This is a genomic window from Herbaspirillum sp. SJZ107, from assembly GCF_006715485.1.
GTDB lineage: Bacteria > Pseudomonadota > Gammaproteobacteria > Burkholderiales > Burkholderiaceae_D > Telluria.
Window position 1 is genome coordinate 1365832 of the sequence record NZ_VFNH01000001.1, and the last position, 56360, is coordinate 1422191.

Here is a 56360-nt window from a genome sequence, read left to right on the forward strand (position 1 = left end):
CGATGCACAGGCCGCCCGCATCCATGGCCATGCCGTCGCTGCCGATTTCACCGGCACGGCCGCCCAGCACGGCAGCGAAGACGGCCTGCAGGCGCGTGGTATCGGGGGCGACCGCGGCGCTCTGCGGCGGGCTGCTGCCGGCGCCGCGGGCGGCGGCATCGACCAGCGCCTGCCAGCGGCCCTGTTGCCAGCGCCGCGTGGCGGGACGCGGGTTCGGGTCCCAGCGCCACTCGGTGGCCGCCCACTGGCCGCCGCGCTCGCGCCGCACCAGCAGCAGGCGGCGCTGTTCGCCGATGGCGAGCAGGGTAGCGTGGCTATTCCAGTTGGCGTGCCAGACGCTGCGCACGGCTTGCGGCGGCAGCGCCGACTGGGCCCAGGCCCACCAGCGCGCCGGATGGCTGATGCAGGACGCGGCCGCGTCGCCGGACCAGGTCCAGCTGCGCCGGCTCAAGCGGTTTTGCCAGGCGCAGGCGGCGTCGCCGGCGGCGATACCCTGCACGTTCGGCAGCGCCGACGGCGTGGCGCAGGTCCAGGGGCGCTGCTGGGCCAGCAGGTGGAAATCCGCCAGCACGTCGGAGGCTGCGGTGGCCTTGGGCGCTTTTGGCGCCGCCTGGACCGGGCCGGCGCACAGGACGCCCAGCACGCCGGCGGCCAGGGTCACGGTGCGGGCGGCGTCCAGCGTGCGGCCGGAAGCGTGGTTCAGCTTGATCAATATTCCCCCATCTCACTAAGTTGCTCAGATCTGATGAGCAATCAGCGGGATGGTAGGGACGAACACTTAGCGCATACTTAGCAAGCCGGGCGGCCTCAGATCGCGATCGGTGCCGCGATGTGCGGATGCGGGTCGTAGCCGGCGATCTCGAAATCGTCGAAGCGGTAGTCGAAGATCGAATCCGGCTTGCGCTTGATGATCAGCTGCGGCAGTGGACGCGGTTCGCGCTCGAGCTGCAGGCGGGCCTGCTCCAGGTGGTTCGAATACAGGTGCAGGTCGCCGAAGGAATGCACGATCTCGCCCGGTTCCAGGTCGCACTGCTGGGCCACCATGTGGGTCAGGAAGGCCAGGCTGGCGGTGTTGTAGGGCACGCCGATGAAGCAGTCGCCCGAGCGCTGCGTCAGCATGCAGCTCAGTTTGCCGTTGGCGACGTAGAACTGGTACATGACGTGGCAGGGCGGCAGCGCCATGCGCCCGGCGGCGGCATTGTCGTGCGGCTTCATGCGCTCGTCGGGCAGCACGCCGACGTTCCAGGCGTTGATGATGTGGCGGCGGCTGTTCGGGTTCTTGCGCAAGCCTTCGATCAGGGCGCCGACCTGGTCGAACGTCTGGCCGTCGCGGCCTTCCCAGCGGCGCCACTGGGCGCCGTAGACCGGGCCGAGTTCGCCTTCCGGCGTCGCCCATTCGTCCCAGATGGTCACGCCGTTGTCGTGCAGGTAGCGGATATTGGTCTCGCCCTGCAGGAACCACAGCAGCTCGTGCAGGATGGAGCGGATGTGCAGCTTCTTGGTGGTCAGCAGCGGGAAGCCGGCGGACAGGTCGTGGCGCACCATGCGCCCGAACACCGAGATCGTGCCGGTGCCGGTGCGGTCGCCTTTTTGTACGCCGTTGTCGAGAATGTCCCGGAGTAGGCCGAGGTATTGTTGGTCCATGCACGCTCCTTCAAATGATGCGCGCATATGATACCTGACGGCGGACCTGGCCGCCGTCTTTACGCCGCTGCCGCTTCAGGACCGCGACACCGCAGCCGCCAGCAGCGCCACCGCCTCGCGCACCCGGGCGTCGCCGGCGGCCAGCAGGTTGTCGCCCACGTACAGCTCGAAGTAGCTGGACCCGGGCAGCACGCCGTGGTTGATGCGGTTGAAGATCCAGATGCCGTGCTCCGCGGCCAGCTCCTGGCGGATGGCCAGCGCGCGCTCCGGGTCCACCGGCAGGTGGATGTGCAGCATGTTGGCCTGGGGCCGCGCCGGGTTCACCTGCAGCACCGGGTAAGCGCACAGCACCTCGTACAGGAACTCGGTGCGGCGGAAGTAATCGGGCATGGCGGCGAGGCGCTCGTCGAACTGCATCGCCGCCGCCACGATGTACGGGGAGCGGTGGATGACGTTACCGCCCTGGCGCCGGAACCATTCGGCGGCACGCGCCACGAAGTCGCGGCTGCCGGCCAGCATGGCGCCACCGAGGCCGCCAATGCCCTTGTACAGCGAGACGTAGACCGAGTCGAAGCCGGCCGCGATGTCGTTCACCGGGCGTCCGTAGCCGGCGGCCGCTTCCCACAGGCGGGCACCGTCCATGTGCAGGTGGATGTCCCTGGCCTTGCAGTGTGCCTTGATCGCCTGCAGTTCGTCCCAGCTTGAGAGCTGGCCGCCGATCTCGCGCATCGGGATCTCGAGGCCGACGGCGGCCAGGCGGTCCGGCACGTTCACGATGTCGGCTGCCTGCCAGGGCCGGTTGCGGTCGCCGATCTGCAGCGCATCGAAGTGGCCCAGCAACTGGTGGTTGCCACGCTCGTGCACGAAGATGTGCGAGGTCGGATGCAAGGCCACCGGCGCCCGGCGGCGGTCCATCGAGGCCAGGCGCAGCGCCGTCACCTGGGTCATGGTGCCGCTGATGCAGAACACGGCGGCCTCGAAGCCGAGCAGTCCGGCGACCTTGCGCTCGAAGTCCTGGATCAGGGCGCCCTCGCCATAGACGTCATGGCGCACGCCATTGGCCTCGCACCAGGCGCCCATGGCGGCATACAGTTCGGCGGGCGTGCGGGCGCGGTGGCCGGGGAGGATGGTGCTGCAGCGGGCGAGCAGGTCGGTGTCTGGCAAAGGGGGCTCCGGTGGGTGGGCGCGAGGGTGGGCCACACTGTACACCGAAGGGAGGGAGCGGGGGAAGACCGGGCAAGTTCGTGGATGCCCCAAGCCCAAATAGCGTCGCCCCCGCGCAGGCGGGGCCCAAGTTTTGCCAGCATCTCGACAGTGCGTGCAACTTGGGCCCCGCCTGCGCGGGGGCGACGTGCGGATGTTATTACTTAGTAGTGCGTGAGCTGCGGGCGCGCACTCGCGTTTTCCAGGGCAACCGCTTGGTCCAGCTTGAACAGGCGCACCGCCCGCGCCAGCTGGTCGGCCTGCTCCTGCATCGCCTGCGCCGCCGCACTGGCCTGCTCGACCAGCGCCGCATTCTGCTGCGTCACTTCGTCCATCTCGCCGATCGAGCGGTTGACGGCTTCGATGCCGCTGCTTTGCGCACTGCTGGCGGTGCTGATGCGGGTCATGATGGCGGTTACCTGCTCGGTACTGGCCAGCACGTCGTTCATGGTGCTGCCGGCTTCCTGCACCAGGCGGCTGCCGGCGTCGACTTCGTGGGCCGAGGCTTCGATCAGGGACTTGATCTCCTTGGCCGCGGCGGCGCTGCGCTGGGCCAGGCTGCGCACTTCGGTGGCGACCACGGCGAAGCCGCGTCCCTGCTCGCCGGCGCGCGCTGCTTCCACGGCGGCGTTCAGCGCCAGGATATTGGTCTGGAAGGCGATGCCGTCGATGACGCCGATGATGTCGCTGATCTTGCCCGAGGATTGCTTGATGGTGTCCATGGTGTCGATCACCTGGCGCACCATGCGGCCGCCTTCCTGGGCCACCATCGATGTGTTCAGTGCCAGCTGGTTGGCCTGGCTGGCGTCGCCGGCATTGCGGCGCACGGTCTCGGTCAGGTCCTTCATCGAGTTGGCGGTGGAGGCCAGGCTCACGGCCTGTTCTTCGGTGCGCTGGCACAGGTCCAGGTTGCCGCTCGAGATCTCGGTCGAGGCGTTGGCGATCTGCTCGGCGCCCTGGCGCACCTGGCCCACCACCGTCGACAGGCCGCTGCTGATGTCGTTCATGGCGTCGAGCATCAGGCCGATCTCGTCGCGGCTGCGTACGTCGACGTGGGTGCTCAGGTCGCCGGCGGCGATGCGCACGGCGGCATCGCGGGCTTCCTTCAGCGGCCGCGTCACCGTGCGCTTGATCAGGGCCGCGAGCAGGAAGGCGAACACCGCCAGCGCCGCCAGCCCGATACCTATGTTGCGGTTGCGCAGCTGGATCGATTCGCGGGTGATCTCGTCTTCGTAGGTGCCGCCGGCGATCAGCCAGTTCCAGTCCTTGAAGACCGTGTAGGCGGTGACCTTCAGGCGCGGCGCGGTCTCGCCTTTTTCCGCGTTCTGCCACGGGTACTCGATCGTGCCTTCCTTCTGTTCCAGCATCTCCTTGATGAAGGCGCGGCCGCTGGGATCGCGGCTGTCGCTGATATTCTGGCCTTCACGGGTCGGGTGCACGATGGCGTCGCCGGCCGTCTTGCCCGGCGCGGCGTTCAGCACATAGTAGTAGCCGGTCTCGCCGACCTTCATGGCGCGGATCTTGTTCTTCAGCGCGGTGATGTCGCGGTCGACGTCGACGCCGACGTACAGGATGCCGATCACCTTGCCGGTGGCGTCGCGGATCGGTTCGTAGTCGGTCATGAACTGCTTGCCGAACAGCTTGGCCATGCCGACATACGGTTTGCCCTGTTTCAGGGCGGCGTAGGCGGCGCCGCTGCGGTCGAGCGCGGTGCCGACGGCGCGCTCGCCGTTTTCCTTTTTCACCGAGGTACTGATGCGCACGAAATCGTCGCCCGAGGCGACGAAGATGGTGGCGTTGCCGCCGGTCTGGCGCGTGAAGCGGTCGGGTGCCGTGAAGTCGAGGTTGAGCGGCTTGCCGCCCAGGAGCAGGGTCGGCACGTCCAGCTCGCCGACCTTGACGGTGGCTTGCGGGTCGAGGCTGAATTCGCCGTCCAGAACGGTGGCGAAGATGCGGCCGTAGCTGGCCGCCTGGCTGGACATCGCCTGGTTGAACAGCTCGACGGTGTTGACGACGCCGTGCAGTTCGGAGTTCATGTTCTCGACGGCGCGCTTGCGCAGCATCGACGAAGTGGTAAAGCTGACGGTGACGACCAGGCCGAGCAGGATCAGGCTGACGAGGGCGAAGGTGAACGCGGTGAGCTTGGTACCGACGCTCCAGTCCTTGAAACCGAACGATTTGCTTTGCATGGGAGAGCGGGAGTGCGTGGATAATTTCGCTATGTTACGCTAAGTATCCTCGAGGAAACTAACACTTTAACCGGATTTACCGGTTTAGCGGCATCCACGCAACAGCGTGTCGCATATTTTGCGACTTGCCATGTGGCATCTGCGACAACGCCGCGCGCTCAGTGCTCGACCTGCACCTGATGGAACTGCAGCGCGGCCAGGTTGGCATAGATTCCACCGAGCGCGACCAGCGAGGCATGGGTCCCGGTTTCTACGATGCGCCCATCTTCCATGACGATGATGCGGTCGGCGCGCTGCACGGTGGCCAGGCGGTGCGCGATGATCAGGGTGGTGCGTCCCACCATCGCCGCTTCCAGGGCGCGCTGCACCAGGCGCTCCGACTCGGCATCGAGGGCGCTGGTGGCTTCGTCGAGCAGCAGCAGCGGCGGGTTCTTCAGCAGCGCGCGGGCGATGGCGATGCGCTGGCGCTGGCCGCCCGAGAGGCGCACGCCGCGCTCGCCCAGGAAGGACGCATAGCCTTCCGGCAGGCGCTCGATGAATTCGTGGGCGGCGGCCAGCCTGGCCGCCGCGATCACTTCGGCATCGCTGGCGCCGGCACGGCCGTAGCGGATGTTTTCCATGGCGCTGCTGGAAAAGATCACCGTATCCTGGGGCACGATGCCGATCGCGCCGCGGAGCAGGTGCAGGTCGAGGTCGCGGATGTCGACGCCGTCGAGCAGCACGGCGCCCGACTGCGGATCGTAGAAGCGCAGCAGCAGCTGGAACAGGGTGGTCTTGCCGGCGCCGGACGGGCCGACGATGGCCACCGTCTCACCGGGACGGATATCCAGGTTCAGGTGCGACAGCGCGGCCGACTCGGGACGCGACGGGTAATTGAAGCCGACGTCCGCCAGGCGCAGGGCGGCGCCGCCGGCATGGCGCAGCGGGAGCGGTTTGGGCTGCGCCGGATTGCGGATCGGCGAGCGCACCGCCAGCAGTTCCATCAGGCGCTCGGTGGCGCCGGCCGCGCGCTGGGCTTCGCCCATCACTTCCGACAGGGCGCCGATCGCACCCGAGACGATCGAGGCGTACAGGATGAACTGGCCGAGGTCGCCCCCGGTCATGGTCCCGGCCAGCACCGCGTGCGCACCCAGCCACAGCACGAACACGATGGCGCCGAACACCAGGACGATGGCCACCATGGTCAGCAGCGAACGCGCGCGGATGCGGCGCATCGCGGTGCCGAACGCGCCTTCGACCGAGGCGCCGAAGCGGCGCGCCTCGATCTGTTCGTGGGTAAAGGCCTGCACCGTCGGCATCGCGTTGAGGATCTCGCCGGCCATCGCCGAGGCGTCGGCGATGCGGTCCTGCGAGTCGCGCGACAGCTTGCGCACGCGCCGTCCGAACAGCACGATCGGCACCACCACCAGCACCAGCAAGCCGAGGATGATCGAGGTCAGCTTCACGCTGGTCACGAACAGCATCGCCAGGCCGCCGACGAACAGCAGCGTGTTGCGCAGCGCCAGCGAGATGCTGGTGCCGACCACGGCCTGGATCAGCGTGGTGTCGGTGGTCAGGCGCGACAGCACTTCGCCGGTGCGGGTGGTTTCGTAGAACTCGGGACTCTGCTCGACCACGTGGCGGTAGACCGCTTCGCGGATGTCGGCGGTGACGCGCTCGCCGAGCCAGGACACGGTGTAGAAGCGCGCCGCGGTGGCCACGGCCAGCACGGCAGCCACGCCGAACAGCGCCAGGAAGGTGGCGTTGACGTTCTGGATCGAGCCGCCGGCGGCACCGGCACCCGCGGCGCCGAAGCCGTGGTCGATCATCTGCTTAAAGGCGTACGGAATCGCCAGCGTGGCGCCGGCAGCGACCAGCAGCGCGATCCCGGCCAGCACGAACTGGCGGCGGTAGGGCCGCAGGAAGGGCAGCAGGCCGCTCAGGGTGGCGAGCGCGCTCCTGCCTTTCAAGGGCGCTGCGCCGCTAGCGGCATCGCTGGTTTGTCGGTCGGTGGCACGCTTGTTCATGTCGTTCATTTCTTGTTCTTGCAAATACAGGGGAAACACAGGGAAATACAGGGTGGCTACAGCGCCATGGCGTCGACGTAGCCGGTCAGCTCCAGGTAGCCGCGCCCGGCCGGGCGGCCGTCGCGCTCGACGCGCACCGCACCTTCCCAGTAGACGGCACCGGTCGAGCGGCGCGAATCGAGTTCCTGGTCCGGCTGCAGCGGCAGCAGGCGCCATGTGGTGGCCCCGGTCGTGACCAGGGTGCCGACCGGGTAGCTGGCGCCGGTGCGCGGCGACTTCCAGTGCTGCTGCGGCGTGAAGCTGACCTGGCCCGGGCCGTACTGGGTGACCCGGCCGGCGCCGTCGCGCACGGCGGCGTGGGCCCAGAGTGTAGCACCGCCGGCGCTGCGGATGCGGAAGGCCATCAGGGCGCCGCCGTCGTCGAGGTTGACGCCGGTCCAGTCCCAGCCGGTGGCGCCGGGGTCCAGTACCTGGCTCGACCACTCGTGATCGAGCCACGCCGTGCCTGTCACGGCAGTGGTTTTTCCGGCTCGCGCCACCTGGCCTTCGACCTTCAGCTGCGGCTCGCTGTAATAATAACTGGCGTGCGATGGGTCCTTGCCCTTGCGCGAAAAACCGTTTTCGCCCTGCAGCAGCAGCGGCTGGGTCGGCGCCAGGCGCAGCGTCAAGGTCAGTTCGCCGGAACGCACCACGACGTCGTAGCGCCCGTCCGGGAGGCGCCGCATGTGCCAGTCGTCGAGCCTGACGTCGGTGGTGCCGGTCTTCGCATACGCCAGGCCGAAGCCTTCGCGCGCGCTGCGCTGGTCGTGCACCAGGTGGCCGAGCGCGGGGTCGGACAGCGCCGCGTGGCCGATGATCAGCTGCTTGGGCGCGAAGGCGCTCGGGTTGGCCGGATCGGTGCTCGTGCGGCTGCGGAAGAAGGTGACCTGGAAGCCGAGCGGCTTGCGCTCCGGGGTCTCCAGCCAGCCGGTGACGTACCACCATTCGGTGCGATGGCCGGGGTGGGCGCCGAAGTCACGCGGGAACTGCAGTGCGTGGCCGGGCGTGACCGGGTCGTAGGCCGGCGGCGCGGCTTGCGCAATCCCTGCGGCCAGGAGCAGCCATAGCAACCAGAGCAGGCGCATCACCAATCCTCCCTTACCGCGCGCACCGGCCCGCCGGAGAGCGCATGGCGTCCCGATACCAGCGCCGTCGCCATCGACGCCGCCAGCAGCGCTGCCGCCACCGACCCCAGCAGCATCCACGGCAGGTGCAGCTGCATGGTCCAGTGGAAGGACTGCGGATTGACCACGTACACCAGGATCAGGCTGATCAGGAGCCCGAGCGCGAAACCGGTGGCGACGCCGAGCGCGGTCAGGGCGCCGCCTTCGATGGCGAGGATGCCGAGGATCTGGCGCCGCGTCACGCCGACGTGGCGCAGCATGCCGAATTCCTTGGCGCGTGCCAGCGTCTGCGCCGAAAAGGTGGCGGCTACGCCGGACATGCCGATGGCGATCGCGATCGCTTCCAGCAGATAGGTGACGGCGAAGCTGCGGTCGAAGATGCGCAGGCTGGCGCTGCGGATGTCACCCGGGCGCGCCAGCGTCAGGGCGGCGCCGAAGGGCAGGGTGCGCAGCGCGTTCTCGATGCGCTCGACCGGCACGCCCTCGGCCGCCCACAGTGCGGCATCGGTGACGCTGGTATCGCCGGTGAGGGCGCGGTAGTCGGACAGGCGCACGATGGCGGAGCCGGACTGGTTGGCGTAGTCGCGCCAGATGCCGGCAATGAAGAAGGCTTGTGCGCGCCCGCCCAGCGGCAGCTGCAGCGCCTGGCCGGGCCGCAGCCGGTACAAGTCGCTCATCGCTTCCGATATCCACACTGGCCGCGCGCCGGCCGGCAGCGGCGCGCCCCGTCCGACCAGCACCAGCAGGCGGCCCGGGTCGGCGGCGTCGATGTCGCGTGCGATCAGCGTGATGTCGGGCCGCGCCGGGTCCAGCGACAGCGGCCGCGTGCGCAGGAAAGCCGCGCGCGCCACGCCGGGCGTTTGTGCCAGCGCCGCCTGCTCGCCCGGACCGAAGGCGCCTGTACTGCCGCCGGTGGCGGTACGCACGTACAAATCGGCCGGCAGGATGTGCTGGATCCAATCGTCGACCGACACCCGGAAGCTGGCCACCATGATCCCCATCGCCACCATCAGGCTGAAGCTGGCCAGCACCCCGCCCAGGGCGATCGAGGCCTGGCCGGGGGCGTTGGCCAGGCGCGCCAGGGTCAGGGACAGGACCGGCGAGCTTGCGCCGGACTGGCCGCGCCGCATGGCGGCGCGGTTCAGCATGCGGAACACGGTGGCCGCCAGGCGCGGCATCAGGCCGATGCCGCCGATCAGCAGCAGCGCCACCGAAAAATAGCCGAACAGCGGCAGTTCCAGCACCGGCGGCGCGAAGGCGAAGGCGCCCGCCAGCACCAGGCAGACGAGCGACGGCCAGATGCGCGCCAGGCGCTCCAGCGCGGTCTCGTCGTTGCCGGACTTGAGCGCGATCGCCGGCCGCGCACGCGCCGCTTCCCAGGCCGGCGCCGCGCAGCCGAGCAGGGACACGCCCAGGCCGAGCGCGAAGAACACCAGCGCCGCCACCGGGGTAAAGCGCACCTGCGGCTTCACGCCCGGGAAGTAGCCGGCGCCGAGGTCGCCGCCAAAGAAATGCAGCGCGGCGGCGGCCAGCGCGTAGCCGCCCAGGATGCCGAGCGCGGCGCCGATCACGCCCAGGCTGGCGCCTTCCAGCAGCACCTGGCGCAGCAGCGCGCGCCGCTCCAGCCCCAGCACGCGCAGCAGCGCGAACTGACTGCGCCGCCGCAGCACCGACAGCGCCTGGGTCGAGAACACCAGAAAGGCGCCGGTGAACAGCGCCACCAGCGCCAGTACGGTCAGGTTCACGCGGTAGGCGCGGCTGAGGTTATTGTTGCGGCTCTCCTGGTCGGCGTCGTTGGGGCGGGCGACCCGGAAGCGGCCCGGAAAGTCGCGCTCCAGCTCGGCTGCCAACGCGCGCTCGAAGGCGGCACGGTCGACGCCGTCGCGCAGCTTGAGGTCGACCCGGGTCAGGCGCCCGAGCTGGCCGAAGCGCCACTGGGCGGCGCCGATGTCCATCACGGCAATGCGCTGGCCGCTGCGCGCGCGCAGCACCGGCCCGGCCACGCGCAGCGTGAAGTCGCGGGTACCGGCGCGCAGCGGCAGCAGATCGCCCTGGCGCTTGCCGAGCCATTCCTGGGCCGCCGGCGACAGGAACAGGGCGTCGTCGGCCAGGAGGTCGGCAGGACGGTCCTTCGCCGGCACCCCGGTGAGGTCGGGCGAAATGAAGCCGGCGCGCAGCGGATCGAGGCCGACGATCTTCAGCGCGCCCTTCACGCCGGGCAGGGCGGCGTCGATTTCGAGGACCGGCGAGGCCAGCGCCACGCCCTCGTGCCGGGCCAGGCGCGGATACACCGCTTCGTCGATGCTGGGTTCGCGCCCGAACACCTGGACGTCGGCCTGGCCGGCGATGCTCTGGATCGCGGCCGAGAATTCGTTGAAGGCGGCGGCATTGATCAAGTGGATGGCGAAGCCCATCGCGACGCCGACGGCGATCGCGACGATGGCCAGCAGTGCGCGCACCGGATGGGCGCGCCATTCGCCGAACAGCAGCCAGCGCTGCAGGGAGCTGGAGACGGGACGGTTCAGGCCGGGCATTCCACCGCCAATGCTTCTGCCTGGCGCCTGGCCTTGCGGCGGGCGGCATCGTGGGCCTTGCCGCCGGCGCGCGCGGCATCTTCGTCGGCCCACTTGCGGCGCAGGCGCAGCTTGTCGCAGGTCTTGCGGTGCGCCAGCGCGGCGCGGGCGCGCTGCTGGCGGCCCCGTTCGGCGCGCGCCTCTTCGCGGTTTTGCTCGCGGGCTTTTTCCCGGGCTATCTTGTCTTCACGCGCCAGGCGCAGTTTTTCGAATTCGACCAGCGTGCGCGCATCGCGCGTGGCAACCGCGCTCGCTTCCGGCGGCGTCACCCCGGCTGCGGGCGGCGGCAGGCGCGTCGACTGTCCTTCGGCGCAGGGCCGGTCGGCGTAGCTGATCTTGCCGCCGGCATTGCATTTATAGACGCCTTGCGCCACAGCCATCCTCCACGGCACGGGTAACGCCACTAATAAAGTAACTGAGAAACTAACTGAGAGAAACAAGCGGATCATGGTAAGTCCCGTCAAAGAATTTTGCCGGGGTTCATGATGCCAAGCGGGTCGAGCGCGGCCTTGAGCGCACGCATCAGGTTCAGCTCGACGGCGGACTTGTAGCGTGGTAGCTCGTCGCGCTTGAGGGCGCCGACGCCGTGCTCGGCCGAGATCGAGCCGCCGAACGCGGCCACGCTGTCGTGCACGATGCGGTTGACCGGCAGCTGTTCGGCCAGGAAATCCTCGTGCGCGATGCCTTCGGGCGGGGCGATGTTGTAGTGCAGGTTGCCGTCGCCGAGGTGGCCGAAGCACACCACCTGCACGCCCGGAAACTCGGCCTGCAGGCGGGCGTCGGTGGCCTCGATGAAATCGGCGATGCGCGAGATCGGCAGCGAGATGTCGTGCTTGATGTTCTTGCCGGCCGCGGCCTGGGCCAGCGGGATGTGCTCGCGGATCGCCCACAGCGCGCGCGACTGGGCGATCGAGGTGGCGACCACCGCGTCCTGGACGATGCCGGTTTCGAGCGCCTGCTCGATCGCGCCTTCCAGCAGCGCCACGCCGTGCTGCTCGGATTCGTGGCTCGACAGTTCCAGCAGCGCGTACTGCGGATAATGGCCGGGGAAGGGGCGCGACAGGCTGGGGAAATGGCTGGCCACCAGGCGCAGGCAGACGTCGCTCATCAGCTCGAAGCCGGTGAGGGTCGGCCCGCATTCGGCCTCGAGCAGTTTCAGCAGCTTCAGCGCGTCGCCGGGGCTGCACAGGCCGACCAGCGCGGTGATCGCCGCCTTCGGCTGCGGGAACAGTTTCAGTACGGCGCCGGTGATGATGCCGAGGGTACCCTCGGCGCCGATGTACAGGTCGCGCAGGTCGTAGCCGGTATTGTCCTTGCGCAGGCCGCGCAAGCCATCCCAGACCTCGCCCGCGGCGGTGACGACTTCCAGGCCCAGGCACAGTTCGCGCGTGTTGCCGTAGCGCAGTACCCCGGTGCCGCCGGCATTCGTCGCCAGGTTGCCGCCGATGGTGCAGCTGCCCTCGGCCGCCAGCGACAGCGGGAACAGCATGCCCTGCGCCTCGGCCGCGGCCTGGACGTCGGCCAGGATGCAGCCGGCATCGACGGTCAGGGTACGGTTGAAGGTGTCGACCGCGCGCACCCGGTTCAGGCGCCGCAGCGACAGCACCACGGCATCGCCGGATGCGTCCGGCACGCTGCCCAGCACCAGCCCGGTGCGCCCGCCCTGGGGCACCACCGGCACCCGGTGCGCAGCGCACAGGCGCACCAGCGCCGCTACCTCAGCGGTCGAGCCGGGGGCGACGACGGCGCGCGCGCGGCCGGTGAAACGGCCGCGCCAGTCGGTCAGGTAGGGCGCCGTGTCGTGCGCTTCGGTGAGCACGTGGGCGGCGCCGGCGATGGCGCGGCAGCCGTCGAGAAAGCCGGCGTCAGTCATGCGGCACTTTGACCTTGTCCAGCAATTCCTTGGCCAGCTTCTGGGCCTGCTTCTTGTAGGGCCGCAGGTAGAGCAGGGCGAACACGAAATACGCGCACACCAGCAGCGCCTCGCCCAGGGCCATGACGCGCGAGAGTTCGGTCTTGTCGCTCCACGCCCGCACCACGCCTTCGACGAAATAGATCAGGATCACCATCGACGACCATTGCAGCGTGTACAGGTCGCGCTTGATGACGCCGCGCAGCGGCAACAGCAGCGGCAGCGCCTTGAGCGCCAGCAGCGAGCCGCCCGGGTGCAGCGGCGCGATCGCGATTTCCCAGCTCAGCAGCCAGACGCAGAGGATGACCAGGCTGGTCACCGCGCCCGTATGAAACACCCTTTGCGTTTGCATGACTATGCCATCCCCTGCAATGTGCGGCTCGCTTCGGCCAGGCGCCGGCCGAGCGCGATCGCGAGCCGCTTCTCGTCTTCGGTGATCGGGCGCTTGTTGTCCACGCCGGCCCAGTGGGTCGCGCCGTAGGGACTGCCCCCGCTCTCGGTCGTCATCAGTTCCGGCTGGGTGTAGGGCAGGCCCATCACCATCATGCCGTGGTGCAGCAGCGGAATCATCATCGACAGCAGCGTCGCTTCCTGGCCGCCGTGCAGGCTGCCGGTGGAGGTGAACACCGCCGCCGGCTTGCCGGACAGTGTGCCCGACAGCCATTGCGCCGAGGTCCCGTCCAGGAAATACTTGAGTGCGGCCGCCATGTTGCCGAAGCGCGTGGGCGAGCCCAGCGCCAGGCCGGCGCATTCGGCCAGGTCGGCGAGTTCGACGTAGGGGGCGCCAGCGCTCGGAATGTCCGGCTCGGTCGCTTCCGCCACCGTCGACACCGCCGGCACCGTGCGCAGCCGCGCTTCCATGCCGGGCACGCTTTCGATGCCCTGGGCGATGAGCTCGGCCAGGCGCCGGGTCTTGCCGTGCCGCGAATAATACAAAACGAGGATAATCGGATTGGTTGTGTTCATCGTTGGTATTATAGGGCGCTTTACAAAACGATATGCCTCGCGCGGGCACCACCCGGATACAATTTTTGGCGCGCCGGCGCGCCGCGTTTTTTCAAGATGCTATCGAAAACCGTCAACCACCTGTCGCGCAGTACCAGCGAGATGTTCAACGTCGGCGTCGAGCGCGTGCGCGGCCTGACCTGGGCCGAGGCGCTCGACCTGGTCCGCTTCGCGCGGCGCCGCCTGCTCGAGGAGCGCCTGCCGCAGGTGGCCGGCAGCCTGACCTTCACCACCACGCTGGCGATCGTGCCGCTGCTCACCATCGTGCTGGCGATCTTCACGACCTTCCCGGTGTTCGGCAAGCTGCGCAGCACGCTCGAAGGCTACTTCGTGCAGATGCTGATGCCGCGCGCGATCTCCAACACGATCATCTCGAACTTGACCCAGTTCGCCAGCAAGGCCACCGGGCTGTCGGCGGTGGGCGCGGTGGCCCTGATCCTGACCTCGGCGGCGATGATCGGCACGATCGAGCGCGCGCTCAACCAGATCTGGCGCGTGCGCCAGCCGCGCCCGCTGCTGCAGCGGGTGCTGGTGTACTGGGCGCTGGTCACGCTGGGGCCGCTCGCCTTCGGCATTTCGCTGACCATCACCTCGCAGCTGTTTACTGCGACCGGCAGCATCAGCACGGCGCTGCCGTTCGTCGGCGCGCTGTTCTACACGCTGGTCTCGGTGGGGCTGACCACGGCCGCCTACGCCATGCTGTACATGACGGTGCCGAACCGCCACGTCGACTGGCGCGATGCGGTCTGGGGCGGGCTGGTGGCGGCGATCGCCTTCGAGATCGCCAAGCGCGTGTTCGCCATCTTCATCCGCCAGTTCCCGACCTACGCCATCATCTACGGCGCGCTGGCGGCGCTGCCGCTGTTCCTGGTCTGGCTGTACCTTTCCTGGCTGATCACGCTGGTGGGCGCGCTGCTGACGGCGGCGCTGCCGGTGGTGAAGTACGAGCGCTGGTGGTACGAACCGGCGCCGGGCGGCGCCTTCGTCGATGCGGTGGCGGTATTGAAGGTGCTGCACGGCGGCGCCAGGCTGACCGGCAGCGCGCTGGTGTCCAGCAGCCAGATCCGCGCCCATACCCGCATCGGCTACGACGAAATGACCGACCTGCTGGAGCGGATGGTGGCGGCCGGCTGGGTCGGCCGGGTGCAGGCCGAACAGACGGTGCAGGCGCGCTGGGGCCTGGCCGCGCGCCAGGGCAGCGACAACTGGGTGCTGCTGGTCGACCCGGCCCTGATCCGGCTGGCCGACGTCTACCGGCTGTTCGTGTTCGGCGGACTGGGGGCGGACAACGTGCCAGGCGCGGCACTGGCGGTCGGCGCCGAACTGCCGACCCCGACGCCCTTGTCGATGGATACGGTGGCGCTGGCGCGCCAGGTCGAGGCGGCGGTGGAGGCGGGGCTGGAGCAGACGCTGGCGGCGCACTTTGCGCAGGTGGAGGCGCAGGTGGCGTCTACCAGCTGAGCTTACCGGTCACCATCTGCCAATACATCAGCCAATCCCCCCGGAACGACCACCACGGATTGCCGAAACTCGCCGGCCGGTTCTTTTCATAGAAGAAGTGCCCGATCCAGGCCCCGCCGTAGCCGCACACCAGCGCCGCCGGCAGCCACCATGCATTGCGGCCGAGCGCAGCCGCGGCGAGGCAGGCGATCGCCGCGGTGGTGCCGACGAAGTGGGCGCGCCGGCAGATGCGATGGCCGTGCTGGGCCAGGTAGTAGGGGTAGAACTCGGCGAAGCTGTGATAGGGCGCGGCTGCCATCTTAGTTTCCCTTGAGCGTGTCATCCTTGTGCGCAAATGGCGGCAAAGGCCGCCAGGGCGTCCAGCACCGCCCCGGGCTGCTCGGCCATCATGGCGTGGCCGGCGTCCACCTCGACGACCGTGCCATGGCGGGCGGCCGCGGTCAGCGCCGCGGCGGCGCGCGGCGGCGTCATCCTGTCGAGGCGGCCGAGGATGAACAGCACCGGGCAGTCCAAAGCGGCGATCGCCTCGGCGCCGCCGGCATAGGCCTTGCAGGCCGCCAGGTCGGTATGCAGCAGGCCGGGCGGACCCTCGGCCGCGATGCGCGCCATCAGCTGGCGCGAGCGTTCCTGCAGCGATGGCTCCTCCTCCCGGTCGTCCGACGCCGGCAGCGGCATGTGCGACCACTGCGCCACCATGCCGATGGCGGCATCCTGGTCTTCCAGCGCGCTGGCCAGCAGTGCATCCGACACCTTCATCGGCCAGGCGGTGCCGAGCAGGGCCAGGCCCGCGAAGCGCGCGGGTTCCCGGCGCGCCGCTTCCAGCGCGATGAGGGAGCCCATGCTGTGCCCGACCAGCAGCGCGCGTCCGATCCCGCCGGCGTCCAGGCGCGCCAGCAGCCAGTCGGCCATCGCTTCCACGCTCGCAAGCGCCGGGCCGGGGCTGGCGGCGCCATGGCCGGGCAGGTCGGGGGCGAGCACGGCGTAGCCGCGCGCGGCGAGGGCGTCGCTCTGCTTCGACCACACCGAGTGGTCGTTCAGGGCGCCGTGGAGGAAGACGATGGTGGGCTGGGCAGGCTGCATGGCGGGACGCATCCGGAGAGTGTCGACGCAGTGCATCCTAGCACCGCAATTGTGCACTTCGGGTATTTTATTTACATAAATTCATGAATTTGCGACGCCGTGCTCCACGGCTGGGCGCAAAACTGGATTTTTTGGGGAGCATAGGCTAGAGTCCCTCTTATCTGTCATACAAGCAGTCCGATGCTCAACCTGGGGTGGCCAACATGAAAGTTTCCGAAATCCTGCAAGTCAAGGGCGATATCCTGTACACCGTGTCTCCGGACACGGCCCTGGGCGAGGCGTCCAGCACAATGGCCGAAAACGACATCGGTTCGCTGGTCGTGATGGAGTACGGCGATCTGGTCGGCATGCTGACCTTCCGCGAAGTGATCAAGGCGGTGCACGCCAACGGCGGCTCGATCGCCGGCGCCGGCACCGTGCGCAAGCACATGGACGACAGCCCGATCACGGTCACGCCGGACACCGACGTCAACGAGGTGCGCCGCATCATGCTCGAAAAGCATGCGCGCTACCTGCCGGTGATGAGTGCCCGCACGCTGCTGGGCGTGATTTCGTTCTACGACGTGGCCCGGGCGGTGCTGGAGGCGCAGAGTTTCGAGAACCGCATGCTCAAGGCGTACATCCGCGACTGGCCGGCGGAGCAGAACGCGGAAGACTGACATCGTCAGGTTGCCCCCGCGCAGGCGCAGGGCGACGGGTCAGCCTGCCGACGCCAGCCACTCGATCAGCTGCTCCGGAGTCAGCGGCCGCGCAAACAGGTAGCCCTGCGCCAGCGGGCAGCCGAGCGACTGCAGGATCTGCGCCTGGCGTTCGTCCTCGACCCCCTCGGCAATGATCGACAGTCCCAGGTTGCGCCCCAGTTCGATCACCATCTCGGCGATGCTGCTGCCGCGCGCCGCGTCCGTGATTTCCGAGACGAAGGTGCGGTCGATCTTCAGGCGGTCGACCTGCAGCCGCTGCAGGTAGGACAGCGACGAAAAGCCGGTGCCGAAGTCGTCGATCGCGATCGAGACGCCGGTGCGCTTGATCTGGGCCAGGCGCTCGATCAGCACATCGGGTTCTTCCATCGCCATCGATTCCGTGATCTCCAGTTCGATCCGCTCCGGCGGCGCGCCGGTATCCTGCAGGGCGCGCGACAGCATCTCCAGGAAATGCGGATGCCGGAACTGCACCTGCGAGACGTTGACCGACATCGTGAAGTCCAGGTGGCCGGCGGCGCGCACCCGCATCAGTTCGAAGCAGGCTTCGCGCAGCACCCATTCGCCGATCTCGATGATCAGGCCGGAGTACTCGGCGATCGGGATGAAGCGGTCGGGCGGTACGCTGCTGCCGTCCTCCAGGCGCCAGCGCAGCAGGGCTTCGGCGCCGAAGGCGCGGCGCCCGTCCAGCTCGACCTGCGGCTGGTAGGCCAGGAACAGCTGGCCGCGCGCGAAGCCGCCGCGCAGCGCGTGCATCAGGCGCACCCGCTCGCGGATCTCGACCCCCATCCCGCGCGAGAAATAGAAGTGGCCGCCGCGGCGCTGGGTCTTGGCGCGCTTCAGGGCGATGTCGGCATCCTTCAGCGCGTCGGCGCCGCTGCCGTCGTGCTCGCGCAGGCGCACCAGCCCGAGCGTGCCGGACACCTGCACGTCCTGGCCGTCGATCGAGAACGGTTCGTCGAACAGCGCGTGCAGCGCCACCGGGTCGACCTCGTCGTCGCGTCCCAGCACGCAGAACACGTCGCTGCCGATGCGCGCCAGCGTCAGGCCGCGATTCGGCCCCGCGCTCGGGCACTGGTCGAGGCGGCCCTCGAGATGCGCGCCGAGGCGCTGCGCCACCGCCACCAGCAGGGCGTCGCCGAACTGGTGGCCGAGGGCGTCGTTGGTCTCGGCGAAGTGGTCGATATCGACCATGCACAGCGTGGTGTCGGCTGCTGCCTCGAGGCGCTCGTCGACCAGTTCCACCAGGCGCGTGCGGTTGGGCAGGCCGGTGAGGGCGTCGTGGAAGGCGGCGCGCTGCAGCGCCGTCATCAGCGCCACGTTGTCGAGCGCCACCGCGATGCTGCTGGCGAAGAGGTCGAGCAGGCTGCGGCGCAGTTCGTCGACCGGGTGCGCCAGCGTCAGCCAGGCCGCGAAGCCATAGCCGGCATTGCCGCGGAAGTACAGCGCCACGCAATCCGGCAGGTAGATGTTGCGCCGTTCGGCCAGTGCATGCGCGATGGTGGCGCCGGCGTCGGCCGGGATGGCGGCGCGGGCGCCGCCCGCAGCCGCGGCACAGACGCCGCTGGCCGCCAGCACGGTCCAGTCGCGCACGCGCGCCGCCGGCGGGCAGGCGCACAGCAGGCCGTTAGCGGGTTGCCCGAGCAGCAGCGCGGCTTCGCGCAGGATGCCGGCGGACAGCGCCTCGGTGGTGTGCAGGGCCATCAGCTCGGCGTTGGCGCGCACCACGCGCGCCAGGCCGGCGCGGCTGTCTTCGAGCGCGCGCAGCTGGTCGTAGGCGCGGATCGCCGCCGCCACGCTGGTGTACAGCTTGGTGCGCGTCAGTTCGGACTTGGTGCGGTAGTCGTTGATGTCGTAGCCGCGGATCGCGTCCATCTCGGGCACGTAGCCGGGCTGCCCGGTGCGCAGGATGATGCGCACGTCGCGCATGCCGAGCGTCTCGCGGATATGGCGCACCAGGTGCAGGCCGGCGTCGGCCTGTTCCATGACGACGTCGAGCAGCACCACGGCCAGGTTGGCGGCGAGCTCGCGCTCCCGCGCCAGCAGGCGCTGCGCTTCCTGGTTCGAATAGGCGTGCACGAAATGCAGCGGCCGGCCCAGCACTTCGAGGCTGGACAGGGCGAAGGTGGTGGTCGAATGGACGTCGGCGTCATCGTCGACGATCATCACGCGCCAGGCGCCGGTGGCGTGCACGGCCGGTTCGCCGGCGTGCCCGGTCCCGCCGGATGCGGCCGGCGTCTCGACGACGAACACGAGCTCGTCGTCCGGCGCGGGGCCCGGGGGCGGAATCGATGCTGGCATTGCTGCTTCTCCAGATGCTCGTATTGGATCGGCGACTGCGGCGGCGTGGTCGCGACGCCGGTCGTGAAGTTGAGCCTAGTATATATGCAATGACCACCCCACAGGAAAAAAATTCTCCGTGGAAACACTTCGGTGGCATGATGTCGCGGCCGGCCATGCCTGGAGGTCGCCCAAAGGGCGCGGTGCTGGTAGAATCTTTCGTTCCATTCGAACAAGCGTCCCTCTCTATGTCCGGCAACACATTTGGCAAGCTGTTTTCCGTAACCACTTTCGGCGAGTCGCACGGTCCGGCCATCGGCTGCGTGATCGACGGCTGCCCGCCCGGGCTGGCCCTGTCCGAGGCCGACATCCAGCCCGAGCTCGACCGCCGCAAGCCGGGCACCTCGCGCCACGTGACCCAGCGCCAGGAAGCCGACCGGGTGCAGATCCTGTCCGGCGTCTACCAGGGCGTCACCACCGGCACCCCGATCGCGCTGCTGATCCAGAACGAGGACCAGCGCAGTAAGGATTACGGCAACATCGCCGAGACCTTCCGTCCCGGCCATGCCGACTACACCTACTGGCACAAGTACGGCGTGCGCGATCCGCGCGGCGGCGGCCGCTCGTCGGCGCGCCTGACCGCGCCGGTGGTCGGCGCCGGCGCCGTCGCCAAGAAATGGCTGCGCGAGCGCTTCGGCATGGAATTCATGGGCTGCATGCGCCAGCTGGGCGACATCGAGGTGCCGTTCCAGGGCTGGGAACACGTGCATGCGAATCCCTTCTTCGCCGCCACCGGCGACGCCGACCTGCTGGCGCGCATGGAAGCCGCGATGGACGAGCTGCGCCGCGCCGGCGACTCGATCGGCGCGCGCATCGACGTGGTGGCGAAGAACGTGCCGGTCGGCCTCGGCCAGCCGCTGTACGACAAGCTGGACGCCGACATCGCCTATGCGATGATGGGGATCAATGCGGTCAAGGGCGTCGAGATCGGTGCCGGTTTCGCCTCGGTGGCGCAGAAAGGTTCCGAGCACGGCGACGAGCTGACGCCGGAAGGTTTCGTCGGCAACAATGCCGGGGGTGTGCTGGGCGGCATCTCGACCGGGCAGGACATCACGGTGTCGATCGCGATCAAGCCGACCTCGTCGATCCGCACGCCGCGCCGTTCGATCGACAAGGACGGCAACCCGGTGTCGGTCGAGACCTTCGGTCGCCACGACCCGTGCGTCGGCATCCGGGCGACGCCGATCGCGGAAGCGATGCTGGCGCTGGTGCTGATCGATCATGTGATGATGCACCGCGGGCAGTGCGGGGATGTGAAGGTCGGTACGCCGCGCTTGAGCTGACACCGGCCGGCTGGCGATTCCCGTCGGCATATGAACGTCGCCCCTGCGCAGGCAGGGGCCCAATTTTGCACGCATTACGTCAGCGCATGCAGACCTTGGGCCCCTGCCTTCGCAGGGGCGACGTGCTTGGTTTACGTCTTGTTGTCTTTGCCGCGGCCAGCAAGCCAGGTTACTTCGCCACCTCGGCCTGCTGGCGCCGCTCCACCGTCTGCACCACCAGCGCCCTCAAATCGTTCAGCAGCGAAAACTCGGTCTGGTTCAGGTACACCGAGGGATAGCGGTCGTCCCAGTCGCCATAGATGAAGCCGACCGGCTCGCCGTGCGTGCACAGCGGGATGATCACGAAGCAGTGGCCGTCGCCCAGCGAGGCCTTCCACCAGCCCGGCAGCTTGCTGGCGAACTTCGGGTCGTGCGCGTTTTCGATGAAGATCACGCGGTCGCTGCCGAGCGCGGCGAAGAACACGTTCGGTTCGTAGCTGTCGTCGAAGGCGAGCTGCGGCAGCATCGCCTTGGCGCCGTCGCCGAGGCCGATCTTGGCGCTGTACTTGCCGTCGCGGCGGCTGCGCAGGAAGCCGAAGGCGCGCGTGAACGACAGGCCGTGGTAGGCGGTCTCGATCGCCATCGACATCATCTGGCCCGGGGTGGCGCTGGCCCCGCCCGCTGCAGCCTCGCGCATGTCGCTCACGCCGCTCAGCAGGACCTTGTTGCCGGCCTCGCGCATGCGCGCGCTGGCGGCGCTGCGGGCGCGCTTCTCGGGCGGGTTGGCCAGCGGCGCGATCGACAGTTCCGCGGCCGCTTCGGCCTTGGCCATTTCGACGGCGCCGACGATGGCTTCCGGGGCCACGCCGAGCATCGCCGAAAAATCGGCGGCCAGCTCGGCCACCCGCGCGGCGCCGGCTTCGTCGCCGTTCCACAGCGATTCCGCGCATTGCGAGGACATGGTGCCGAGCGCCGCCAGCCAGTCGTCGTGACCGAAGGCGTCGGAACGCTCGCCCGGCTCGACCCGGCGCATGCCGGCGGTCAGGTTGCGCGGCAGGCCCCAGTGCTCGGCGGTGGCACGCCCGATCTGTTCCAGCGACAGGCCCAGATGGTCGTGCGCGGCGGCGTCCTGGCGGCCGGCATCGTCGCCGCCGGCCTGCTGCTGCAGCAGGATCCAGTGCTCGGGCAGGTAGAAGGTGACCATCATGCGGCCCAGCGAGTGCAGGATCGAGCACACCACGGCTTCCTCGGGATCGCGGCTGGCCGACTGCAGCGCCACCTTCTGCGCCACCATCCCAGCCAGCACCGCCTTTTCCATCTCGATGTGGGCCTGCAGCGAGTCCGGGCTCGACTTGCCGAGTTCCTCGATCAGCTTCAGGCCCAGCGCCAGGTGGCCGATGGCTTCGGTGCCGAGCACCAGCACCGCCTTGGAGACGGTGTTGATGCGCTGGCCGAAGGCCGAGTACATGCCGCTGTTGGCCAGGCGCAGCACCTTCTGGGTCAGCACCGGATCCGACAGCACCGTCTGGGTCATCGAGAAGTCGCGCTCGTCCTCGCCGCGCATCGAGGCCAGGATGGCGGTGATGGCACGGGTGAAGCCGGGCATGTCGCCGCGCTTGCGGATGCGTTCCCACAGCAGGGCCAGGGTGGCCTCGGCTTTCGGCGAGCGCTGGATTGTCTCATTCATTGTATGCCTGCTCGTAGTTCGTCGGGCAGCAGCGCCGCGTACAGGTTTTCCTTGAGGGCGGCCATGGCCACGTGGGCCGGCATCGGCTTGCCTGTGAGGTAGCCCTGCACATAGTCGCAGCCGCGCGATGCCATGTAGCCCAGTTGTTCTTCGGTCTCGACGCCCTCGGCGACCACCGACAGGCCAAGGTGCTTGGCCAGGTCGAGCACGGTGTTGCAGATGGCCGCGTCCTTGGCCGACGCCGGCAAGTCCTTGATGAAGGCGCGGTCGATCTTCAGCACCGAGATCGGGAAGCGCTTCAGGTAGGCCAGCGAGGAGTAGCCGGTGCCGAAATCGTCGATCGCGATGCGCGCGCGCCGCTCGGCCATCTTTTGCAGGATCGCTTCGGCGTGCACCGGATCGATCATCAGCGTGCCCTCGGTGATCTCGAGCACCAGCTTGTCGCCCGAGGTGCCGGAAAAGGCGAGGGCATCGTCGAGCACCGCCAGGAAGCGGTCGTTGCGGAACTGGCGCGGGCTGATGTTGACCGAGATGTAGAGGTCGCGCTTGGCGACTTCCTCGAACTGGCGGATCTGCGCGCAGGCTGCCTTCAGCGCCCATGCGCCCAGCAGGTTGATCAGGCCGTTGGTTTCGGCGATCGGGATGAAGCGCACCGGCGGCACCATGCCAAGGGTCGGGTGCTTCCAGCGCATCAGCGTCTCGAAGCCTTCGATGCGGCGCGAGCGCGAGCACACGATCGGCTGGTAATACAGCTGGAATTCGCCTTCGCGCACGGCCTGGAACATCGCCGCTTCCAGCGAGATGTCGTGCTGCGGAGGTCCGCTTTCCTTCACGCTGTAGACCACGGTGCGCGCGCCGCCGGTTTCCTTGGCGCGGCCCATGGCGGCGTCGGCCAGGGCCAGCAGGCGCACCTCGTCCTCGGCATGCTCGGGATATACCGAGACTCCGATCGAGGCGCCCAGGTAGATCGTGTGGCTGCCGACCTCGAACGGCGACTGCAGCGCCGCCAGCAGGCGCCCGGTGACCAGCTTGATCTGGGCCGGGCTCAAGGTGCCGGGCAGCACCGCCACGAATTCGTCGCCGCCGACGCGCGCCAGCGTATCGCTGTCGCGCAGCGTCTTGCGCAGGCGCGCCGCGGCCTGGCGCAGGATGTCGTCGCCGACCGGGTGGCCGAGGCCGTCGTTGACCTTCTTGAAGCCGTCCAGGCCGATGTTGGCGATCGAAAAACCCTGGCCCGAACGGCGCGCGTTGGCGATCACCATGCGGATGCGGTCGGACAGCAGCAGCCGGTTGGGCAGCTCGGTCAGCGCATCGTGGGTCGCCATGTGGCGCAGCTGCTGTTCGGTGGCGCGCTGGGCCGACATGTCGCGGCCCACGGCCAGCAGGTCATGGCCGCCGGCCAGGGGGGCGACGCGCAGTTCGAACCAGGTGTCGTGCTCGCCGCAGCGCAGCCGTGCCTCGACCAGGATGGCATCGCCGCGCGCGGTAGCGTCGACGATCGCGTTGCGCAGCGCTGCCTGGTCGGTCTCCGGCGCCAGCAGCGGCAGCGCGCTGCCGGCCAGCGGCGCGCCTGCGGCCAGGCGCTGGCGGGCACGGTGGCTGGCAAAGCGGATCAGGCCGGACGGGTCGAGGCGGAATACGACGTCGCCGGCGGCTTCCAGCAGGTGGTCGAGGCTGGAACCCTGCGCCGCCTGGCTCCCGTGTGTCTGATCCTGTTTCGCTGCAGCGGATGAACTGGAGCCCATTGTGTAAATAGTTGCTTTCTTAACGTGTTCGGAACGTCGGGCGTGCTGTCGGAAACTGCCGAGTGTACCAAATCAGCAAAGAATGTATCACTGAAAGATTCCAATAAGCATTAAAAAGCACAAGCCGCATCGTCGTTGGGTGCCGGGTGCTTGCCGGGTACGCATGTTTGCGCTAGCCTGATTGCCTTATCGATAAGCCGATCGACGCCCCACCCTTGCATTGTCGCCGATATAGTGCAATTAGGAAACTTTTGAGCGTGATCGATGATGCTTCATTGCAACACCGAGCACGCTGCGAACTCACAGTTGCCGGGAGACGCCCATGAACCGTTTCGATACGCACGAGGTATTCAACCAGGCGTCGGCGTTCGCCGACGTCAACCTGTTTGCCTGCGATCCGGCGCTGCGCGAAGGGCTGGCGCGCGAAGGCGGCGGCTGGGCGGCGCCGGGACTGGAGCAGCTCGGCGCCCGTCTCGGCAGTGCGGCGGTGCGCGAGCTGGCGCGGCTGGCCAACGAGTTTTCGCCCAGGCTGGTCAACTTCGACCGCAACGGCCGCCGCATCGACGAGGTCGAATTCCACCCGGCCTGGCATGAACTGATGGGCCTGCTGATCGGGAACGGCGCGCATTCGCTGCCCTGGGAGGGCGTCCAGCCGGGCGCGCAGGTGGCGCGTGCCGCCGCTTACCTGCTGTTCGGCCAGGTCGAGAACGGCACGCAATGTCCGGTCACGATGACCTACGCCTCGGTGCCTGCGCTGCGCCAGAACCCGGCCATCGCGGCGCGCTGGCTGCCGAAGATCCTGTCGCGCGACTATGACCCGCGCTCGCTGCCGGTCGGGCAGAAGCGCGGCGCCCTGGTCGGCATGGGCATGACCGAGAAACAGGGCGGCACCGACGTGCGCGCCAACACCACCCGCGCGACGCCGCTGGACCCGGGCAGCGCAAGGGCGCGCTTCGGCGGCGAGGGCGAAGGCGCCTGGAACATCGTCGGCCACAAGTGGTTCTTTTCGGTGCCGCAGTCGGATGCGCACCTGATCCTGGCGCAGACCGACGAGGGTGGCAGTGCCGGTTTATCGTGCTTTTTCGTGCCGCGCTTCCTGCCGGACGGCAGCCGCAACGCGATCCGCGTGCAGCGCCTCAAGAACAAGCTGGGCAACCGCTCGAGCGCCTCGTCCGAAGTCGAATTCTGCGACGCCGTCGGCTGGATGATCGGCAAGGAAGGGCGCGGCATCCCGACCATCCTCGAGATGGGCAGCCACACCCGCCTCGATTGCGTGCTCGGCAGCGCCGGCATCATGCGCGCGGCGTTGTGCCATGCGCTGCACCATGCGCGCGGGCGCAGCGCCTTCGGCCGGCCGCTGGCGCAGCAGCCGCTGATGCAGAACGTGCTGGCCGACCTGGCGCTCGAATCCGAGGCGGCGACGGCGTTTTCGCTCAGGTTGGCGCGCTGTTTTGATCAGGTGAGCGACCCGGTGGCCGGTCCGGCCCAGGCGCTGCTGGCCCGCATCCTGACCCCGGCCGGCAAGTACTGGATATGTAAACGCGGTCCCGGTTTTGGCGCCGAGGCGATGGAAGTCATGGGCGGCAACGGTTACGTCGAAGACGGACCGCTGGCGCGCCTGTACCGCGAATTCCCCGTCAATTCGATCTGGGAAGGTTCCGGCAACGTGATGTGCCTGGACGTGCTGCGGGCAATCGCCAGGGGACCCGAAATGCGCGACGCCCTGGAAACCGAGCTGGCGCCGGCAGCCGGACGCGACGCGCGCTTCGATGCCCATGCGGCGCGCCTGCTCGACGGTTTGGCGGCCTCGGCACAGGACGAATTCGGCGCGCGCCGGCTGGCCGAAGGGCTGGTGCTGGCGGTGCAGGCCAGCCTGCTGCTGCGCCACGCGCCGGATTACGTTGCCGATGCCTTCGTCGCCTCGCGTATCGCGCGTGAACCCGGCGGCGCCTTCGGACGTCTGCCGGAGGGGGTCGACAGTGCGGCGATCCTGGCGCGGGCGCTGGTCGAGACACCGTAATTGCTATCAAGAAACAAATAGTTTTTGTTGTTAAAGACGCGACAAAGCGGCGCGCGGCTGGGATAATGCGGGCCACCAAGTCACAAGCCACCGCATTCCATGTCGATAATGAAACAAGACCCGCGTTTTCCGAACCTGTTCATCCTGAACCATCCCCTGATTCAGCATAAGCTGACGCACATGCGTGACCGCGGCACCTCGACCCGCACCTTCCGCGAGCTGCTGCGGGAGATCACGCTGCTGATGGGTTACGAGATCACGCGCGATCTGCCGCTGACGACGCAACAGATCGAGACGCCGCTGGTCACGATCGACGCGCCGGTCATCGCCGGCAAGAAGCTGGCGATCGTCCCGATCCTGCGCGCCGGCATCGGCATGAGCGACGGCCTGCTGGAACTGGTGCCGTCGGCCCGCGTCGGCCACATCGGCGTGTTCCGCGACCCCGCCACCCACCAGCCGGTGGAATACCTGGTGCGCCTGCCGGACACCACCGAACGCACCTTCATCCTGTGCGATCCGATGGTCGCCACCGGCAACTCGGCGGTGTATGCGGTCGACGTGCTCAAGAAGCGCGGCGTGCCCGACGACCAGATCCTGTTCCTGGCCCTGGTGGCCGCGCCGGAAGGCGTCGAGGTGTTCCACAGGGCGCATCCGGACGTGAAGCTGTACGTGGCGTCGCTCGACAGCCACCTGAACGACCACGCCTACATCATCCCCGGCCTGGGCGATGCCGGCGACCGAATCTTCGGCACCAAGTAAGCGCAACGGGGGAGGGCACATGAGCGACGCGGTCGATGCCGAATTCTTTACCCGCCTGTCGGAGCTGAACGACAAGTTCGCAGCCAGCCTGCCGCACACGCTCGGACGCCTGTCCGAGGCGCGCGCGGCCTTCGACCCGGCCCATCCGCAGGCGGCGCTGGTGGACGAGATGCACGCGATCCTGCATACGCTGGCCGGCTCGGCCGCGACTTTCGGTTTCCGGGTGCTCGGCACGCAGGCGCGCGTGCTCGAGCAGCGGCTGCGCGTCTTCACCACGTTCGACGCGGTCCTGCCGGCAGATTGGGAAGCCTGGTTGGCCGAACTCGACGTGTACGTGGCCTGGGGACGGGACGATCCAAAATCCGCCTACCCTAACGATGAGGCCGCTATTTAGCGTTGCCGCAAGGTTCCTGTTCTGAAAACGTTTGATCCAGAACAAACTTTACGATCCTCGATGACCTATATTCACCGTACTGCCGACGCAAATGGCGTTTGTAACGAATCGCCGAAGAGCCAGTAAAAGTTGGTTTTAGGAATTGTTACATGCTTTTTTTTATTTTGCGAAAACCGTGTACATCTGGTTTTATTCGGTATAATTAGGGATCGTTGGATTCGAGTTAGCAGTGCAGTTAGTCTGTCATTTGTTTCTTGCTTCTTCAAACGATCGTAAACGGACGCAAGTCCACTTTAACTGAAATAGGAAATTGTAATGGCAACTGGCATCGTAAAATGGTTCAATGACTCGAAGGGCTTTGGCTTCATCACCCCGGACGAAGGCGGCGAAGATCTGTTCGCTCACTTCTCGGCTATCCAGAGCGCCGGCTTCAAGTCGCTGCAGGAAAACCAGCGCGTCTCGTTCGACGTGACCTCGGGTCCGAAGGGCAAGCAAGCTTCGAACATCCAGCCGCTGTAATATAGCGCCGCTGCATGTCTGGCAAAAAATCCTCGGAATTTCCGGGGATTTTTTTTTGCCTGTTTGATTTGTCTCCGCTTATTATTTCTGATTGTAAACTCATCAGTTCTGTCAGATCGCTGACTTATTCCGCCAATAGTCCGGCTGGGAATATGCCCGGCGTAGAAAATCGACGAACACGCGGATGCGCAAGGGCAAATGCCGCCGCTGCGCGAACACTGCATGGATATCGTTCCCGGGCGCGGCATATTGCTCCAATACCGGCAGCAAACGGCCGGCCTCGATATCGGCCCCCACTTCCCACATCGAACGCCAGGCCAGGCCACGGCCTTCCAGCGCCCAGGCGTGCAGCACCGTGCCGTCGTTGCACACCATGTTGCCGCCCACTTTCAAGGTGACCGCCTTGCCGTGTTCGCGGAAGGTCCAGCCGCGCTGGCTGCCGGCGCTGCTGATCGCCAGGCAGTTGTGGCGCGCCAGGTCTTCCAGCGTCTGCGGCGTGCCATGGCGCTTCAGGTAAACGGGCGCCGCTACCACGACACGGTGGTTGTCCGCCAGCTTGACCCCGACCAGGTTGGAATCCTCGAGGCTGGCGATGCGGATCGCCACGTCGACGCCTTCGCCGACCACGTCGACCAGGCGGTCGCTCAGGTTGAGATTGACGCTCACCTCGCGGTGCTCGGCCAGGAAGGAGGGCAGCAACGGCGCCACGTGCTGGCGCCCGAAGCCGGCCGGCGCCGACACCAGCAGGTGGCCGCTGGCGCGCGCACTGCGCTCCGACACCGCCGACTCCGCTTCATCGAGCTCGGCGAGGATGCGCTGGCAGTCCTCGAGGAAGGCCGCGCCCTCGTCGGTCAGCGCCAGCTTGCGCGTGGTCCGCTGCAGCAGCTTGACGCCGAGCCGGCTTTCCAGCGCATCGAGGCGGCGGCCGATCATGGCCGGGGCGATGCCCTCGGCGCGGGCGGCGGCGGACAGGCTGCCGCGCGCGACCACCTCGACGAAGGTGGAGATCTGGCGGAAATGGTCCATCGCGGCGTCGGCTCCTCGCTCATCTGTGACTTATACGCACAGATGAATATATTTATTATCTCGTTTAGTGATGCGGAAGTGAATATACTTGAGAGAACAGCAAACACCAAATTCATCATCAAAACAGGAGCATGCCATGACCATCGCCACCCCAGCCGGAATGGAGATCCGGGCCGAGATCAAGCCGGAATACGAACAAATCCTCACGCCGGAAGCGCTCGCGCTGGTAGCGAAGCTGAGCCGCACGTTCGAGCCGCGCCGCCAGGAACTGCTGGCCGCCCGTGTCGAGCGCGCCAAACGGATGGACGCCGGCGAGCGCCCGGACTTCCTGCCTGAAACCGCCCACATCCGTGACGGTGACTGGAAAATCGCGCCGATCCCGAAGGCGCTGGAATGCCGCCGCGTCGAAATCACCGGCCCGGTCGAGCGCAAGATGGTCATCAACGCGCTGAACTCGGGCGCGGACAGCTACATGACCGACTTCGAGGATTCGAACACCCCGAACTGGGACAACCAGATCACCGGCCAGATCAATATGCGCGACGCCGTGCGCCGCACGATTTCGCTGGAACAGAACGGCAAGCAGTACAAGCTGAACGACAAGGTCGCGACCCTGGTCGTGCGTCCACGCGGCTGGCACCTCGACGAAAAACACGTGCTGGTCGACGGCAAGCGCGTCTCCGGCGGCATCTTCGACTTTGCGCTGTTCATATTCCACAACGCCAAGGAACTGCTGGCACGCGGCGCCGGCCCGTACTTCTATCTGCCGAAGATGGAATCCCATCTCGAGGCACGCCTGTGGAACGACATCTTCAAGATGACCCAGGACGAGCTCGGGCTGCCGCAGGGCACGATCAAGGCGACGGTGCTGATCGAGACCATCGTGGCCGCCTTCGAAATGGACGAGATCCTGTACGAACTGCGCGAACACAGCGCCGGCCTGAACGCAGGCCGTTGGGACTACATTTTCTCGTGTATCAAGAAGTTCAAGCTGGACAAGAATTTCTGCCTGGCAGACCGCCCGAAAGTGACGATGACGGCGCCCTTCATGCGCGCCTATGCGCTGCTGTTGCTGAAGACCTGCCACAAGCGCGGCGCGCCGGCAATCGGCGGTATGTCGGCCCTGATCCCCATCAAGAACGATCCGGAAAAGAATGCCACCGCGATGGCTGGCGTGATCGGCGACAAGTCGCGTGACGCCACCGACGGCTATGACGGCGGCTGGGTTGCCCACCCGGGCCTGGTCGAGGCTTCCATGGCCGAGTTCAAGAAGGTGCTGGGCGACAAGCCTAACCAGATCGAGAAACAGCGCCCGGATGTCGAAGTGACGGCAGCTCAACTGCTCGATTTCAAGCCGGAAGCCCCGATCACCGAAGCCGGCCTGCGCTACAACATCAACGTCGGCATCCACTACCTGGGCGCATGGCTGGCCGGCAATGGCTGCGTGCCGATCCACAACCTGATGGAAGACGCGGCCACGGCCGAGATCAGCCGCTCCCAGGTGTGGCAGTGGATCCGTACCCCGAAAGGCGTGCTGGAAGACGGCCGCAAGGTCACGGCCGAGATGGTGCGCGCGATGATCCCGGAAGAACTGGCCAATGCCAAGGCGGCGGCACCGAATGGCGACAATCCGAGCTATGCGCGCGCCGCGGAGATCTTCGAGCAGATGTCGACATCGGAAGAGTTTGCCGAGTTCCTGACGCTGCCGCTGTACGAGGAAATTTAAGGTAACTGCGTGGACGGCGCCGCCGTCCACGCGTTCAAGCCGCGCAAGCGCTAATCAGAACACGTTCTTCCATTCCCGCAAGGCGACAAACGCCGCCACCGGCTCCGCGCCACGCGCCAGCCGTCCAGCAGCCACCAGGCTGTCCACAATCGCCGGTTCCCGATAGCGCAGGAAAGGATTGGTCGCCTTTTCGATCGCAATCGTCGACGGCACCGTCGGCAAATGCGTGCCGCGCGCCTGGCTGTCGGCCGCCACCCGCATCTGCAGCGCCCGGTTATCCGGTTCCACGGCTTCCGCAAAGCGCAGGTTCGACAGCGTGTACTCGTGCGCGCAATACACCAGGGTATCGTCGGGCAGGGCCGCCAGCTTGCCGAGCGACGCGGCCATCTGCGCCGGCGTGCCTTCGAACAGGCGGCCGCAGCCGGCACCGAACAGCGTATCGCCGCAGAACAGCCAGTGGACGTCGTCGTCTTCGCGCACGTAGGCGATATGGCCGAGCGTATGGCCCGGCACGTCCAGCACCGAGAAACTCAGGTCCAGTCCGGGCACCTGCACCCGGTCGCCTTCGTCCAGCGGATGCGTCACCGCCTTGATGCCGTCATTGCGCGGGCCGAACACAGGTACGTCAGCATGCTGCAACCGAGCCTGTTCGAGCAGGAGCGGGACGCCCCCGGTGTGGTCAGCATGATGATGGGTGAGTAAAATGGCAGTCAGGGTAAGCCCATTCGCCCGCAGCGCCTCGAGGATGGGTTCGCCATCGCCGGGGTCGACCACTGCCGCATGGACGCCATCGTGGATGAGCCAGAGGTAGTTGTCCTTGAACGCAGGCACCGTCAGAACGGCCAGTTTGGTGGGAGTCGGGGTCGGCGATTGGGTCATATGAGAATGTGGGATCGAACAAGGGGTTGCATGGACGGCGTGGCATCCGAAAAATCCATTATAGCGCTCGACCGCTGGCTGCAATCGCCGGCGGGCGCGTACGTGCGCGCCTGGGAGCAGGCCTGCCTGGACGAGCTGACCGCCGACATCTTCGGCTTCAACGCGATCCAGATCGGCGTACCGCAGATCGACGCGCTGGCCGCCAACCGCATGCCGAACAAGTGGCAGGCGGCAACGCGCACCTCGACCGCGGACGAGCTGGCCTACGCGGCCGGCGGCAAGCAGATCGCGGTTGCGCTCGACTTTGCCGACCTGCCGTTCGCGTCGCAGAGCCTGGACCTGGTAGTGTTGCCGCACGTACTCGAGTTCGCGGCCGAGCCGCACCAGGTGCTGCGCGAAGTCGAACGGGTGCTGATCCCGGAAGGGCAGGTCATCATCTGCGGCTTCAACCCAGCCAGCATGTGGGGCATCCGCCAGGGCATGGGGCGCCTCACCAGCAGCGATTACCTGCCGACCGCGGGCGAGTTCATCTCTTTGCCACGTCTCAAAGACTGGTTAAAATTGCTGAATCTTGCCCCTTCGCGCAACTATTTCGGCTGCTATGCACCGCCGTTTCGCACCACGCAATGGCTGAACCGCTTCGCCTTCGTCGAGGGTGCCGGGCGGCGCTGGTGGCCCTACCTGGGCGCGGTCTATATCGTGCATGCGATCAAGCGCGTCAAGGGCATGAACATCATCGGTCCGGCCTGGAACAAAAAGCCGGGCAAGGCGCCGGTCGTCGTGCCGGCGACCAACCGCAATGAGCGGCATCAATCATCCGAACAATAAAGGAAGCAACGCAGCATGACCAAAGTTGAGATTTTTACCGACGGCGCCTGCAAGGGAAATCCGGGCACCGGCGGCTGGGGCGCGCTGCTGGTCGCCGATGGCGGCCACGAGAAGGAAATCTTCGGCGGTGAGCCGAACACGACCAACAACCGCATGGAACTGCGTGCGGTGATCGAAGCGCTCGGCGTGCTCAACCGCCCGTGCCAGGTGGTGCTGCACACCGACAGCCAGTACGTCCAGAAAGGCATCTCGGAATGGATCCACGGCTGGAAGGCGCGCGGCTGGAAGACGGCGGCCAAGGAACCGGTCAAGAACGACGACCTGTGGAAGGCGCTCGACGCCGCCCAGCAGCAGCACGCGGTCGAATGGCGCTGGGTGCGCGGCCACAACGGCCATCCGGGCAATGAACGGGCCGATTCGCTGGCCAACATGGGGGCGGCGTCGGTCAAGCGCTGAACGTTGCGGGGCCCGACCTGCGCGGGCCTTCGCTGGTATACTGGGTGATTCTTTCCACGCTTTAGATTGATCTTCACGCGCATGCGCCAAATCGTTCTCGATACCGAAACCACAGGCTTCAACCCGCGCACCGGCGACCGTATCGTCGAAGTCGGCTGCGTCGAAATCCTGGACCGCAAGCTTACCGGTAACAATTTCCACCGCTACGTCAACCCCGAGCGCGACTCGGACGAGGGCGCGCTGGCGGTGCACGGCCTGACCACGGAATTCCTCAGCGACAAGCCCAAGTTCCACGAGATCGCGCACGAACTGCGCGAATTCTGCCAGGGCGCCGAAATCATCATCCACAACGCCCCGTTCGACCTGGGCTTCCTGAACCACGAATTCCAGCGCGCCGGCCTGCCGCCCTTCGTCGACCATTGCAGCGGCGTGATCGACACCCTGGTGAATGCCAAGGAACTGCACCCAGGCAAGCGCAACTCGCTGGACGCGCTGTGCGACCGCTACGGCGTCTCCAATGCGCACCGCAAGCTGCACGGCGCATTGCTCGACTCGGAACTGCTGGCCGACGTCTACCTGGCCATGACGCGCGGGCAGAACATGCTGTCGATGGATGTCGAGGTCGAAGCATCGGGCGGCGCCCAGCTGGTCGATGCCGGTCCGCTGGGCGAGATCATCGTGATCGCCGCGGCCGACGACGAGCTCGCCGAGCACGACAAAGTGCTGGCTGCGCTCGACAAGGGGGTGAAAGGTGAATGTCTTTGGAGAAAATATTCTCTGCAGGGGTGACAAAACGCAAAACTCCCCCTATAATGCTCGTCATTGCAGCGATGCAAACGCAGCAAAGCAGTAGATAGTAGTAAAGCAGGGCGGTTAGCTCAGGGGTAGAGCACAGCATTCACACTGCTGGGGTCGCAAGTTCGAAACTTGCACCGCCCACCAGGATTCAGCGTTTGAATTCAAAGACTTGGATTGCCGTAGCGAGTTGAGAAAAACAACTTGAGGGGAATTCGGGGAATTCGAACGCAACAATAAAGGCCAGCGCTCAGCTGGCCTTTTTGTTTTTGTCGCGCATTTTTGATGGGACTGCAAGCGTCGGCGTGACGGCATGGATGGGAATTCTGCGCCGACAGAGGTGATGCTCATCCGGAGACCAGACACTGTGAAAACGATGATGGCTCATGAAGCACGGAACCTCGAAGACGCTGATGGCCTGGCGCGAATCCCCTCAGGCCGGTGTGGTCACCGGTAAGCCACAGTCGCCGCAAAAACGCGCGTCGTCGTCGAGGGTGGCGCCGCAGTGATGGCATTCTGCAGGGCGGGTGATCGCGATGACCTGCGCCTGCTGCGCGCGCAGTTCCTGCTGGCCACGCGCATCGGTCGCTTGGTCGTCGACCAGTTTGCCCATGGCACCTATGCGCTGCGCGCGGTCGAGGTCACTGGCGGACGTCGGCGCGACGACCATCGAACGCGTCTCGCCGAACTGTTTCAGCACGCCAGCCAGTTCCTCGGCGCGCTGCGGCATCCCGCGCATGCCGATCAGCTGGCGCCACGCATTCTTCCCGAAAATGACCGAGTCGATTTCCGAAACCCACACGCGCATGGTCATGCTTTCCACGTTGATCACGTTCTTCGAGGTCTGCACATTGCCCGCAAGCTGGTTGCCGACGTTCAGGCGCGCCGATTCGAAACTGCCGCTGATTTCTACCCAGACGAGCTCGGATACGAAGTCGAACCGTCCCCATAACGCATGCGCCGCCTTGCGGCAGAATTCGCCGACCGCCAGCATGCTCGTCGCCTGGCTCATGGTCGACGATACCGGCTCGCCATCGAGGATATGGTTCACGGTCTCGACCGCGAAGAGGGTGCCGGCCAGCATGTACATGGTTGCCAGTGCCGACAGCGCGGCCAGCCAGCGGAACTGAGGTAAGGCGAACGCATCGGCCAGCTTGGCAACCGTGCGATTCGCTTGCGGCCGCGGCTGGGTTTCCTCGAAGAGTTCCGCTTCAAAGCGACCTTGCTGGCCGTGGATCTCGGGCGACCGGCGCGCATAGCGGCGGTTCGGAATGTTCTGGTACCAGCGCGCCATCATGACGCGATCGATTTCCTCGAGCAGCTTGTTCGGATGGGCGTTCATGGTCACGGTATCGGCGACGCGCGCGACGCCGACCGACTGCGGGGGAGCTTGCAGCTGATTCCTGAGCGCCAGGCCGAATACCACGCACCCGGCCAGCGCCGCCAATAGCGCGACCAGCAGCGAGCCATTGATCGAAAAGCTGCCGATATCCGGCAAGGCGTTACGAGCCATCGCCAGCACCACCGGGCCAAGGACCGCCAGCAAAATCAGCGTGACCAGCCACCTCTGCCCAACAGCCACGCGTCCCGCGACCTGGCCATTCGACGCATGCGTCTGCGCGACCATCGGTCGCAGGATCAAGGGAAGGCTGAACGCCGCATACGCGATGCCGATCCAGCCGCTGGCCCTGGCTTGCCCGAATAGCAGCCAGCACATGCTGAAACTTGTCAGGGTCGCGGCCAGCGCCAGGAAGTTATGGAATTGCGCCTGTGCGTTTTCCTGGATGCGCTTCGGAGCGAAGATCAGGTGCGGCAGCCATGAATACAGCTGTTCGCTCAGGGGGAGACCGGATCGCCGGCGTGATAGCCCAGCGTCTCCGCACTGACGATCGTCGTAGACGTCGGCAGCGTTACGCCCAGGTTCAGTAACGGGATCAGCATTTGGTAATTGACCGGTGCGCAATCGGAATCGGGTTTGCATATCCGGGCCCGAACCATACGAATACAGGTATTGGATGGGCTGGTTGCGCTTCCGTAGGGATTTGTGAGGCAGTTTTGACGATTCCGGCCCGGGCTGCCGGGCATGCTTGCGGCCGGAATTGGTTCGTAAGTCGTCGTCGCTCCCTGTTTCAGGTAAATGTAGTCGATGCGAATGTGCCGGTCGGTGACCGGCGCACCGAATGGAAGTTCCCCGGGGGAGGCTCGCAACATCGCATGCTGCTTTGCAAGATCCAGATCGGCGGTGCTGCGCCAGTCGATATTTGCGGCGGCTCTCGCTGCGCTCCGGGTAACGTTGGCAAGTGTGTTGTACATGTACATTATCCGGGCGATCTCAAGGATCCCGAACACGACGATGAAGAACAGAATCGCTACAAGCGCAAATTCGACTGCTGCCACGCCGCTCTCTGCATGCCTCACCGGGCGCCGGATAGTTGGCTTCTTCACGTCAGCCTCCTACATAGTCGGTTGCCATGACTGCCCTGAGGACGATTGGTCCACCATCGGTAAAGACTGATGTAAATGGATCAAAGAACGAGTCGTAGACCGGGACGGTGACGCGTACCATGACCTTCTTTGGCACGTCGATGCCGAAACAGTGATCCCAGTATGGCGTAGGGCTGCCTGCATAGCACTGCACCGAAACGGCGATGCCCGCGCCAGGGTTCAATTCTGCTATCTCATCCCTCGCGATTTTCTCTGCCAAAAGAGCAACTGGCACGTCGCTGCCGGTCGACGATGGCGTAATTTCCCTGAGCGTTGTGGTCGCCATGAACCTGGCGGCATCGTGCGCGGCTTTTTCTGCAACGGTATAGCACCAGAAAACCCGCGCAAAGAACAGCATGCCGCTGATCATAATCAGCAAAAAGGGAAGTACGATTGCGCACTCGACGGCAATGCTGCCTCGTCTACGCAAGGACGGTTTTCGAATCGATGCTTTCATTGATAGATCTCCACTGGCCCACCCAGCTGATCTTCTGTCGTGAGACCACCAAATTCTGCATAGAGTGAGGTGGCACTGGCTTGTGTCGTCATCAAGAATTTCCCGGTTCCAAGCACCGTCGCGGTAGAGCCGGTTACTGGACAGGAAAGCAGAGGTATGTTCAGAACCCGTCTGTTCGCGGTGCCGGGCCTGCGTGCCACTGCCGGGCTCTGAAAATAGGCGCCACCACTGGCCATGAGATAAGGCGCCGATGCCGGATAAGTCCCGATTGTCGACGTCGAGCCGTACAGCTTGCTCCAGATGTTGGGTGAAGTTGCAGCGAAGGGCGTATAGCCCCCGGGCGGTTCCGGTGCATTCGGATTGGTAACGGACGACCAGGGGACCGCGCGAGCAAAAGACCAGAGCACGCCGTAATCCACGGCAGTCGGGTAATTCGTCGGTCCGATCTCGGCAACCGTCTGCAGCTTTGTGGTTGTCGCGAAATCCTGTTTTGCGACCTGGACTGTAGCCTTCGTGGACATCCAGCTCACCCCGGCAAACGCGTATTGCTTGACATTGCTGTCGGGCGGCGAGTTGTTGACGTCGCAGGTCCCCGAATAAGGGTCAAAACGGGAATTGAGATGACCGAAGTACGTACCGATTGGAAACGGGCTCTGGACGGCAACCGTTGCACCCGTCACCTGCCGGACGGCCATCGTTCCTGTGCAGATATATGCTGCGTAAATCGATGGGTCGAGATTGGATGCCGCGGCGCCGCTGCCTGCCAATGAAACCGGATCGACCTGGAAACTCATGGGACCCGGCCCCTTTGGATTGAGGTTCATGAGGTCATAGCCCACGCCACGGCGAAAACCGTATTCGATCAGCTCATCGTACTGGGCGCCGTTCGAGTTCGGGCGCTTGTCACGCGGCGTGGACGACATGGCGCAAATGGCCAGCGGCGTCACCTGAAGGCGGCCCTTGCCTGCAATCGTGACGTGGCCGACTTCGACGGAACTGAACGATGCCGATATGATCGGCGCGAAGAACAGGGCGACTTTTCCATACTTTCCGCTCAGCAGCTTGGTGTCCACTTTTACAAACACCAGCCCAGCAGGAGAAGCTGCCGCGTCCCCACTCGATTTCCAGCCGCTGCCAGCTTCGTGTGAAGCACCGAATGTTATCGCGGCGTTCTCCCAGGTCATATTGTGCAGATAGGCATACTTTGGCCCATTCACCTGATCCTCCACGACTTGCTGCGCAGCAGTCAGCGCCGCATTGACGCCTGCGCTTGTTCCATCCAGTTTTTTTGCTGCTGCAAGCGCAACTGCATCGGCCAGAATCTGCATTTCAGCTTGCCGGTTGTAGATCCGCGAGAGATCGAGAGCAAGCATGAAAAAACCCAGGATAACGGGAAGAAGCAATACGGTCATGATCGCAATTGCACCGGTTTCCTGTTTTATTCCGTAACCGGCACGCGAGGATGACCAGCTTTTCAAGAAAGAGGAATCCCGATTCAGCGTAGTCACCTTATCTTTCATCGCGTTCCTCCTGCACCGAACGGCATTTGCGATATATCAATTAGAAAGAATCAAGGTAAATTTTAAGGTTGAGCACCGCTGTGGCATTGATTTCCGGCAATCTCGATTGGGATGCCGAGAACCTGCAACACTGCCGGCACTTGGGCAGCGAGCGAGAGGCGCGGTCAATAGTCAGGGTTTGTTGATGTCGCAAATGGTCGGGCGATTACTGATCCGCATCAAACTTAGGCAGATGTTTGCTTGAGGCAGATTTCGAAGCAGAACAGACTATAAGTTTCCTGCAATTCATAAACGTCGCATCCTCGGGCCACAGACGTCGGAAACCGATCATCATGATTCTGAGAAAAATAGAGTCTGTAACAGCAAACCTTACGTTCAGCGTATTTTTCTGCGCAATTCTTGGCTGGGGTGTGTTTGAAATCCTGCTTTTCCAGCTAGGCAGCGGAATTCGCTTGCATCTCATGATCACGCTGATGGGCGGCATTATTTCTACGCTCGCGCTGCGGAGGTGCAGGACATGGTGGCCCGGATTCAGCAGTCCTGATGCTGGCACCCGGGTGCCGTCGAGCGGATTCGTCACCAGTGACGTGTTGCCTTGCCTGGCATTGGCAGGGATCGGGGGGCTATGGGGGCTCTCGATACAGTCCGGTTCCTGCTCCTTTTTCGCGTTCTCTGTAGCTGGACTGGTCTTTTTCCCATGGTCCAAAATCAGTTTTTGCCTGCGGCACTTCTTCATCTCCACTGCAGCGCTGGTCGTGGGCGCCGGAGGGCCCCTGGTAGCTGGAGGAGCCCGTGTACCTGGAGGGACTCTGATGGACCTGTTTCCCTACATGCTTGACGCATGGCTTCTCTGGTTTATCGCCATTTGCCTGGTACTCGCCACGTATCGGAAGCCTGGCGCCACGACGAGTGGAGAGGCTGGGAAGGTCCGCTTGCAGTCTTCCGAAGATGCAATCGTACACAACTAGCGTTCTGCACCACTTCCGTGTCGAAGTCGTACGGCCGGCACACCCGGGGTGATCTGGCCGAACCTGCCGGGGCAACCGGCGACGATCGAAAAAAAACCCGCACGAGGCGGGTCCGCGTCGCCGCGGTTGGTCAGCGTGAACGTCACGTCGATGGTTCGCCGCCCTTCATGGTGTTGCTCGACAGATGTCGCTGTAGTAGCGGTCGGCTTTGAGCTTGACGGTCTTGCCGAAGCGGCTGACCGCATCGATCAAGCCGCCAGCGGTCGAGAAGCCTTCGATCGGACGAAGGATCCTGCGCATCGCTGGCTGCGGCAACAGCTGACCGCAGTGGCGCAGGGCGACTGACTGAACGTCCCACGCAGACAAGGCGCCCAGCGGTCCGCGAAGCGGTCTCGCTTACCCTAGCGCAGCGCCAGCCGCAATTGCAGCAGCAGATAATCGACGTCGGCGGCGCCGGTATAGCGGCCCAGCGAAATGCGCACCGCATTGCGCGCCTGCGCATCGCTCAGCCCGATCGCGCGCAGCACATACGAGGGCGCGGCGCTGGCCGAATTGCAGGCGGAGCCGGCGGACACCGCAATGCCGGGCAGCTTGTCCGCCAGCCCGCCGGTGCCGCTGAAGCTGACGTTGACGTTGTGCGGAATGCGCTGTGCGAGGTCGCCGTTGAAGCGCACGCCGGGCAGGGCCGCCAGGCCGCTGCGCAGGCGTTCCTGCAAGGCCGCGATGCGCGATGTTTCGCCAGCCAGTTCCAGGCGGGCGAGTTCGCAGGCCTCGCCCATGCCGACGATCTGGTGGCTCGGCAGCGTGCCGGAGCGCAGGCCCTTTTCATGCCCACCGCCGTCCATCTGCGCCTCCAGCCGGACTTGCGGGTCGCTGCGCACGTACAGCGCGCCGATGCCCTTGGGGCCGTACAGCTTGTGCGCACTCAGCGACAGCAGGTCGACCTGCAGCTGCTCGACGTCGACCGGCATCTTGCCGGCCGCCTGCGCCGCGTCGGCGTGCAGCAGGATGCCGCGTGCGCGGCAGATGCGCCCGAGTGCCGCCACCGGCTGTATCACGCCAATCTCGTTATTGACCAGCATGACCGAGGCCAGGATGGTATCCGGCCGCAGCGCCGCCTCGAAGGTGGCCGGGTCGACCAGGCCGCTGGCCTGCGGCTGCAGGTAGGTGACTTCGTAGCCTTCGCCCTCCAGCCGGCGCATGGTGTCGAGCACCGCCTTGTGCTCGGTCGCCACCGTGACCAGGTGCCGGCCTTTGGCGCGGTTGGCGTGCGCCGCACCCTTGATGGCGAGATTGTTCGATTCGGTGGCGCCGGAGGTCCAGACGATGTCGCCGGCGCGTGCGCCGATCAGGGCCGCGACCTGGGTGCGGGCACGTTCCACCGCGAAGGCGGCATCCTGGCCGAAAGCGTGGGAGGAGCTGGCCGGGTTGCCGAATTTTTCAGTCATGTAGACCAGCATCTTCTGGGCGACGCGCGGATCGACCGGCGTGGTGGCCGCGTAGTCCAGGTAGATGGGACGCGCCGCCGGCGCGGGGAGGTCGGCGGGGCTGCAACAGGGCGCCGCGGCGCGGCTAGGCGTGAGGGCTTCGGTCATGACGGTCCTGGTGGATGGAGGAAAACCCACCTTAACCGCGTCCCTTACAAAAATGAACGACCGAATGTGCACATCCTTATGCGGTTTTTCACGAGCCCAGGTCCGCTTGCTGTCGGCGCGACGTTGGCCTTGACGCGTATGGCGGCAGTTGGTCAAGCACGTTGCAGAGGCATTCCGATCCAAGAAGTGCAACTAACCGACAAACGAAAGGCGACCGAACGACACCCCGCCACCAACGGCCGGTGGCAGTGACGAAGCGCCGGTCGGTGTTCCGTCAACCCGGCTGCACGGCGACCTCGGGTTCGACCGGATCCAGCGCGTCGCGTGCCCCCGTGCACTGGTGGCGCAGGAAGAAACGCAGCATCTCGCGGCTGGCGTCCGGGCCGCCCGCCTCGGTGTAGCTGCCGCGCCGGTTGCCGCCGCACCAGGCGTGGCCGACGCCGTCGAGCGTCCAGTGCTCGGCCAGGATGTTCCCCGCGGGACTCTTGTGGACGTGCCGGGTGAAGCCGCGGCCGGCCATCTCCCCTCGCTCCTGCGACAACGACAGCGCAAGCCGTCCGCGCGGCGTTTGCGCCGTGTAGGCATCGATGGTCTGCTGAATCACGCCGGCGCTGTTATTCGGATGCACGGTGCTGTCCTGGTCACCGTGGAAGACGATCGTCGGCACGCCGGACGGCGCATTCCCGCGCACCGGTGCCGGCGCGGCGGCGCCGTCGCGCATGGCCAGCATCGCGCCATAGTGGTCGGTGGCGCTGCCGTACGCCAGGCCGGAATGACAGCCGACGGCGGCGAACAGATCGGGATAGGTCCTGCCGAGGATGACCGCCATGGCGCCGCCGGCGGACAGGCCCGCGACGTACACGCGCGTCCGGTCGACCGCGTGCTCGGCCATGACCTTGCGCACGACGCCGGCGATGAGGGCAGGTTCGCCCCGGCCGCGCTGGTGGTGGCCATCGTCGAACCAGTTCCAGCAGCGGCTCCAGTTGGCGTCGGCCGGTTGCTCGGGGTAGGCGACCAGGTAGCCGGCTTCCTGCGCGAGCTCGTTCATGCCGGTGCCGAGGGCGAAATCGTCGGCGTCCTGGCCGCCGCCGTGGAGCATGACGACCAGCGGCAGCGGGTCGTCGCCATGCCCGCCCGGCACGAACAGCTTGTAGCGCAAGGATCGGGCGTCGCCGTGGTAACGGTCGGCGGTGAATGTCCCGCCGCTGGATGCGCGGGCCGGGGCGAACGGGGAAAGGGCGAAGGACGACCATGCGTCCAGCATCGTATGTAACATCATCTGGCTCCCTTCAGGCGCTGAGTCCTTGTATTTGTGCCAGTGTCACACGATGCTGCGCTGCAGCATAGGCAATGCTGAGCCGTCGTCGTGTAGGAGATCACGCCGACACGATGCACGGCGAGGAACAGGAGCGCCAGCCGGGTCCTGCACGGCCGCCGCGCAGGAAAACACCCGGCTACTCGGCCGCCAGCACCTGGATCTGCGCCGTCGCCTTCGGCGTCGGCCAGATCTTCGATTGCAGGCCGGTGCTGACCGCCACCTTTTGTCCGGCGCCGGTGTCGTAGGTGATCACGCCGCCGCTGACGGCCCCACCCAGCGCACGCTTCCACAGTACCTTGCCGCTGGCGCTGTCGATCACATAGAAGTTGCCGCCCATGTCGCCGAAGAAGGCCACGCCGCCGGCGGTCGGGGTCACCGCGCCGATGATCGGATTCGGCGCCTTGAAGCGCCAGCGCTGCTTGCCGGAGACCGCATCGACCGAGGTCAGCCAGCCGCCCCACCTGGCTTTCGGGTCGTTCTTGCCGAAGCCGTCCTTCGATGAACCGGACCAGGCCTGGCCCTTCGACACCGAGGCGATCTTGTCGTCGCCGTCGACGCGCACGGTCGTGCACCAGTCGACCTGGCCGCTGAGCACGGCGTCGTGGGCCAGGTCGTAGGCCGGCCCGTTCCATTCGGAGCCGCCCTGGGTGCCGGGGCAGAAGCGCGTGCCCTTGGGCGACAGCGGGGCGCCCGTGTTGAACTGGGTGGTCATCGGCAGCCGGTACAGGCGCTTGCCGCTCTTGCGCTCGAAGGCGTAGAGGAAGCCGTCCTTCGGGCTCAAGGCCATGATGTCGGTGCCGTTGCGGGCGGTGAACAGCGCCGGGGCCGACGACACGTCGTAGTCGTGGAAATCTTCCGGCACGATCGGGAAATGGCGCTTGTAGGCGCCGGTCTTGGCATCGAGCACGACGACCGAGCCGGCGTACAGGTTCTCGCCCTTGCGCAGGTGCTTGGCGAAGTCGGGCGCCGGATTGCCGCCCGGGACGTACAGTTCGCCGCTTGCGGGATCGAGCGAATACGAGGTCCAGGTGGCGCCGCCGGTGATTTCCACGCCGGGGGCATTGTTCCAGGTCGCGGCCGGGGGCGCGCCGCTGCCCTGCGGACCGCGGGTCGGGTCGGCGGCCGATTTCGGCACCAGGTAGTACTCCCAGACGATCTTGCCGGTCGCGGCGTCGAGGGCGTACATGCGTCCCTTGACGCCGCGGTTGTCGCCGCCGGCATTGCCGATGAAGACCAGGCCGTTCCAGACGATCGGCGCGGCCGGTACGGTTTCGCCTTTTTCCTGGTCGGCGATCTGCGTATGCCACAGGCGCGCACCGGTCTTCTCGTCATACGCATAGACCGAGCCGTTCGACGCGCCGCGGAACACGCGGCCTTTTTCGATGGCGACGCCGCGCTGGGCGCCCAGGTAGCTGTTCTTGAACTCCTCGTGCATGCGCCAGTTCAGCTTGCACGTGTCCGGATTGATGGAAAAGGTGTCGTGCTCGGTGGTGGCGAACAGGGCGCCATCGACCTGCACCAGCCCGGACTGGAAGCCGGTCGATTCGCCGGTATCGTAGCTGCACACGATCTTCATGGCGCCCGCATTCGCAGGCTTGATGGCGTCGAGCGGCGAAAAGCGTTCGGAGGCGACGGTCCGGTTATAGCTCGGCCAGTCGGCGACCGGCGCGGCATGCAGCACGGGCATGGCGACGGCGAGCGCGGTCGTACCCAGAAACACGGTAAATGGTCGCATGGCATTCCTCGAGATGGTCAATATGACATCTCCAGTGTAGCAAGCCGCGCCGGCGGGGACTGTTCAGCTGGTGGGAATGAGTGTTCCGTTTTACGTCTCGATGACGATCTTGCCGAACGCCCCGCGGTCCAGCTGTTCGAAGGCGGCCGGCAGGTCGGCCAGCGGGTGGCGCGACCCGATCACCGGCTTGATCCGGTTGCGGTCGACCGCGCGCACCAGGTTCTCCAGCGCCAGCCGGCTGCCGGTGCCGATGCCGTGGATCGTCACATCCTTCAGCATCAGCGGCATGGCCGGCGCGCCGAGGTCGAAGCCCTCGAGTGCCCCGATCTGACAGATACGGCCGCCGACGGCCGCCGCCTGCACCGATGTGCCGAGGTGGGCGCCGCCCACGACTTCGAGGACGATATCGGCGCCGCGGTCCGCGGTCAGCGCGTACACGGCCTCGAGCCAGTTCCCGCGCTTGCTGTCGATATAGTGGTCGGCGCTCAGCGCACGCGTGCGCGCCTCGTTGTCCGCGCGGCCGCAGACGATCACTGTGGCCCCGTGCGCCTTGGCGATCTGCAGACCGAACAGCGCCACGCCGCCGGTGCTCGGAATCAGCACGGTGTCGCCGGCGCGCACGCGGGCGCGCTCGGCCAGCGCAAACCAGGCCGTCACGCCGGCGCAGGGCAGGGTGCAGGCTTCGGCATCTGTCAGCGTGGACGGGGCGCGCACCAGCCACGCCTCCGGCAGCGCCACGTACTCTGCCAGCACGCCCGGATAGTAGCCGCCGAGGGTACGGTAGGCCGGCGTGCGCGCATCGCCGGGGCGCAGGCCGTCGATCCAGTCGGGCATGAAGGTCGAGATCACGCGCGCGCCGGCCTCGAAGCGGTTGGCGCCCGGACCCGATGCGACCACTTCCCCGCACAGGTCGGAGCCGGGTGTGAACGGAAACGCCAGCGGCAGGCCGCGCCCGGTCTCGACGACCATCTTGTCGCGGTAGTTGAGGGCGACCGCCGCCACTTTCACCAGTACCTGGTGTTCGCCAGGGACCGGGATCGGCGCCTCGCGTAATGCCAGCCGGTCGCGTCCGATGGCGTCGATTTCCCAGCGCCGCATGGTATCAGTCATGATGTTTTCCTTTACTGTCAACGAGATGGATGAGTGTGACAGCGGCGACTATGCGCGTGAATATCCTATAATCGGCATTGGTTGTTGAATATGGTGCATCAATATGACAGGGACCGAATACGCCGAGCTGGTGGCTTTCATGGCGGTGGCGAGCGAGCGCAGTTTCCGGCGCGCGGCGCAGCGCCTGGGGCTGTCGCCGTCGGCCTTGAGCCATACGATCCGCGCGTTGGAGACGCGGCTCGGCGCGCGCCTGCTCAACCGGACCACGCGCAGCGTCGCCCCGACCGAAGCCGGGCAACAGTTGTTCGCGCGCCTGCAGCCGGTGCTGGGCGAGATGGACGCGGCCGTGCGCGAGGTCGGCGCGCACCAGGACACGCCGCGCGGCACCGTGCGCGTGAACCTGCCGCGTATCGCCGCGCAATGGGTCGTCGGGCCAATCCTGGCCGACTTCCTGGCGGCTTACCCGGGCGTACGGGTCGATCTGGTGGTGGACGACAGCATCACCGACGTCGTCGCCGGCGGCTTCGACGCCGGCATCCGCTCTGGCGAACTGGTGCAGCAGGACATGGTGGCGATCCGGCTCACACCCGACCTGCGCATGGCGGTGGTGGGCGCCCCTGCCTATCTTGCCCGGCATCCGGCCCCGCAAGCGCCGCTGCAACTGCGCGAACACGCCTGCCTGACCTACCGCTGGCGCGAGAGCGGGACGCTGCAGCGCTGGCGTTTCTCGGGGCCGGCGGGGGCCAGCGAGGTCGCCGTCGACAGCGTGTTCACCGCCAACGACACCAATCTGCTGCTGGATGCCGCGCTGCGCGGCGCCGGCCTGGCGTATCTCCTCGACGGTCTGGTGGCGCCCTACCTGGGGCGTGGGGAACTGGTGCGCGTGCTGGAACCCTGGTGCCCGCCATTCGCCGGCTTTTACCTCTATTACCCGAACCGGACGCACATGCCGGCGGCGTTGCGCGCATTCGTCGACGTCCTCAAGTCCAGCTACGCGGATCGATGATTATCCCGTATCGCCGGATCAGGAAAACGGGAACGCGACCTCGGGCGCGCGACCCGAGACGATATCGGCCAGCGCCCGGCCCGAGCCGCAGGCCATGGTCCAGCCAAGCGTGCCGTGGCCGGTATTCAGGTACAGGTTGGCATAACGCGTCCTGCCGACATACGGCAGGTTCGACGGCGTCAGCGGCCGCAGGCCGGCCCAGTAGCGCACCTGGTCGTAGTCGCAGGCGTCTGGAAACAGGGCGCGCACGCGGCGCGTGATCGCTTCGCAACGCACCATGTTGAGTTCGCGCGAATAACCGTTCAACTCGCAGGTGCCGGCTACCCGCAGGCGCGATCCGAGCCGCGACATGACCAGCTTGTGGCCGTCGTCGGTGAGCGACACCGTCGGTGCCGCGCCGGCATCGGCGATCGGGTAGGTGGCGGAATAGCCTTTGCCCGGATAGATCATCAGCCGGATGCCGAGCGGTGCCAGCAGGGCAGGGGAGAAACTGCCGAGGGCGACGACGAAGCCGTCGGCACGCAGCACCTGGTGCCGGCCGGCGCCGTCGATGACTTCCACGCCGGTGATGTTTCCTGCCTCGGCCAGCAGGCGGGTCGCCGTCATGTTGTAGGCAAAATGGACGCCGGCAGCCGTGCTGCGGGCGGCAAGCTGGGACGTGAACCGGTAGACGTCGCCCGATTCGTCGGTGGCCGTGAAGTCGCCTCCCACCAGCCGCGGGCGTGCCGCGCGCAAGGCCGGCTCGATGCGCACCACCTCGTCGGCGTCGATCGTCATGCGCGGGCAGCCCAGTGCGCGCATCGCCGCCGCCGCCGCGCAGGATTTGTCGAACTCCCGTTGGTCCGTGTAGAAATGCAGGATGCCGCGTTCCAGATGGTCGTATTCGATGCCGGTGTCGGCACGCAGCGCCTGCAGGCTGCGGCGGCTGTAGTCGGCCAGCGCCACGATCCGGCGCAGGTTCGCCGCGACGCGCTCAGGCCGGCACTCGCGGATGAACTGCAGGCACCAGCGCCATTGCAGCGGATCGGCGCGCAGCCGAAACAGCAGCGGCGCATCTTCGCGCCCGAGCGAGCGCAATACCTTGAGCAGGCTGGCAGGATTCGCCCACGGCTCGGCATGCGACACCGAAATCTGGCAGCCGTTGGCAAAGCTGGTCTCCTGCGCCGGTCCTGGCTGGCGTTCGAGGACGGTCACGGCATCGCCGGCCTGGCGCAGGTACCAGGCCGACGCGGTGCCGACTGCGCCGGCGCCCAACACGATGATGTTCAAGGTTGCTCACTCCCCGGGTCACTGTAAGGACTGGCGATGCAGGGAAGAGAAGAAAAACGGATGCGGGGCGGCGCGCGCAGGCTGTTCGGGCTTCCCTTCGCTGGCATTATCCAGATCAGGTTCAAAGGGTATGTCTCACCCGCGCGCCGGTAACGACGGCGCAGGACCCCTAGCGGTTTGTCGGCTCATGCGAGCAGACGGCAGCAGTGTACGCAGGATTGGCGTGGCTGGCAAACGGCGGCCGTGTCGACGGCCGCGCAAACGGTTCAGAAACGGTACTGGATCCCGGTCGTCAAGCCGGTCTGCGTCGATGCGCTGCCCAACTCGTCGCGCGACAGTCCGATCGGTTGCCCGTGGGCGGCGCGTGCTTGCGCAGCGACGACATAGAAGGTCGTGCGTTTCGAAAATGCGACCATGGCGCGCACCACCACCATGGTCGGGTCGGCATCGCGGCTGGCAGGCAGGTTCCGCGTATTGATATGGTAGGCGGCGCCGGTCAGCGTCACGTTGCCGACCAGGTAGCTCACGCCGGCCCAGCAGGTGTCGGCGCGCAGGTCGGCCTTGCCGGGCGTGGCGGAGTCCAGCTCGAAGCCGCGCATTGCCATCATCGTGCGCCAGCGGCCCGACTGGTAAGCCGCGCCCAGGTGCCACGCGCGGGTCTGGTCGCGCCGGCCGCTGGCGGCCAGGGTATTGCCGTTGACCTGTTCCCAGGTCGCCATGACACCGAGGCCGCCACCGGACCATGATCCGCCGACGGCGACCTTGCGGCCATCGGCCGCGTGCCCGGCCTGTTCGCCAAGCCCGACGGTGGCGCCGTAGGTCAAACCGCCGCTGTGGCCCGTATATTTGACCAGGTTGTCGAAGCCGGTCGTCATGCCGTATTTCGATGGCCCGGTGGCGCTGCCGGTGGTCGCCCAGGAGTAGTTCGGCGCGTAGCCCATCGGATCGAACTTGCTCACCAGGTCGTAGGTCGTGGTGAACGAGCGGCCGACCACGATGCGTCCGAAGCCCCCTTCGAGGCCGACATTGGCCTGGCGCTTGAACAGCGGGCCGCCGCCGGTATCGCCGGTATCCATGCCGATCGCGCCCTCGAGGTTGAAGACCGCCTTCAGGCCGGCGCCCAGGTCTTCGCTGCCGCGAAAACCCCAGCGCGAGGTGTTCTTGCCGCCCGAAACCACGCGGACCACGCTGCCGTCGCCGGGTGCCGCGTGGTTCACGTATTCGACGCCGGCGTCGATGATGCCGTAGATCTGGACCTCGCTCTGGGCCATGGCGGCCGGGTCCAGGAAAAGCGCTGCCACGACGGCGAGCGCGCGTGCCGACTTCTTCATGCTTGTCTCCAATGTGATGGTATTTTTTGTGCCGGTGCCATGCCGGCGGCGGGTGCGGTTTACGTGAACCCGAACAGCGCTTTCGGCGTATCGGCCAGCACGATGCGCCGTTCGTCCGGGTCCGGCAGCCAGGTATCGAGCGCTTGCCTGGCCGACCCGTAGTCGGCCTGGTTTTCGAACTGGGTGTGCGGCCAGTCGCTGCCCCACAGCAGGCGTTCCATACCGAAGGCGTGGCGCAGCAGCGGGATGGCGTCGAGGGCGATCTGCTGGCCGCGGCCGCCGGCGCCGTTGCGGTAGGCGCCCGACAGCTTGATCCAGACGCGCCGCGTCGACGCGGCGTCCAGCAGGAAGCGAAAGCCCGGATCGTCGACGCCGAGCGCCGGGTCGGGACGGCCGAAGTGGTCGACCACGACCTTGACGCCGGCATCCAGCAGCGGCTGCAGGACGGCCGGCAGGCGGCCGGCTTCGCGGTGCACCTCGACCTGCCATCCGAGGTCCGCGACCTGCCGCAGGAGTGCGCGCCAGCGGCCATCCGCGAAGTCGGGCACGGCGGCGTTGCCGACGAGGTTCAGGCGGATGCCGGCGATGCCGGCGGCCTGCATCGCGCCGAGCGCCGCCGGCGTGGCGTCGGGCCCGACGACCGCGATGCCGCGCAGGCGCCCGGGCAGGAGCTTCAGTCCGGCGAGAAGATAGCTGTTGTCGGTACCCAGGAAGCTGGGTTGCACCAGCACGCCGCGCGCGATGCCTTGCCGGTCCAGCATGCCGATGTAGTCGGCGAGCAGGGCGTCATGGTCGGGTGCGTAGCGCCGCACGTTGGCCAGCTTGAGGCCGCGCTGGAAGATGTGGGCGTGGGTATCGATGGCTGCCATGCTGGGATGCTCCTCACGCTTCCCGGTGCCGGCACAGGCGGGCAGCAGGAAAGGCAGGATGGCGCTGGCCACGCCCATGTGGAATTGGCGTCGTTTCATGCAGTGTTATCGCTGAGGTGGAGTTGAGGACCATGTTTCGTTCAGTGTCCGGCGGCGCCGTCGGCGAGATCCTTGCCGCGGGTTTCCGGCAGCGCGATAACGGCAAGGATCACCAGCGCATAGGCGATGCCGGCATCGACGCCGATCGCGGTACCGAGCGGCATGTTGCCGCTCATGTGGCCGACCAGGACCGGAAACCCGGCCGAGACGATGCGGCCGAAGTTGTAGCAGAACCCGACGCCGGCGCCGCGCATCTCCGCCGGATAGAGTTCGTTGAACAGGGCGCCCAGGCTGGCCGGAATGCCGGCGGCAAAGAAGCCCAACGGCAGTCCGAGCAGCAGCATGGCGCTGTCGCCCAGATCGAGGAAGACGTAGGCCTGTACGGTGACGATGCAGCAGGCGGCGAACAAGACCAGATTCCAGCGCCGGCCGAGGCGGTCCATCAGGTAGGCGCTCGCAATGCAGCCGCACCAGAATGCGCCGATGATCAGCGCCAGGTAGCCGCTCGTGCCGAGCACGGACAGGTGGCGTTCCGTCTTCAGGTAGGTCGGGAGCCAGGTCATCAGGGCGTGGTAGCCACCATGCGCGCCGACGCCGACGAGGGCGCCCATCGCGGTCAGGCGTAGCACGCCGGGCCCAAAGATGGCCAGCGGTCCGGGTCCGCCGGCGCCGGGCCGGGAAGCGCTGTCCGTAAAACGCTCGGGCTCGGGAATGTGGCGGCGCACATAGATGATGAGCAGGGCCGGCAGGACGCCGATCCCGAACATGATGCGCCAGGCCAGCTCGGGCGGCAGCAGCAGGTAGACTGCCGAATACAGCAGCACCGCCGCACCCCAGCCCACCGCCCAGGCGCTCTGGACCGAGCCCATTGCCTTGCCGCGGTGCGCCGGCCGGATGACCTCGGCCATCAGCACGGCGCCGGCCGCCCATTCGCCGCCGAAGCCGAAGCCCTGCAGTGCCTTGAGCACCAGCAGCTGGCCGAAGCCGGTGGCAAACGCCGACAGCATCGTGAACAGCGAGAACCAGGCAATCGTCAGCTGCAGTGCCCGGACCCGGCCGATGCGGTCGGACACGGCCCCCATGATCCAGCCGCCGAGGGCCGAGGACACCAGCGTCACGCCGCCGATCAGGCCGGCGTCCGTCTTGTCGAGGCCGAATGTGGCGATCAGGGCCGGTATGGCCAGGCTGAACATCTGCACGTCGAGCGCATCGAGCGCCCAGCCGCCGAAGCAGCCCCAGAAAGTCTTGCGTTCCCGTGGAGTGATCTCCCGGTACCAGTTGAACATGAATGTCTCCGCATGATGCGGCGGGGTGGCATCGACGCCCGCCTGTCATCGGGCCGCTGGTGCTGTCAGCGCTGCGGCCCTGGTTGGGTGCAATGGGAAGCCGGTCAGCGCTTGCGGGTGAGCAGCCACAGGGTGATGCAGCCGATCAGGGAGATCAGCGCGATCGGCAGCAGGGCCAGCGCAAAGCTGCCGGTCGCCTGCTTGATGGCGCCCAGCATCGCGGAGCCGACGAAGCCGGCCAGGTTGCCGACCGCGTTGACCTGGGCCAGGCCGGCGGCAGCACTCTTGCCGGGCATCCATTCGCTGGCCAGTGCCCAGAACGGTCCCTTGAAGATATAGGTGCCGGTGACTGCCAGCACCAGCAGCGCGATGGTGAGGGTGAGGGAAGAACCCGTAAACGCCACCAGCATCAGGCTGATCGCCACCGCGGCCAGCGGCAGGCCGCTGTGCCAGACGCGTTCTTGGGTGCGGTCCGAGTGCTTGCCCCACCACAGCATCAGGACGGCGGCTATGCCGAAGGGCACCGAGTTGAGCAAGCCGGTTTCCAGCGTCGAGAGGCCGAAGGCCTTGATGATCTGCGGCTGCCACAGGGACAGGCACTGGCTGGCGCCGGACGCACCCGCATACACCAGCGCCGCGGCCAGCACGTAGCGGTTCAGCAGGATGTCGCGCAGGCGGCCGTGGTCGGCGCCGCCGGCGGTCTTGCCGGCCGCCGCGTTCTCGGTGTCCAGCTGGCGCGTCAGCCAGGACTTTTCTTCCGCATTCAGCCACTTGGCTTCCTGCGGCTTGTTGGTCAGCAGCCATGGCACCATCACGCCGAGCAGGATGGCGGGCATGGCTTCCAGCACGAACATCAGCTGCCAGCCCTGCAGGCCGAACAGGCCGTCGAGCTGCAGCAGCGCGGCCGACAGCGGCGAGCCGATGAAGCTGGACAGCGGCACCGCGACCATGAAGATGGCGATGATGCGGGCACGGTAGGCGGACGGGAACCATTGGGTCAGGTACAGGATCACGCCCGGGAAGAAGCCCGCTTCGGCGGCGCCGAGCAGGATCCGCATCGCATAGAACGAGTTCGGTCCGCTGATGAGGGCAGTGCAGGCCGACACCAGGCCCCAGCTGATCATGATGCGGGCGATCCACAGGCGCGCCCCGACCTTCTGCATCGCCAGGTTGCTCGGAATTTCGAACAGCACGTAAGTCAGGTAGAACAGGCCGCCGCCGAGTCCGAAGGCGGCGTGGTCGATGCCGACGGCATGGTTCATCTGCAGCGCCGCGAAGCCGACATTGACGCGGTCGACAAAGGCGATGAAGTAGCCCAGCATGAGAACCGGCAGCAGGCGCCATGCGACCTTGCGCATGGTCTGGCGCTCCAGCTGCGATATGACGCGCGTGCTTGTGTCCAGGGTGGTCGAATGCATTGTCTTTCCTCGGGTCGAATTTATAGGTAAAGAGGGGCCATCCGCGCCTGTCGCCAGGCTGGCCTCTGTAATTCGGGACGGCGGGGTGTGCCCCGCCGGCCGCTCAGCGGATCCTCAGTGGATCCTCAGCGGATCTCTACGTGATAGCGGAACTGCTCGGCCGGGCCGCGCGAACGGCGCCACTCCAGCGGCTGGCGGTCATAGCCCAGCGCCACGCGCTCGACCACGATCACCGGCGCGCCGGGCTGCAGTTGCAACAGCCGCGCATGCACCTCGTCGACCGCTTCGGCGGTGAGGTCTTCCTCGGCCGACGCGATCACCTGGCCGCAGCGTTCCTCGTACAAGGGATACAGCAGGTCGCCGAAGGCGCCGGTGTCGATGTCGAGCAGTGCCGCAAATTTGTACTTGGGCAGCCAGATCGATTCGGCGAGCAGCGGTGTGCCGTTCAGCAGGCGCAGGCGCGTCATGTGGATGACTTCCGAACCGGGCGCCAGGCGCAGGGCGGACGCCACCGCGGAGGGCGCTTCCATGACTTCGCGGCGCAGGATGCGGCCCTCCGGCACCTGGCGTTCGCCGCTTTCCTTTTGAAAGCGGAAGAAGCGGAACAGGGAAGAATCGAAGCGTGCCCGGCGCACGAAGGTGCCGCGTCCCTGGAAGCGCTCGAGCGCGCCTTCCGCGACCAGCATGTCGATCGCCTTGCGCACCGTGCCGATGGACGCCGAGAACTGCTTGACCAGTTCGGCTTCAGTGGGGATGGCTTCGCCCGGCCGCCACTGCTGGCTGGCAATGCGCTCGCTGAGTTCGTCCCGCAAGCGCTGGTACAAGGGAAGCCGTTCGTCGTGTCTCCGTACGAAGTTCATATGCTCATCTAGTCATATATATGAATTTATGGATGTACTGTACACACAGTGCTTGCGCGCGTCAACAAAGATCGACGTCATGACCATGCCACTTGCGTGCGGAGCATTTGCGCATGATCCGCAACTAACCGACAACGCGGAGCTGCCCGAAAAAGACGTCTTCAGGATGCAGCGGGGCGCACGCGATCAACCATCCAGCCGAGCGCCCAGCCATTCCTCCAGAAAGCGCACGCACACCCGCACGTTGGCCGTGGTCCCCAGCCGCGCCAGATAGATCGCCCACACGTCCGCCGGCTGGTGATACGCCGGCAGCACCCGCACCAGGCTGCCGTCGGCCAGGCTGTGCCCGATGTCCCAGATCGAGCGCAGGATGATGCCGTGGCCGTCGATGCCCCACTGGTGCACCAGCTCGCCGTTGTTGGTCGACAGCGCGCCTTTGACGCGCACGGTGTCTTCGCCGTCCGGGCCGGCCAGCTTCCAGCGACCGAAATCCTGGTCGCGCTCGCGGATCACGATGCAGTCGTGCTGCGCCAGCTCGGCCAGTTCGGCGGGCATGCCCCTGCGCGCCAGGTAGGCCGGCGCCGCGCACAGCACGCGCTGGTTGGCGGCGATGCGGCGCGCGATCAGGTGCGGCTCCTGCACCTGGCCGACCCGGATGTCGAGATGGAAGCCCTCGGCGACCAGGTCGACCGGCCGGTCCAGCAGTTCCAGCTGCACTTCAAGATCGGGGTAGGCGCGCGCCAGCGCCGAGATCGCCGGTCCGACGCGGTTGCGCCCGAAACCCGAACTGGTGCATACGCGCAGCAGCCCGCGCGGCGCGCTGCCTTTCTGCGAGATCGCTTCCGCCAGCTGGTCGACGTCTTCCTGGATGCGCTGCGCCCACTGGTGGACCACGGTGCCGTGCTCGGTCAGGGCCAGCCGGCGCGTGGTCCGGTGCAGCAGGCGCACGCCGAGCGCTTGCTCGAGCACGGCGATGCGCTTGCTGACGAAGGCGTTCGAGACGCCCAGCTCGAGCGCGGCCGCGGCAAAGCCCTGCTTGCGCACCACGGTGCAGAACAGGTTCAGGTCTTCCAGCAGCGATTTGCTGGGGAGCGGCAGATTATTCACGCTGCGTGTTCTTTGGATTCACGAAATGGGGGATTATATGTTCGATCGTATTCGATATCATGCTCACCATCGCAACGTCGGAAAGAAAGCCCCCCACCATGAAGACCCAGAAGATTGCAGTGATCGCCGGCGACGGCATCGGTAACGAAGTGATGCCCGAAGGCCTGCGCGTGCTGGAAGCTGCCGCCCGCCGCTTCGGCCTCGACCTCGAGTTCACCACCATGGCGTGGGCCAACTGCGACTATTACCTGAAGCATGGCCAGATGATGCCGGACGACTGGCGCCAGCAGCTGGAAGGGATGGATGCGATCTATTTCGGCGCCGCCGGCATGCCCGACCTGGTGCCCGACCATATCTCGCTGTGGGGGTCGCTGCTCAAGTTCCGCCGCGATTTCGACCAGTACGTCAACCTGCGTCCGGTGCGCCTGATGCCGGGCGTGCCCAGCCCGCTGGCCAACCGCAAGCCGGGCGACATCGATTTCTACGTGGTGCGCGAGAACACGGAAGGCGAGTATTCGTCGGTGGGCGGCCAGATGTTCGCCGGTACCGACCGCGAATTCGTGCTGCAGGAATCGGTGTTCACGCGCAAGGGCACCGACCGCATCCTCAAGTACGCCTTCGACCTGGCCCAGAGCCGTCCGAAAAAGCACCTGACTTCGGCCACCAAGTCGAACGGCATCTCGATCAGCATGCCGTACTGGGATCAGCGGGTGGAAGCGATGGCGCCGTCCTACCCGGACGTCAAATGGGACAAGTACCACATCGACATCCTGTGCGCGCGCTTCGTGCTGTCGCCGGAACGCTTCGACGTCGTGGTGGCCTCGAACCTGTTCGGCGACATCCTGTCGGACCTCGGACCGGCCTGCACCGGCACCATCGGCATCGCGCCGTCGGCCAACCTGAATCCGGACCGCAGCTTCCCGTCGCTGTTCGAGCCGGTGCACGGGTCGGCGCCCGACATCTTCGGCAAGAACATCGCCAATCCGATCGGCATGATCTGGTCGGGCGCGATGATGCTCGAGTTCCTCGGCAACGGCGACGAAACATTCCAGGCCGCGGCCGACGCCATCATGAAGGCGATCGAACTGTCGCTTGCCCAGGGGCCGAAGACCCCGGACCTGGGCGGCAGCGCCAACACCACCGAAGTCGGCAAGGCGATCGCCGCCGCGATCTGAGCGGCGCGCCGGGTGCGCGGCTCAGTGGGACTCAGTGCCAGCGCACCGGCATCAGCATCTTCGAACGGCTCCAGCGCGCCAGCACGTTGGCGCACATGCGCCACAGCCCGAGGTGGCCCATCACGTGGCGCTGGTAGGTCAGCTTGTACATCGCCAGCGCGAACGTGCCCTTCACGCGCAGGTGGTGGCTGCCGATCGCGCGGCGCAGGATGCCGACCGCGTCGCCGCGGCCGAGCGACACCAGCGTGCCGTAGTCGCGGTACTGGAAGCCCTTGAGCTGGTTCGGCTTCTCGTGCGTCAGCAGTTTCGCCAGGTAGATCGCCTGCTGGCGCGCCGCCTGGGCGCTGGGCGGCGCCATCGCGGTCTTGTCCGGGTTCTGCAGCGTCGAGCAGTCCCCCAGGGCAAAGATCTGCGGGTCGGTCAGGCTGCGCAGCTGGCCGTCGACCAGCACCTGGTTGCTGCGGTTCAGTAGCACGTTCAGGCGGGTGCTGAAATCCGGACCCTTGACGCCGGCCGCCCATACCGTGATCGCGGCCGGGAATACGCGCCCGTCGACGGTCGCGACCTCGCTCTCGCGCACCTCGGCAACCGCCGTGTCGGTGCAGATCTCGATTCCCATCGCTTCCAGCTTGCGCACCGCCAGGCTCGACGCCTGCGCGTCCAGCGACGGCAGCACCTGCGGCCCGCGCTCGACGATGCGGATGCGCACCTGGTGCGGCGCCGCCAGGCCGGACAGGCCGTAGTGGGCCAGCGTGTCGACCGTGTGGCGCAGGTCGGCCGCCAGCTCGATGCCGGTCGGACCGGCGCCGACGATGACGATGTCGAGTGCTGGCGCGGCCGACTGGGCGTGCAGGCTGCGGCGCCGTCCGGCCGCTTCGCACAGGTTCAGGAAGCGCTTGCGGAAGGTTTCAGCGCGTTCCACGCTGTCGAGCGACAGGCAGTGCTGCTCGGCGCCGGGAATGCCGAAGAAGTTCGTCACCGAGCCGTAGGCCAGCACCAGGCGGCCGTAGCCGATCAGGGTGTGGCTGCTGTCGCCGCCATGGCCGTCGTCGAAGCGGCGGCCGCGCACCGTCAGCGTGTGGCGGGCCCGGTCGACGTGTACCACTTCGCCGCACAGGAAGGTGAAATGGTTGTCGATGGCCTGGCGCGCATAGTCGATGGTGTGGCTGGCCGGGTCGATGGTACCGGCCGCGACTTCGTGCAGCAGCGGCTTCCAGAAGTGGGTGGGCGCGGTGTCGATCAGGATCACGCGGTCCTTGTGGAACGGGCCGAACTGGCGTCCAAGCCGGGTCGCGAGTTCGAGGCCGGCGACGCCGCCGCCGACGATGACGATGGATTGCATGGTGGTCTCCAGAAGGCGCTTAGTGGCGGGTGTCGGGGCGG

At 66.5% G+C, this 56360-nt stretch carries 50 protein-coding genes, 1 tRNA gene and 1 riboswitch (2 of these 52 only partly in view); of the genes, 15 read left to right on the forward strand and 36 right to left on the reverse strand.

The window, feature by feature from the left end; translation table 11 throughout:
- From FBX97_RS06130 to wrbA, 11 genes are all read right to left on the reverse strand, one after another.
- Positions 1-712: the 5' portion of a hypothetical protein gene (locus FBX97_RS06130; RefSeq protein WP_141829550.1), read on the reverse strand. 392 nt of this gene lie to the left of the window's left edge; 712 of the gene's 1104 nt are visible here — the first part of the coding sequence; its start codon is at positions 710-712; its stop codon lies off the left edge, out of view.
- A gap of 95 nt (positions 713-807) precedes the next feature.
- Positions 808-1644: a thymidylate synthase gene (locus FBX97_RS06135; protein ID WP_141829552.1), complete on the reverse strand. Its 837-nt coding sequence runs from the start codon at positions 1642-1644 to the stop codon at positions 808-810.
- 75 nt (positions 1645-1719) lie between these two features.
- On the reverse strand, positions 1720-2808 hold the full coding sequence (locus FBX97_RS06140) for a low specificity L-threonine aldolase (RefSeq protein WP_141829554.1): 1089 nt from the start codon (positions 2806-2808) through the stop codon (positions 1720-1722).
- Positions 2809-3011: 203 nt separating this feature from the next.
- Entirely contained in the window at positions 3012-5036 is a 2025-nt protein-coding gene (locus FBX97_RS06145; RefSeq protein WP_141829555.1) for a Cache 3/Cache 2 fusion domain-containing protein, read from the reverse strand.
- A gap of 158 nt (positions 5037-5194) precedes the next feature.
- Entirely contained in the window at positions 5195-7051 is a 1857-nt protein-coding gene (locus tag FBX97_RS06150; RefSeq protein WP_255517316.1) for an ABC transporter transmembrane domain-containing protein, read from the reverse strand.
- Between the two features lie 47 nt (positions 7052-7098).
- Positions 7099-8166: a lipocalin-like domain-containing protein gene (locus FBX97_RS06155; protein WP_141829556.1), complete on the reverse strand. Its 1068-nt coding sequence runs from the start codon at positions 8164-8166 to the stop codon at positions 7099-7101.
- Positions 8166-10739 carry an FtsX-like permease family protein gene (locus tag FBX97_RS06160; protein ID WP_141829558.1) on the reverse strand — a complete coding sequence of 858 codons (2574 nt, stop codon included), beginning with the start codon at positions 10737-10739 and terminating at the stop codon, positions 8166-8168. The genes FBX97_RS06155 and FBX97_RS06160 overlap by 1 nt, the downstream gene beginning before the upstream one ends.
- Positions 10727-11152: a DUF4124 domain-containing protein gene (locus FBX97_RS06165; protein WP_370457163.1), complete on the reverse strand. Its 426-nt coding sequence runs from the start codon at positions 11150-11152 to the stop codon at positions 10727-10729. Before FBX97_RS06165 ends, FBX97_RS06160 begins: the two co-directional genes overlap by 13 nt.
- An 86-nt stretch (positions 11153-11238) precedes the next feature.
- A complete protein-coding gene (locus tag FBX97_RS06170; protein WP_141829562.1) occupies positions 11239-12651 on the reverse strand; it encodes an FAD-binding oxidoreductase in 1413 nt (470 codons plus the stop codon).
- Positions 12644-13042: a DUF2069 domain-containing protein gene (locus FBX97_RS06175; protein WP_141829564.1), complete on the reverse strand. Its 399-nt coding sequence runs from the start codon at positions 13040-13042 to the stop codon at positions 12644-12646. Before FBX97_RS06175 ends, FBX97_RS06170 begins: the two co-directional genes overlap by 8 nt.
- 2 nt (positions 13043-13044) lie before the next feature.
- Positions 13045-13656, reverse strand: a complete 612-nt coding sequence (gene wrbA, locus FBX97_RS06180; RefSeq protein ID WP_141829565.1) for an NAD(P)H:quinone oxidoreductase — start codon at positions 13654-13656, stop codon at positions 13045-13047.
- A gap of 96 nt (positions 13657-13752) precedes the next feature.
- Between wrbA and FBX97_RS06185 the strand changes: the two genes are divergently transcribed.
- The gene (locus tag FBX97_RS06185; RefSeq protein WP_255517318.1) at positions 13753-15156 is read left to right on the forward strand and encodes a YihY family inner membrane protein; all 1404 of its coding nucleotides are present in this window, start codon (positions 13753-13755) and stop codon (positions 15154-15156) included.
- Here the strand turns inward: FBX97_RS06185 and FBX97_RS06190 are convergent.
- The gene (locus tag FBX97_RS06190; protein ID WP_141829567.1) at positions 15146-15454 is read right to left on the reverse strand and encodes a DUF962 domain-containing protein; all 309 of its coding nucleotides are present in this window, start codon (positions 15452-15454) and stop codon (positions 15146-15148) included. The two genes, FBX97_RS06185 and FBX97_RS06190, sit on opposite strands and share 11 nt — an antisense overlap.
- Before the next feature lie 20 nt (positions 15455-15474).
- Entirely contained in the window at positions 15475-16236 is a 762-nt protein-coding gene (locus FBX97_RS06195) for an alpha/beta fold hydrolase (protein WP_255517319.1), read from the reverse strand.
- A 203-nt stretch (positions 16237-16439) separates the two neighbouring features.
- On the opposite strand from FBX97_RS06195, the gene FBX97_RS06200 reads away from it, so the two are divergent.
- Complete coding sequence (locus FBX97_RS06200; protein WP_141829571.1) at positions 16440-16895, forward strand: CBS domain-containing protein; 456 nt, start codon at positions 16440-16442, stop codon at positions 16893-16895.
- Positions 16896-16934: 39 nt separating this feature from the next.
- On the opposite strand, the gene FBX97_RS06205 is transcribed toward FBX97_RS06200, so the two are convergent.
- Positions 16935-19235, reverse strand: coding sequence for an EAL domain-containing protein (locus FBX97_RS06205; protein ID WP_141829573.1), 2301 nt, complete (start codon positions 19233-19235; stop codon positions 16935-16937).
- A 227-nt stretch (positions 19236-19462) separates the two neighbouring features.
- Here FBX97_RS06205 and aroC point away from each other — a divergent pair, with 227 nt between their 5' ends.
- A complete protein-coding gene (aroC, locus tag FBX97_RS06210) occupies positions 19463-20557 on the forward strand; it encodes a chorismate synthase (protein WP_141829574.1) in 1095 nt (364 codons plus the stop codon).
- Between the two features lie 169 nt (positions 20558-20726).
- On the opposite strand, the gene FBX97_RS06215 is transcribed toward aroC, so the two are convergent.
- Positions 20727-22223: an HDOD domain-containing protein gene (locus FBX97_RS06215; protein ID WP_255517320.1), complete on the reverse strand. Its 1497-nt coding sequence runs from the start codon at positions 22221-22223 to the stop codon at positions 20727-20729.
- Positions 22220-23968 (reverse strand): bifunctional diguanylate cyclase/phosphodiesterase, encoded by a 1749-nt coding sequence (locus FBX97_RS06220; RefSeq protein ID WP_141829576.1) that lies wholly within the window; start codon positions 23966-23968, stop codon positions 22220-22222. Before FBX97_RS06220 ends, FBX97_RS06215 begins: the two co-directional genes overlap by 4 nt.
- Before the next feature lie 322 nt (positions 23969-24290).
- Here FBX97_RS06220 and FBX97_RS06225 point away from each other — a divergent pair, with 322 nt between their 5' ends.
- The 4 genes from FBX97_RS06225 (at position 24291) to FBX97_RS06240 (ending at position 27660) form a co-directional block, all read left to right on the forward strand.
- Positions 24291-25988 carry an isovaleryl-CoA dehydrogenase gene (locus tag FBX97_RS06225; protein ID WP_141829578.1) on the forward strand — a complete coding sequence of 566 codons (1698 nt, stop codon included), beginning with the start codon at positions 24291-24293 and terminating at the stop codon, positions 25986-25988.
- Positions 25989-26096: 108 nt separating this feature from the next.
- Positions 26097-26747: a uracil phosphoribosyltransferase gene (gene upp, locus FBX97_RS06230; RefSeq protein WP_141829580.1), complete on the forward strand. Its 651-nt coding sequence runs from the start codon at positions 26097-26099 to the stop codon at positions 26745-26747.
- 19 nt (positions 26748-26766) lie between these two features.
- Positions 26767-27141, forward strand: a complete 375-nt coding sequence (locus tag FBX97_RS06235) for an Hpt domain-containing protein (RefSeq protein ID WP_141829581.1) — start codon at positions 26767-26769, stop codon at positions 27139-27141.
- 315 nt (positions 27142-27456) lie between these two features.
- Complete coding sequence (locus tag FBX97_RS06240; protein ID WP_050408059.1) at positions 27457-27660, forward strand: cold-shock protein; 204 nt, start codon at positions 27457-27459, stop codon at positions 27658-27660.
- Positions 27661-27771: 111 nt separating this feature from the next.
- Here the strand turns inward: FBX97_RS06240 and FBX97_RS06245 are convergent, their stop codons facing one another.
- On the reverse strand, positions 27772-28686 hold the full coding sequence (locus tag FBX97_RS06245) for a LysR family transcriptional regulator (RefSeq protein WP_141829583.1): 915 nt from the start codon (positions 28684-28686) through the stop codon (positions 27772-27774).
- Between the two features lie 136 nt (positions 28687-28822).
- Here FBX97_RS06245 and aceB point away from each other — a divergent pair, with 136 nt between their 5' ends.
- Positions 28823-30412 (forward strand): malate synthase A, encoded by a 1590-nt coding sequence (gene aceB / locus FBX97_RS06250; protein ID WP_141829585.1) that lies wholly within the window; start codon positions 28823-28825, stop codon positions 30410-30412.
- 54 nt (positions 30413-30466) lie between these two features.
- Here aceB and gloB read toward each other — a convergent pair whose 3' ends face one another.
- Positions 30467-31291: a hydroxyacylglutathione hydrolase gene (gene gloB, locus FBX97_RS06255; protein WP_141829586.1), complete on the reverse strand. Its 825-nt coding sequence runs from the start codon at positions 31289-31291 to the stop codon at positions 30467-30469.
- A gap of 30 nt (positions 31292-31321) precedes the next feature.
- Between gloB and FBX97_RS06260 the strand changes: the two genes are divergently transcribed.
- The 4 genes from FBX97_RS06260 (at position 31322) to FBX97_RS06275 (ending at position 33517) form a co-directional block, all read left to right on the forward strand.
- On the forward strand, positions 31322-32119 hold the full coding sequence (locus FBX97_RS06260; RefSeq protein WP_141829588.1) for a class I SAM-dependent methyltransferase: 798 nt from the start codon (positions 31322-31324) through the stop codon (positions 32117-32119).
- A gap of 15 nt (positions 32120-32134) precedes the next feature.
- A complete protein-coding gene (gene rnhA, locus FBX97_RS06265; protein ID WP_141829590.1) occupies positions 32135-32575 on the forward strand; it encodes a ribonuclease HI in 441 nt (146 codons plus the stop codon).
- A gap of 81 nt (positions 32576-32656) precedes the next feature.
- Positions 32657-33364 (forward strand): DNA polymerase III subunit epsilon, encoded by a 708-nt coding sequence (dnaQ, locus tag FBX97_RS06270; RefSeq protein WP_141829592.1) that lies wholly within the window; start codon positions 32657-32659, stop codon positions 33362-33364.
- Between the two features lie 78 nt (positions 33365-33442).
- Positions 33443-33517: transfer RNA gene (locus FBX97_RS06275), tRNA-Val, on the forward strand.
- Between the two features lie 286 nt (positions 33518-33803).
- On the opposite strand, the gene FBX97_RS30455 is transcribed toward FBX97_RS06275, so the two are convergent.
- The 4 genes from FBX97_RS30455 to FBX97_RS06295 all read right to left on the reverse strand — a co-directional run bounded on the left by FBX97_RS30455 (position 33804) and on the right by FBX97_RS06295 (position 37831).
- Positions 33804-35087 (reverse strand): zinc ribbon domain-containing protein, encoded by a 1284-nt coding sequence (locus FBX97_RS30455; protein ID WP_370457201.1) that lies wholly within the window; start codon positions 35085-35087, stop codon positions 33804-33806.
- Positions 35088-35206: 119 nt separating this feature from the next.
- Positions 35207-35815, reverse strand: a complete 609-nt coding sequence (locus FBX97_RS30000) for a TadE/TadG family type IV pilus assembly protein (protein ID WP_141829596.1) — start codon at positions 35813-35815, stop codon at positions 35207-35209.
- Position 35816: 1 nt separating this feature from the next.
- Positions 35817-36311 (reverse strand): TadE/TadG family type IV pilus assembly protein, encoded by a 495-nt coding sequence (locus FBX97_RS06290; protein ID WP_141829597.1) that lies wholly within the window; start codon positions 36309-36311, stop codon positions 35817-35819.
- Positions 36308-37831 carry a pilus assembly protein TadG-related protein gene (locus FBX97_RS06295; RefSeq protein ID WP_141829599.1) on the reverse strand — a complete coding sequence of 508 codons (1524 nt, stop codon included), beginning with the start codon at positions 37829-37831 and terminating at the stop codon, positions 36308-36310. Before FBX97_RS06295 ends, FBX97_RS06290 begins: the two co-directional genes overlap by 4 nt.
- Before the next feature lie 332 nt (positions 37832-38163).
- On the opposite strand from FBX97_RS06295, the gene FBX97_RS06300 reads away from it, so the two are divergent.
- On the forward strand, positions 38164-38799 hold the full coding sequence (locus FBX97_RS06300) for a hypothetical protein (RefSeq protein ID WP_141829601.1): 636 nt from the start codon (positions 38164-38166) through the stop codon (positions 38797-38799).
- A gap of 165 nt (positions 38800-38964) precedes the next feature.
- Here the strand turns inward: FBX97_RS06300 and FBX97_RS30005 are convergent, their stop codons facing one another.
- The 5 genes from FBX97_RS30005 to FBX97_RS06320 form a co-directional block, all read right to left on the reverse strand.
- Positions 38965-39099, reverse strand: coding sequence for a hypothetical protein (locus tag FBX97_RS30005; RefSeq protein ID WP_255517321.1), 135 nt, complete (start codon positions 39097-39099; stop codon positions 38965-38967).
- 101 nt (positions 39100-39200) lie between these two features.
- Positions 39201-40394, reverse strand: a complete 1194-nt coding sequence (locus FBX97_RS06305; protein WP_141829603.1) for an aminotransferase class V-fold PLP-dependent enzyme — start codon at positions 40392-40394, stop codon at positions 39201-39203.
- A 274-nt stretch (positions 40395-40668) separates the two neighbouring features.
- Positions 40669-41673, reverse strand: a complete 1005-nt coding sequence (locus FBX97_RS06310; RefSeq protein ID WP_255517322.1) for a PHB depolymerase family esterase — start codon at positions 41671-41673, stop codon at positions 40669-40671.
- Between the two features lie 175 nt (positions 41674-41848).
- Positions 41849-43447 carry a PQQ-binding-like beta-propeller repeat protein gene (locus tag FBX97_RS06315; RefSeq protein ID WP_141829605.1) on the reverse strand — a complete coding sequence of 533 codons (1599 nt, stop codon included), beginning with the start codon at positions 43445-43447 and terminating at the stop codon, positions 41849-41851.
- 90 nt (positions 43448-43537) lie between these two features.
- The gene (locus FBX97_RS06320) at positions 43538-44557 is read right to left on the reverse strand and encodes an NAD(P)-dependent alcohol dehydrogenase (protein WP_141829607.1); all 1020 of its coding nucleotides are present in this window, start codon (positions 44555-44557) and stop codon (positions 43538-43540) included.
- A gap of 103 nt (positions 44558-44660) precedes the next feature.
- Between FBX97_RS06320 and FBX97_RS06325 the strand changes: the two genes are divergently transcribed.
- Positions 44661-45563, forward strand: a complete 903-nt coding sequence (locus FBX97_RS06325) for a LysR family transcriptional regulator (RefSeq protein WP_141829608.1) — start codon at positions 44661-44663, stop codon at positions 45561-45563.
- Positions 45564-45581: 18 nt separating this feature from the next.
- Here FBX97_RS06325 and FBX97_RS06330 read toward each other — a convergent pair whose 3' ends face one another.
- The 7 genes from FBX97_RS06330 to FBX97_RS06360 all read right to left on the reverse strand — a co-directional run bounded on the left by FBX97_RS06330 (position 45582) and on the right by FBX97_RS06360 (position 53802).
- Complete coding sequence (locus FBX97_RS06330; RefSeq protein ID WP_141829610.1) at positions 45582-46832, reverse strand: D-amino acid dehydrogenase; 1251 nt, start codon at positions 46830-46832, stop codon at positions 45582-45584.
- Between the two features lie 75 nt (positions 46833-46907).
- Positions 46908-47013: riboswitch (TPP riboswitch) on the reverse strand.
- Between the two features lie 85 nt (positions 47014-47098).
- A complete protein-coding gene (locus FBX97_RS06335) occupies positions 47099-48163 on the reverse strand; it encodes a porin (RefSeq protein WP_141829612.1) in 1065 nt (354 codons plus the stop codon).
- Between the two features lie 59 nt (positions 48164-48222).
- Positions 48223-49131: an amidohydrolase family protein gene (locus FBX97_RS06340; RefSeq protein WP_141829614.1), complete on the reverse strand. Its 909-nt coding sequence runs from the start codon at positions 49129-49131 to the stop codon at positions 48223-48225.
- Between the two features lie 41 nt (positions 49132-49172).
- Positions 49173-50417 (reverse strand): MFS transporter, encoded by a 1245-nt coding sequence (locus FBX97_RS06345; RefSeq protein ID WP_141829616.1) that lies wholly within the window; start codon positions 50415-50417, stop codon positions 49173-49175.
- Between the two features lie 104 nt (positions 50418-50521).
- The gene (locus FBX97_RS06350) at positions 50522-51835 is read right to left on the reverse strand and encodes an MFS transporter (RefSeq protein WP_141829618.1); all 1314 of its coding nucleotides are present in this window, start codon (positions 51833-51835) and stop codon (positions 50522-50524) included.
- A 125-nt stretch (positions 51836-51960) separates the two neighbouring features.
- A complete protein-coding gene (locus tag FBX97_RS06355; RefSeq protein ID WP_141829620.1) occupies positions 51961-52695 on the reverse strand; it encodes a GntR family transcriptional regulator in 735 nt (244 codons plus the stop codon).
- 186 nt (positions 52696-52881) lie between these two features.
- Positions 52882-53802: a LysR family transcriptional regulator gene (locus tag FBX97_RS06360; protein WP_141829622.1), complete on the reverse strand. Its 921-nt coding sequence runs from the start codon at positions 53800-53802 to the stop codon at positions 52882-52884.
- Positions 53803-53900: 98 nt separating this feature from the next.
- Here FBX97_RS06360 and FBX97_RS06365 point away from each other — a divergent pair, with 98 nt between their 5' ends.
- A complete protein-coding gene (locus FBX97_RS06365; RefSeq protein WP_141829624.1) occupies positions 53901-54977 on the forward strand; it encodes a tartrate dehydrogenase in 1077 nt (358 codons plus the stop codon).
- 31 nt (positions 54978-55008) lie between these two features.
- On the opposite strand, the gene FBX97_RS06370 is transcribed toward FBX97_RS06365, so the two are convergent.
- Positions 55009-56319, reverse strand: a complete 1311-nt coding sequence (locus FBX97_RS06370; protein WP_185748490.1) for an NAD(P)/FAD-dependent oxidoreductase — start codon at positions 56317-56319, stop codon at positions 55009-55011.
- A gap of 19 nt (positions 56320-56338) precedes the next feature.
- Positions 56339-56360: the final stretch of a hypothetical protein gene (locus FBX97_RS06375; protein WP_141829628.1), read on the reverse strand. 407 nt of this gene lie beyond the right edge of the window; 22 of the gene's 429 nt are visible here — the last part of the coding sequence; its start codon lies beyond the right edge, outside the window — the gene reads right to left on this strand; it ends in the stop codon at positions 56339-56341.

Excerpts from the sequence above, each read along its gene's own strand:
- FBX97_RS06135 (WP_141829552.1), bottom strand. The coding sequence starts at position 1,644 with ATGGACCAACAATACCTCGGCCTACTCCGGGACATTCTCGACAACGGC.
- FBX97_RS06145 (WP_141829555.1), bottom strand. The coding sequence starts at position 5,036 with ATGCAAAGCAAATCGTTCGGTTTCAAGGACTGGAGCGTCGGTACCAAG.
- FBX97_RS06150 (WP_255517316.1), bottom strand. The coding sequence starts at position 7,051 with ATGAACGACATGAACAAGCGTGCCACCGACCGACAAACCAGCGATGCC.
- FBX97_RS06155 (WP_141829556.1), bottom strand. The coding sequence starts at position 8,166 with ATGCGCCTGCTCTGGTTGCTATGGCTGCTCCTGGCCGCAGGGATTGCG.
- FBX97_RS06160 (WP_141829558.1), bottom strand. The coding sequence starts at position 10,739 with ATGCCCGGCCTGAACCGTCCCGTCTCCAGCTCCCTGCAGCGCTGGCTG.
- FBX97_RS06170 (WP_141829562.1), bottom strand. The coding sequence starts at position 12,651 with ATGACTGACGCCGGCTTTCTCGACGGCTGCCGCGCCATCGCCGGCGCC.
- FBX97_RS06175 (WP_141829564.1), bottom strand. The coding sequence starts at position 13,042 with ATGCAAACGCAAAGGGTGTTTCATACGGGCGCGGTGACCAGCCTGGTC.
- wrbA (WP_141829565.1), bottom strand. The coding sequence starts at position 13,656 with ATGAACACAACCAATCCGATTATCCTCGTTTTGTATTATTCGCGGCAC.
- FBX97_RS06185 (WP_255517318.1), top strand. The coding sequence starts at position 13,753 with ATGCTATCGAAAACCGTCAACCACCTGTCGCGCAGTACCAGCGAGATG.
- FBX97_RS06190 (WP_141829567.1), bottom strand. The coding sequence starts at position 15,454 with ATGGCAGCCGCGCCCTATCACAGCTTCGCCGAGTTCTACCCCTACTAC.
- FBX97_RS06195 (WP_255517319.1), bottom strand. The coding sequence starts at position 16,236 with ATGCAGCCTGCCCAGCCCACCATCGTCTTCCTCCACGGCGCCCTGAAC.
- FBX97_RS06200 (WP_141829571.1), top strand. The coding sequence starts at position 16,440 with ATGAAAGTTTCCGAAATCCTGCAAGTCAAGGGCGATATCCTGTACACC.
- FBX97_RS06205 (WP_141829573.1), bottom strand. The coding sequence starts at position 19,235 with ATGCCAGCATCGATTCCGCCCCCGGGCCCCGCGCCGGACGACGAGCTC.
- aroC (WP_141829574.1), top strand. The coding sequence starts at position 19,463 with ATGTCCGGCAACACATTTGGCAAGCTGTTTTCCGTAACCACTTTCGGC.
- FBX97_RS06215 (WP_255517320.1), bottom strand. The coding sequence starts at position 22,223 with ATGAATGAGACAATCCAGCGCTCGCCGAAAGCCGAGGCCACCCTGGCC.
- FBX97_RS06220 (WP_141829576.1), bottom strand. The coding sequence starts at position 23,968 with ATGGGCTCCAGTTCATCCGCTGCAGCGAAACAGGATCAGACACACGGG.
- FBX97_RS06225 (WP_141829578.1), top strand. The coding sequence starts at position 24,291 with ATGAACCGTTTCGATACGCACGAGGTATTCAACCAGGCGTCGGCGTTC.
- upp (WP_141829580.1), top strand. The coding sequence starts at position 26,097 with ATGAAACAAGACCCGCGTTTTCCGAACCTGTTCATCCTGAACCATCCC.
- FBX97_RS06235 (WP_141829581.1), top strand. The coding sequence starts at position 26,767 with ATGAGCGACGCGGTCGATGCCGAATTCTTTACCCGCCTGTCGGAGCTG.
- FBX97_RS06240 (WP_050408059.1), top strand. The coding sequence starts at position 27,457 with ATGGCAACTGGCATCGTAAAATGGTTCAATGACTCGAAGGGCTTTGGC.
- FBX97_RS06245 (WP_141829583.1), bottom strand. The coding sequence starts at position 28,686 with ATGGACCATTTCCGCCAGATCTCCACCTTCGTCGAGGTGGTCGCGCGC.
- aceB (WP_141829585.1), top strand. The coding sequence starts at position 28,823 with ATGACCATCGCCACCCCAGCCGGAATGGAGATCCGGGCCGAGATCAAG.
- gloB (WP_141829586.1), bottom strand. The coding sequence starts at position 31,291 with ATGACCCAATCGCCGACCCCGACTCCCACCAAACTGGCCGTTCTGACG.
- FBX97_RS06260 (WP_141829588.1), top strand. The coding sequence starts at position 31,322 with ATGGACGGCGTGGCATCCGAAAAATCCATTATAGCGCTCGACCGCTGG.
- rnhA (WP_141829590.1), top strand. The coding sequence starts at position 32,135 with ATGACCAAAGTTGAGATTTTTACCGACGGCGCCTGCAAGGGAAATCCG.
- dnaQ (WP_141829592.1), top strand. The coding sequence starts at position 32,657 with ATGCGCCAAATCGTTCTCGATACCGAAACCACAGGCTTCAACCCGCGC.
- FBX97_RS30455 (WP_370457201.1), bottom strand. The coding sequence starts at position 35,087 with ATGTGCTGGCTGCTATTCGGGCAAGCCAGGGCCAGCGGCTGGATCGGC.
- FBX97_RS06290 (WP_141829597.1), bottom strand. The coding sequence starts at position 36,311 with ATGAAAGCATCGATTCGAAAACCGTCCTTGCGTAGACGAGGCAGCATT.
- FBX97_RS06295 (WP_141829599.1), bottom strand. The coding sequence starts at position 37,831 with ATGAAAGATAAGGTGACTACGCTGAATCGGGATTCCTCTTTCTTGAAA.
- FBX97_RS06300 (WP_141829601.1), top strand. The coding sequence starts at position 38,164 with ATGATTCTGAGAAAAATAGAGTCTGTAACAGCAAACCTTACGTTCAGC.
- FBX97_RS30005 (WP_255517321.1), bottom strand. The coding sequence starts at position 39,099 with ATGCGCAGGATCCTTCGTCCGATCGAAGGCTTCTCGACCGCTGGCGGC.
- FBX97_RS06305 (WP_141829603.1), bottom strand. The coding sequence starts at position 40,394 with ATGACCGAAGCCCTCACGCCTAGCCGCGCCGCGGCGCCCTGTTGCAGC.
- FBX97_RS06310 (WP_255517322.1), bottom strand. The coding sequence starts at position 41,673 with ATGATGTTACATACGATGCTGGACGCATGGTCGTCCTTCGCCCTTTCC.
- FBX97_RS06315 (WP_141829605.1), bottom strand. The coding sequence starts at position 43,447 with ATGCGACCATTTACCGTGTTTCTGGGTACGACCGCGCTCGCCGTCGCC.
- FBX97_RS06320 (WP_141829607.1), bottom strand. The coding sequence starts at position 44,557 with ATGACTGATACCATGCGGCGCTGGGAAATCGACGCCATCGGACGCGAC.
- FBX97_RS06325 (WP_141829608.1), top strand. The coding sequence starts at position 44,661 with ATGACAGGGACCGAATACGCCGAGCTGGTGGCTTTCATGGCGGTGGCG.
- FBX97_RS06335 (WP_141829612.1), bottom strand. The coding sequence starts at position 48,163 with ATGAAGAAGTCGGCACGCGCGCTCGCCGTCGTGGCAGCGCTTTTCCTG.
- FBX97_RS06340 (WP_141829614.1), bottom strand. The coding sequence starts at position 49,131 with ATGAAACGACGCCAATTCCACATGGGCGTGGCCAGCGCCATCCTGCCT.
- FBX97_RS06345 (WP_141829616.1), bottom strand. The coding sequence starts at position 50,417 with ATGTTCAACTGGTACCGGGAGATCACTCCACGGGAACGCAAGACTTTC.
- FBX97_RS06350 (WP_141829618.1), bottom strand. The coding sequence starts at position 51,835 with ATGCATTCGACCACCCTGGACACAAGCACGCGCGTCATATCGCAGCTG.
- FBX97_RS06355 (WP_141829620.1), bottom strand. The coding sequence starts at position 52,695 with ATGAACTTCGTACGGAGACACGACGAACGGCTTCCCTTGTACCAGCGC.
- FBX97_RS06365 (WP_141829624.1), top strand. The coding sequence starts at position 53,901 with ATGAAGACCCAGAAGATTGCAGTGATCGCCGGCGACGGCATCGGTAAC.
- FBX97_RS06370 (WP_185748490.1), bottom strand. The coding sequence starts at position 56,319 with ATGCAATCCATCGTCATCGTCGGCGGCGGCGTCGCCGGCCTCGAACTC.